Genomic DNA, 57,671 nt, shown 5'->3' on the forward strand with positions numbered 1-57,671 from the left:
CATGGTCGGCAGGACGGCGTCCGGGCGCTCTTTCTCGATGATCTTGGCCACCGATTGCCACTTGATCGGCTCGATGTAGGTGGCGTCGGCCATGGCCGGGTCGGTCATGATGGTGGCTGGGTTGGAGTTCACCAGGATGACGCGGAAACCTTCCTCGCGCAGGGCTTTACAGGCCTGCGCGCCGGAGTAGTCGAATTCGCAGGCCTGGCCGATCACGATCGGGCCAGCGCCGAGAATCAGGATGCTTTTGATGTCTGTACGTTTTGGCATGGTGGTCACTCAAATCCGGGGTCAGTCGGCAAGCCGCTTTGAACAATCTGGGTCAGGCGCTGCCGGGCGCGGCAGGTGCCGGCCCGGGGCCTTGAAGCAGGATGCTCAGCGGCGCTTGGCCATGGCATCGGTGAAACGATCGAACAGAGGCGCGACGTCGGTCGGGCCAGGGCTCGCTTCAGGGTGGCCCTGGAAGCTGAACGCGCTCTTGTCGGTACGCTCGATACCCTGCAGGGTGCCGTCGAACAGCGACTTGTGAATGGCGCGAACGTTACCCGGCAGGGTCGCCTCGTCAACGGCGAAGCCGTGGTTCTGGCTGGTGATCATGACCACACCGGTATCCAGGTCCTGGACCGGGTGGTTGGCACCGTGGTGGCCGTGGCCCATTTTCACGGTCTTGGCGCCGGAAGCCAGGGCCAGCAGCTGGTGGCCGAGGCAGATGCCGAATACCGGGATCTCGGTTTCGAGGATTTCCTTGATCGCCTGGATCGCGTAGTCGCACGGCTCAGGGTCACCCGGGCCGTTGGACAGGAACACGCCGTCCGGGTTGAGTGCCAGCACTTCGCTGGCCGGGGTCTGGGCTGGCACCACGGTCACGCGGCAGCCGCGGGCCACCAGCATGCGCAGGATGTTCAGCTTGACGCCATAGTCGAAGGCAACCACGTGGTACGGCAGGTCGGCAGCGTCGATGGTCGGGTGGCTGTCGGTTTTCAGCTCCCACACACTGGAGCGCCACTCGTAACGTTCCTTGGTGGAGACGACCTTGGCCAGGTCCATGCCCTTCAGGCCCGGGAAGCCGCGGGCAGCGGCGATGGCCGCTTCTTCGCTGATGTTGTCACCTGCCAGAATGCAGCCGTTCTGGGCGCCCTTTTCACGCAGGATACGGGTCAGGCGACGGGTGTCGATGCCGGCAATGGCAACGACGTTGTTAGCCTTGAGGTACTCAGGCAGCGACTGGGTATTACGCCAGTTACTGGCCAGCAGCGGCAGGTCACGGATGACCAGGCCAGCGGACCAGACGCGGTTCGACTCGGCGTCTTCCGGGGTAGTACCGGTGTTGCCGATGTGCGGGTAGGTCAGGGTAACGATTTGCTGCGCGTAGGAAGGGTCTGTAAGGATTTCCTGGTAGCCGGTCATAGCGGTGTTGAATACCACCTCACCAACGGTCTGACCGTCGGCACCGATGGCTTCACCGCGGAAAATACTGCCGTCGGCAAGGGCGAGTATGGCTGGCTTTGTCAAGAAGACCTCCCGTAAATCAAGCATGAAAGGGCGATCGCAGGTTGCAAAAAAGCGGAGTGACGTATGGACACGTCACCCCGCTTTCATGTGCTGAATTCAATTCGCTGCGCGCTTTTAGTGGACACACTAAAGCTGTAGCTTACAGAAAAGTGTGTTTTCGGTCTACCGTGGATGTGTCTCTAAAACACATGATTGCGACAGACTGACATCGGCAGTGGCTTCTTCGCGAGCTTGCCCGCGCAGAAGCCACTGCCGATAGAACGGCTTAACGCAGCTCAAGCACATCCTGCATGTCGTACAGCCCCGGCTCGCGCCCATCCAGCCACAGCGCCGCACGCACGGCACCCTTGGCGAAGGTCATGCGGCTGGAGGCCTTGTGGGTGATTTCCAGGCGCTCGCCTTCGGCAGCGAACAACACGGTGTGATCGCCCACCACATCGCCGGCACGCACGGTAGCGAAACCGATGGTCTTGCGATCACGCGCGCCGGTTTGCCCTTCACGGCCATACACGGCCACTTCCTGCAGATCACGGCCCAGCGCATTGGCAACCACTTCACCCATGCGCAGTGCAGTACCCGACGGCGCATCGACCTTGTGCCGGTGGTGCGCCTCGATGATTTCGATATCGACATCATCGCCCAGCACCCGCGCAGCCATATCCAGCAGCTTGAGGCTAAGGTTGACACCCACGCTGAAGTTGGCGGCGAACACGATCGGAATGTCCTTGCCAGCCTCAGCCAACAGCTGCTTCTCTTCGACTGTAAAACCGGTCGTGCCGATGATCATCGCCTTGCCATGCTTGCGGCAGAACGCGAGGTTTTTCAGGGTCACCGAGGGGTGAGTGAAATCGATCAGCACATCGAACTCGTCGGCAACCTTGGCCAGGTCGTCGGACAACAGCACGCCAATTCGGCCAAGTGCCGCCAGCTCTCCGGCATCAGCCCCGACCAACGAGCTGTCTGGGCGATCGATCGCCGCAGTCAGCCCCGCGCCCGGGGTTTGTTGCACGGCTTCGATGAGGGTTTTGCCCATCCGCCCCGCCGCACCCATCACTGCAATACGTCGCATAACCTGTTCCTTGTCAGAGATCGCCGAAGAAGCGCTTCACACCATCGAACCAGCCGCTGGCCTTGGGCGAGTGGGAACTGTCACCTTCCAGCGAATCACGCAGCTCTTCGAGCAGCTCACGCTGACGGCGACTGAGATTGACCGGGGTTTCTACGGCCACACGGCACAGCAGGTCACCCGCACCACCACCACGCACCGGGGCAACACCCTTGCCACGCAGACGGAACTGCTTACCGGTCTGGGTGCCTTCCGGAATCTTCAGCTTCACGCGACCATCCAGGGTCGGCACTTCCAGCTCGCCGCCCAGGGCAGCATCGGTGTAGCTGATCGGCACTTCACAGTACAAATGCTTGCCATCACGCTGGAAAATCTCGTGCTCACGCACGCTGATCACCACGTACAGGTCGCCAGTCGGGCCACCATGAGTACCGGCCTCGCCCTCACCCGACAGACGGATGCGGTCGCCGGTATCGACACCTGCCGGCACCTTGACCGACAGCGTCTTGTATTCCTCGACACGCCCTTCACCATGGCACGAAGTGCACGGGTCGGTAATGATCTTGCCTTGGCCATGGCAGCGCGGGCAGGTTTGCTGCACCGAGAAGAAGCCTTGCTGCATGCGCACCTGGCCGATACCACCGCAGGTCGGGCAGGTCGACGGGGTCGAGCCCTTCTTGGCACCGGAACCGTCGCAAGGCTGGCAGTTGACCAGGGTAGGCACGCGGATGCTGACCGTGGTGCCACGCACCGCTTCTTCCAGGTTCAGCTCCAGGGTGTAGCGCAGGTCGCTACCGCGCTGAGCACCGCCTCGACCACCACCGCGGCCGCCGCCGAAGAAATCGCTGAACACATCGCCGAAGATATCGGAGAAATTGGCACCACCAAAGCCGGCACCACCGCCACCCATGCTTGGGTCGACACCCGCATGGCCATACTGGTCGAAGGCCGCACGCTTGCTCGCGTCTGACAGCACTTCGTAGGCCTCGTTGGCCTCCTTGAACTTGTCTTCCGATTCTTTATCGCCCGGGTTGCGGTCCGGGTGGTACTTCATCGCCAAACGGCGGTAAGCCTTCTTGAGGTCCGCTTCAGTGGCGCCGCGCTCGACACCCAGGACCTCATAATAATCACGCTTGGACATAGGTCATTTGCACCTTGTTGGGCGTGTGGCATCTGCGCCACGCCATCAGCACCCGCCTGCTACCCATTAAGAGCCGCTGACAGATGCTGTAAAAATTCTCGAATTCCAGATACGCCAACGCGGGAGCAAGCCCCCGCGCGGCGACATCCTACCAGCTCACCGGCAAACGACGGTGAACCGGCCGACAACATGCAGGGATTACTGCTTGTTGTTGTCTTTCACTTCTTCGAACTCGGCGTCAACCACGTCATCGTGCTTGGCTTCCGGCTCGGCCTGCTGCGCGCCACCCTGAGGCTGTTCAGCCGACTGCTCGGCGTACATCTTCTGGGCAACCGGGGCAGAGACCTTGGACAGCTCTTCAACCTTGGCGTCGATGGCAGCCTTGTCGTCGCCTTTGACAGCGGCTTCCAGGGCAACAACGGCGGCCTCGATGGCGGTTTTCTCTTCAGCGGTAACCTTGTCACCTGCGTCAGCGACCATCTTGCGGGTCGAGTGCACCAGCGCGTCACCCTGGTTACGGGCAGCAGCCAGCTCTTCGAACTTGCGGTCTTCCTCGGCGTTGGCCTCGGCGTCACGCACCATGCGCTCGATCTCTTCGTCCGACAGGCCGGAGTTGGCCTTGATCACGATCGACTGAGTCTTGCCGGTGGCCTTGTCTTTCGCACCTACGTGCAGGATGCCGTTGGCGTCGATGTCGAAGGTTACTTCGATTTGCGGAACGCCACGCGGTGCTGGCGGAATGTCAGCCAGGTCGAACTTGCCCAGCGACTTGTTCTGCGCAGCCTGCTTACGCTCACCTTGCAGCACGTGAATGGTCACGGCGCCCTGGTTGTCGTCGGCAGTCGAGAACACCTGCGACTTCTTGGTCGGAATGGTGGTGTTCTTCTCGATCAGCGCGGTCATCACGCCGCCCATGGTTTCGATACCCAGGGTCAGCGGGCTGACGTCCAGCAGCAGTACGTCTTTTACGTCACCGGCCAGTACCGCACCCTGGATGGCAGCACCCATGGCGACGGCTTCGTCCGGGTTGACGTCCTTGCGCGCTTCTTTACCGAAGAAGTCGGCCACTTCTTTCTGCACCAGCGGCATGCGGGTCTGACCGCCGACCAGGATCACGTCGTCGATCTTGCTGGCGTCGATGCCGGCGTCTTTCAGGGCGATGCGGCAAGGCTCGATGGTACGCTTGACCAGGTCTTCGACCAGCGACTCCAGCTTGGCGCGGGAGATCTTCACGTTCAGGTGCTTAGGACCGGTGGCATCTGCAGTGATGTACGGCAGGTTGACGTCGGTCGACTGAGCGGACGACAGCTCGATCTTGGCTTTTTCTGCGGCTTCTTTCAGGCGCTGCAGGGCCAGAGGATCGTTCTTCAGGTCCATGCCCGACTCTTTCTTGAACTCGTCGACAAGGTAGTCGATCAGGCGCATGTCGAAGTCTTCGCCACCCAGGAAGGTGTCGCCGTTGGTAGCCAGTACTTCGAACTGGTGCTCACCGTCGACTTCGGCGATTTCGATGACCGAAACGTCGAAGGTACCACCACCCAGGTCATAAACGATGACGGTGTGGTCGCCCTTGGCCTTGTCCATGCCGTAAGCCAGTGCAGCGGCAGTCGGCTCGTTGATGATGCGTTTTACGTCCAGGCCAGCGATGCGGCCGGCGTCTTTGGTCGCCTGACGCTGGCTGTCGTTGAAGTAGGCCGGAACGGTGATGACCGCTTCGGTGACTGGCTCGCCGAGGTAGTCTTCGGCGGTCTTCTTCATTTTCTTCAGGACTTCGGCGCTGATCTGCGGCGGAGCCATTTCCTTGCCAGCAGCCTCGACCCAGGCGTCACCGTTGTTCGCCTTGACGATCTTGTACGGCACCAGCTTGATGTCTTTCTGCACGACATCTTCTTCGAAGCGGCGGCCAATCAGGCGCTTCACTGCGAACAGGGTGTTGTGCGGGTTGGTGACAGCCTGGCGCTTGGCCGACTGGCCAACCAGGATTTCGCCATCGTTGGCGTAGGCCACGATCGAAGGGGTAGTACGCGCACCTTCGGCGTTTTCGATGACTTTGACGTTACCGTTTTCCAGAATGGAGACGCACGAGTTAGTGGTCCCCAGGTCGATACCGATGATTTTACCCATGTTAACTCTCCCGAAACTTGAATTTGGTAGCAGCGACTACTTTGGCCAACTGCGGTAATACTTGAAGGCTTGACACCTAGATGGGGATGCCCCGAAGGATTTCAAGCCTTTTCATTGATCGAGGGTTGCGCCGCGCTCGGCGCCTTGCTGACCACCACCATGGCGGGGCGCAGCAGGCGGCCGTTCAGCAGGTAACCCTTCTGGAACACGTTCAGCACGCTGTTTGGCTCGACCTCGGCGTTTTCCTGCATGGCCATGGCCTGGTGGTGCTCAGGGTTGAACGGCTGGCCGTGCGGGTCGACAGCTTCAAGGTTGTAGCGCTTGAGGGTGTCCTGGAACATCTTCAGGGTCAGCTCGACACCTTCGCGGATCTGCTTGACGTGCTCATCGTCGGCACTGGAGTGAGCCAGGGCCAGCTCCAGGCTGTCGATCACCGGCAGCAAGTCGCCGGAGAACTTCTCCAGGGCGAACTTGTGGGCTTTCTCAACATCCTGCTCGGCACGACGGCGTACGTTCTGCAGGTCGGCAACGGCGCGCAGCGCCTGGTCCTTGGCTGCGGCCAGCTGTTCCTCGAGCTCCAGAACACGGGTATCAGCTGCATTGCCTGCACCGGTTTCTTCCACGTTAAGGTCTTTCTCGTTCAGCTGCTCATCAGCCATGGGGTCTCTCCTGCGCAATTTTGTGGACTGCGAGCCAGGCTCGCCTTGGATGTCGGCTATATGGGGCCGGAAAAACCAGGTTCAAGGGGCAAGGTGGTTTTCGAGGCTGCAACAGAATCTGCGAAGGGGCATTGGCAGGCCTGAAAAAAGTACTGTATAAATAACCAGACCTGATTTCCGGGAGCCGCCCCCATGCTGGTGCACCTGTCCATTCACAACTACGCCATCGTCGAGCACCTCGACCTCGAAATCGCCCGTGGCATGTCCGTCATCACCGGCGAGACCGGTGCCGGCAAATCGATCATGCTCGACGCCCTCGGCCTTGCCCTGGGCGACCGTGCCGACAGCGGGGTGGTGCGCCCCGGCACCGACAAGGCGGACATCCTGGCCACCTTCGACCTGGTGGACATTCCCGAAGCGCACACCTGGCTGGCCGAGCGCGACCTGGACAACGAAGGCCTGTGCATCTTGCGCCGGGTGATCACCGCCGAAGGCCGCAGCCGCGGCTACATCAACGGCACGCCCTGCCCGCTCGGCGACCTCAAGGCGCTGGGCGAACTGCTGATCGATATCCACAGCCAGCACGAGCACCAGTCCCTGCTCAAGACCGACACCCACCGCCGCCTGCTTGACGAGTATGCCGGCGCCGTCGACCTGGCCCGCCAGGTACAGCTTGCAGCCAAGCGCTGGAACCAGACCCGCCTGGAGCTGGAGCGCCTGTCCAACTCGGGCGACGAGCAGCGGGCCCGCCACCAGTTGCTCAGTTACCAACTGGAAGAACTGGACAACCTCGGCCTGGGCGAGCACGAACTGGAGCAGTTGGAGCAGGAACACAAGAACCTGACCAGCGCCGAAGCCCTGTTCGGCATCTGCCGCCAGGTCATCGACCAGTGCAGCGAGAGTGATTCGGGCAATGTGCTCAGCGCCCTCACCTCCAGCCTCAACCGCCTGGGTGCCGCCACCAACTCGCCCAAGGCACTGAACGAAGCGGCCAACCTGATCGCCAGCGCGCAGATTCAGGTCGAGGAAGCCGTGGGCGAACTCAACCGCTTCCTCGACAACTTCGACGCCGACCCGATGCGCCTGCAAGCCCTGGAAGAGCGCCTGGACACCATCTACACCCTGGCGCGCAAACACCGGGTGCATCCCACCGAGCTGCCCCACCTGCAACAGCAACTGATGGAGGAGCTGGAAGGCCTTAACGCCAGTGACGAGTCGATCGAGCGGCTGGGCGAAGAGCTTGCCGCCTACGCCCAGCACTATAAAGAGAAGGCGCGCGAACTCAGCGGCCTGCGCCAGCAAGCAGCGCAGCAGCTGGCAGGCGCGGTGGAGCAGGAAATACAGCGCCTGGGCATGCCTGGCGGGCGCTTCTGCATCGAACTGACAGCGAACGAAGGCGCCGAACTGTCACCCCATGGCCTGGAGCAGATCGAACTGCTGGTCAGTGCCAACCCTGGCCAGCCGCTCAAGGGCCTGGCGAAGGTGGCGTCGGGCGGTGAACTGTCACGTATCAGCCTGGCGATCCAGGTCATTACCGCGCAGACCTCGCGCATTCCTACCCTGGTGTTCGACGAAGTCGACGTGGGTATTGGCGGGCCAACGGCAGAAATCGTCGGCCAACTGCTGCGGCGCCTGGGCGAGCGCGGCCAGGTACTGACCGTGACCCACCTGCCGCAGGTGGCGGCGCAGGGGCATCACCATTTGTTCGTGCACAAGGTGCGCAACAGCGACACCACCCACACCGCCGTGGCTAGCCTGGGCAAGCGTGAGCGCGTGGAAGAAGTGGCGCGGATGCTCGGCGGGATCGACCTGACCAAGGAGTCCCTGGCCCATGCACGCAAGATGGTGGTGAGCGGCAAGGCCTGAGCCCTTCTTTTCCAAGACGATTCGCGGGCACGCCCGCTCCCACAGGGTGATCACAGGATCTGAAACCTGAGGTGTACCTGTGGGAGCGGGCGCGCCCGCGAAGAGGCCGGCACGGACAACACATCTTTCAGCCCCAGAAAGCACAAAGGCGACCCGAAGGTCGCCTTTGCTATCCATAACGAAAAATCGTTACTTCTTCTTACGCACGTACAGGACCAGATTGTGGTCCACCAGCTCGAAGCCATGCTCGGCCACGATTTCGCGCTGGCGCTTCTCGATTTCGGCGTCCATGAATTCGATGACTTCACTGGTATCCACGTTCACCATGTGGTCGTGGTGACCGCCATCAGCCAGCTCGAACACTGCATGACCGCCGTCGAAGTTGTGGCGAACCACCAGACCCGCCGCCTCGAACTGGGTCAGCACGCGATAGACGGTGGCCAGGCCTACATCCTCGCCAGCCTCCATCAGCGCCTTGTAGACATCCTCTGCACTCATGTGACGCTGCTCGGTAGAGTCGAGCATCTGAAGGATCTTGACTCGAGGCAGGGTCACCTTGAGGCCGGCTTTGCGCAATTCGCTATTTTCAACCATGGTCAGCTTTCTCGCCGATGCTGCTTCGCAGCTTCTCTTAATACGGGTATGATCGGGGTTTACGTTGTCCAGCCAAGATAGTGGAAGTCGCCCACCGATGCAAAACACCAAGCTCTTGCTAACCAGCCTCACCCTAGTGGGACTGCTCGCACTCGCCGGTTGCTCGTTTCCCGGGGTTTACAAAATCGACATCCAGCAGGGCAATGTCGTCACGCAAGACATGATAGACCAATTACGCCCGGGAATGACCCGCCGGCAAGTAAGGTTTATCATGGGCAACCCGCTGATTCAGGACACTTTCAACACCAATCGTTGGGATTACCTGTACAGCCTGCAGCCTGGTGGCGGTAAGCGCCAGCAAGAACGCATGAGTGTATTTTTCAACGAAAGCGATCAACTGGTCAGCCTGTCTGGCGACTTCATGCCAGGCGTCAGCCGCGATCAGGAAATCCTCGGTGGCAGCAGCGACACCACCGTCAGCCCGGCCACCGAGCCAGGCCAGGCCGAACAGCCGGCAGCGCAACCTGTAGAAAAACCGGCCAAGCCTGGTTCGACCGAAGAGTCCATCCAGCGCGAGATCGACACCATCGAGACCACCCCGGTCCCGACCCCCGCACCGCTGGAAACCCGCTAAGCGGGAACAGCAGATGCAAAAAAGCCCGGACTTGGTCCGGGCTTTTTGTTTGCGCCTTATCCGTCAGGCATTCAATTGCTTGGCACGCTGGCAGAACGCATCGACCAGCGTATTCGCCGCCTGATTGAATAGCGGGCCCAACGTGGCGCGCACAATCGGCCCGGCGTAATCGAAGGACAGGTCCAGGCTGATCTTGCAGGCTTTTTCACCCAGCGGCTTGAACACCCAAACACCATGCAGCTGGGTGAACGGCCCTTCTTCGAGGTTCATCTCGATGGACTGCCCCGGCACCAGCACGTTACGCGTCACGAAGTGCTGGCTCATGCCCCCCTTGGCCACTTCGAGCTTGGCACGCATGTGTGTATCGCTGGTTTCAATCACCGTCGAGGCCGAGCACCACGGCAAAAACTCAGGGTAGCTGGCCACATCGTTGACCAGATCGTAAAGCGCCTGGGCGGGGTATGGCAGCAGGGCGGAGCGTTGAATATGGGTAGTCATCCAGGCGTCACTTCCAAGGCTGGGTGGCGGCGCTTCGCAGCGTGCCGAAAACAGGTTCTGTGCGTATGACAGGGTTTGTATTGTCCGGTATTCATTCCAGTGGCTCAAGCACACCGAAATCCCATAGCGGACGACGCGCGGACTTGCCTATAATGCCGCCCCTATGGCTAAGCAAAAAAAACATCCGACCGGGACCATCGCGCAAAACAAGAAAGCGCGACACGATTACTTCATCGAACACAAGTTCGAGGCCGGGCTGGTCCTGTCCGGCTGGGAAGTAAAAAGCCTGCGAGCCGGCAAGGCGCACCTGACTGACAGCTACGTGCTGCTCAAGGACGGTGAGGCCTGGCTGTTCGGCAGCCACATCACCCCGCTGACCACGGCCAGCACCCACGTCATCGCCGACCCTACACGCACCCGCAAGCTGCTGCTGAACAAGCGCGAGCTCGAGCGCGTGGAAGCGGCTGTGGCGCAAAAAGGCTACACCTGTGTGGCTTTGGCGCTGTACTGGAGCAAGCACCTGATCAAGTGCGAAATCGCACTGGGCAAGGGCAAGAAGGAATTCGACAAGCGCGACACCATGCGCGAACGCGATTCCAACCGCGAGCTGCAGCGGGCTGTGCGGAACAAGGGCAAGGAAGAGTAACCAGCCTGCCTGGCCGCTATGGGAGCGGCCTTGTGTCGCGAAAGGACTGCGAAGCAGCCCCAGCAATCTGCGCATCGACGCCGATCCTGGGGCCGCTCTGCGACCCTTTCGCGACGCAAGGCCGCTCCCACAGGCCCCGCGTTACAGCACAAAGAACGTGCTCTCAGCGCCCGCTGCGTCGCTCCGCCCGTGCCACCCGCTGCGCTTCTTCGTGCGCCTCATGCAGCACCTCCTGCACATACAAAATGTGCCGGCTGGACACCTCTCGCGCATCTTCCGCCCTGCCCTCGACAATCGCCAGGTACAGTTCCCGGTGCTGACTGATCAGCATGTCCCGGGTTTCGGTACGCTGCTGGTACATGCCGCCGATGTTGGTCACCACGTTGCGTTTGAGCAGGTCGAACAAACCCCGGATGGTGTGCAGCAACACCGCGTTATGGCTGGCCTCGGCGATCGCCAGGTGGAAGCGCGCATCAGCCGCGCCCTCTTCCGCACGGGTCACCTCATCGACCCTGGCATAGCAGTCCTGCAGCGTATCGAAGGCCGCCTTCAACCGTGCCCGGTCCGGCTCGGTGGCACGCTGGGCAGCGTAATAGGCGCAGGACGCCTCCAGGGTATGGCGGAACTCGAGCAGGTCACGCTGCGCTTCGGCACTGTGCTCGAGCAACTGCAGCAACGGGTCGCTGAAGGTGGACCCCAACGACTCCGCCACAAAATTGCCCCCGCCCTGACGGCTGACCAGCAGCCCCTTGGCCACCAGCTTCTGGATCGCCTCACGCAGTGACGGGCGGGACACACCAAACTGCTCGGCCAGGACGCGCTCGGCCGGCAGCCGCTGCCCCGAGGTCAGCGTGCCTTCCAGAATCATCCCTTCCAGCCGATCGACAATGTCGTCGGACAGGCGCCGTTGGCGTACCTGATCAAAAACCATCACATGCTCTCCACAAACCCCCGGCAAATTTCAGGGGGTGCCTATTCTCGCCGATCCAGGCCACGCAAACACCCATCAAGCCGCGATTTTCCGAGCACATCAGACGCCCGCTCATCGGCACGCGACCAAAGTTTTGCACGGGACAAATTGACACACCCACGGCAGCGCTTTTAACCTAGCGTCCAGCCATTGTAAATTGGTCTTACCAATTATCCAATGCCAGTGCCTGACCAACAACAATTAGGGGCCACCCCATATGCAAACCTGGCAACAACTCTATAGCCCGCTTGGTAGTCTTGGCCTGTCCGCACTGGCGGCGGTCATCCCTATCGTGTTCTTCTTCCTGGCCCTCGCCGTGTTCCGCCTCAAGGGCCACGTAGCGGGCAGCATCACCCTCGCGCTGTCGATCCTGGTGGCGATCTTCGCCTTCCAGATGCCTGTCGACATGGCCCTCGCCGCCGCAGGTTACGGCTTCCTCTATGGCCTCTGGCCAATTGCCTGGATCATCGTTGCCGCGGTGTTCCTGTACAAACTCACGGTCAAGAGCGGCCAGTTCGAAGTAATCCGCAGCTCGGTGCTGTCGATTACCGACGACCAGCGCCTGCAAGTACTGCTGATCGGCTTCTGCTTCGGTGCCTTCCTGGAAGGTGCGGCAGGCTTTGGCGCACCGGTGGCCATCACTGCCGCACTGCTGGTGGGCCTGGGCTTCAACCCGCTGTACGCTGCCGGCCTGTGCCTGATCGCCAACACCGCGCCAGTCGCCTTCGGCGCCTTGGGCATCCCGATCATCGTGGCCGGCCAGGTCACCGGTATCGACGCCTTCCACATCGGCGCCATGACCGGCCGCCAGCTGCCGCTGCTGTCGCTGTTCGTGCCGTTCTGGCTGGTGTTCATGATGGACGGCCTGCGTGGCGTGAAGGAAACCTGGCCTGCCGCCCTGGTCGCCGGCCTGAGCTTTGCCGTCACCCAGTACTTCACCTCGAACTTCATCGGCCCGGAACTGCCAGACATCACCTCGGCACTGGCCAGCCTGATCTGCCTCACCCTGTTCCTGAAAGTCTGGCAGCCCAAGCGTGCGTTCAGCGAGGCCAAAGGCAGTGTCGGCGCAGCCGTTGTGCAGCCAAGCGGCAGCCAGCCTAGCCCGTACAGCTTTGGCGAGATCTTCAAGGCCTGGTCGCCGTTCCTGATCCTCACCGTGCTGGTCACCATCTGGACCCTGAAGCCGTTCAAGGCGGCTTTCGCTCCGGGCGGCGCGATGTACAACTTCGTGTTCAACTTCGCCATCCCGCACCTCGACCAGCTGGTGATCAAGACCGCACCGATCGTTGCCGCGCCGACCGCCATGCCGGCGGTGTTCAAGCTCGACCCGATCTCCGCCACCGGCACCGCGATCTTCCTTTCGGCGCTGATCTCGATGGCGGTGCTGAAGATCAACTTCAAAACTGGTCTTACCACTTTCAAAGAAACCTTCTGGGAACTGCGCTGGCCGATTCTGTCGATCGGCATGGTGTTGGCTTTTGCCTTCGTCACCAACTACTCGGGCATGTCCTCGACCATGGCCCTGGTGCTGGCCGGTACCGGCGCCGCGTTCCCGTTCTTCTCGCCGTTCCTCGGCTGGCTGGGCGTGTTCCTGACCGGCTCGGACACCTCGTCCAACGCCCTGTTCAGCTCGCTGCAGGCCACCACCGCGCACCAGATTGGGGTCAACGACACCCTGCTGGTGGCAGCCAACACCAGCGGCGGCGTAACCGGCAAGATGATCTCGCCGCAATCGATCGCCGTGGCCTGCGCCGCTACCGGCCTGGTCGGCAAGGAATCCGACCTGTTCCGCTTCACCGTCAAGCACAGCCTGTTCTTCGCCACCATCGTCGGCCTGATCACCCTGATCCAGGCTTACTGGCTGACCGGCATGCTGGTTCATCACTAAAGTGAAAGGGGCCGGGCGCCGTCGCGCGCCCGGCACTCCCACAAGCAACGCTGCGAGAATCCATGATCATTTCTGCCTCTACCGACTATCGCGCCGCGGCCCAACGCAAGCTGCCCCCCTTCCTGTTCCACTACGCTGACGGCGGCGCCTACGCCGAGCACACCCTGCGCCACAACGTCTCGGACCTGGCCGGCATCGCCCTGCGCCAGCGCGTGCTGAACAACATGTCCGAGCTCAGCCTGGAAACCAAGCTGTTCGACGAAACCCTGAGCATGCCGGTGGCCCTGGCCCCGGTCGGCCTCACCGGCATGTACGCCCGCCGTGGCGAAGTGCAGGCCGCACGCGCGGCCGCCGCCCATGGCATCCCGTTCACCATGTCGACCGTGTCGGTGTGCCCGATCGAAGAAGTGGCGCCCGCCATCAACCGGCCAATGTGGTTCCAGCTGTATGTGCTCAAGGACCGCGGCTTCATGCGTAATGCCCTGGAGCGGGCCAAGGCCGCCGGCGTCAAGACCCTGGTGTTCACCGTGGACATGCCCGTACCCGGTGCCCGCTACCGCGACGCCCACTCTGGCATGAGCGGCAAGAACGGCCCGCTGCGCCGCGTGCTGCAAGCCATGACCCACCCCGAGTGGGCATGGGACGTGGGCGTGATGGGCCGCCCGCATGACCTGGGCAACATCTCCAAATACCGTGGCAACCCCACCGGCCTTGCCGACTACATAGGCTGGCTGGGCAACAACTTCGACCCGTCCATTTCCTGGAAAGACCTGGAGTGGATCCGCGAGTTCTGGGACGGCCCGATGATCATCAAGGGCATTCTCGATGCCGATGACGCCCGCGATGCAGTCAAGTTCGGTGCCGACGGTATCGTGGTGTCCAACCACGGCGGCCGCCAGCTCGACGGCGTGCTGTCCAGCGCCCGTGCCCTGCCGGCCATTGCCGACGCGGTCAAAGGCGACCTGAAGATTCTGGCCGACTCGGGCATTCGCAGTGGCCTGGACGTGGTGCGCATGATCGCCCTGGGTGCCGACACCGTACTGATCGGCCGTGCCTTCCTCTACGCCCTTGCCGTGCATGGCCAGGCCGGTGTGAAAAACCTGCTTGAGCTGTTCGAAAAGGAAATGCGCGTGGCCATGGTGCTGACCGGTGCCAAGTCGATCAGCGAGATCACCCGCGACTCGCTGGTACGCGAACTGGGCGCCTGAACGCCTGCAAGAACCACCGCCTGAATGACCCGGGGCATGTAGCGCACAGACGCCACAGCCCCGCGAGGAGACTGCATGAGCCTGCCCGCCGCGTTCCTGCGTGATGCCGAGCGCCTGATCCCCGCCGAACGCCGCTTCGACGACCCCACTTCCACCCTGGCCTTCGGCACCGACGCCAGCTTCTACCGCTTGATCCCCAAGCTGGTGGTGCGCGTCGAGTCCGAGGACGAAGTGGTCGGCCTGATCAAACTGGCCCAGCGCGAGCGGGTGCCGGTCACCTTCCGCGCTGCCGGCACCAGCCTGTCTGGCCAGGCCATCAGCGACTCGGTGCTGATCGTGCTTGGCGATAACTGGAACGGCCGCGAAATCCGTCGCCAGGGTGAGCAGATTCGCCTGCAACCCGGCGTGATCGGCGCCCAGGCCAACGCCTGGCTGGCCCCCTTCGGGCGCAAGATCGGCCCCGACCCGGCCTCGATCAACGCCTGCAAGATCGGCGGCATCGTCGCCAACAACGCCAGTGGCATGTGCTGCGGTACCGCGCAGAACACCTACCACACCCTGGCGGGCCTGCGCCTGGTGCTGGCCGATGGCACCCGCCTGGACAGCGAAGACCCGGCCAGCGTCGCCGCCTTCGAAAGCAGCCACGCCGAGCTGCTGGAAGCACTGGCCCGCCTGGGCCGCGAAACCCGCGCCAACACCGCGCTGGCCGAGCGCATCCGGCACAAATACCGGCTGAAGAACACCACGGGCCTGTCACTGAACGCACTGGTGGACTACGACCAGCCGCTGGACATCCTGCAGCACCTGCTGGTCGGCTCGGAAGGCACGCTGGGCTTCATCAGCGCCGTCACGTACGACACCGTGCCCGACCACCCGCACAAGGCCAGCGCCCTGCTGGTGTTCCCCAGCGTCGAAAGCTGCTGCCGCGCGGTACCCGTGCTCAAGCAGCAGCCGGTCTCGGCCGTGGAACTGCTCGACCGCCGCAGCCTGCGCTCGGTGCAGAACATGCCCGGCATGCCGCTGTGGGTAAAAGGCCTGTCGGACAATGCCTGCGCCCTGCTGATCGAATCCCGCGCCGCCAGCCAGAGCCTGCTGCACGAGCAACTGCAGCAGGTGATGGCCTCGATCGCTGACTTCCCGCTGGAACAGCAGGTGGACTTCAGCGAAGACCCGGCCGTGTACAACCAGCTGTGGAAAATCCGCAAGGACACCTTCCCCGCCGTCGGTGCCGTGCGCCAGACCGGCACCACAGTCATCATCGAAGACGTGACCTTCCCCGTCGAGCAACTGGCCGAAGGCGTCAACCGCCTGATCCAGCTGTTCGACAAGCATCACTATGACGAAGCGATCATTTTCGGCCACGCGCTGGAAGGCAACCTGCACTTCGTCTTTACCCAGGGGTTCAACAGCGCCGAAGAAGTCGCCCGTTACCAGGCGTTCATGGACGACGTGGCGCAGCTGGTGGCGGTGGAGTTTGGCGGCTCGCTGAAGGCCGAGCACGGCACAGGCCGCAACATGGCACCGTTCGTGGAGCTGGAATGGGGCCACGATGCCTACCAGCTGATGTGGAAGCTCAAGCGCCTGCTCGACCCCAACGGCATCCTCAACCCTGACGTAGTGTTGAGCGACGACCCGGATATCCACCTGAAAAACCTCAAGCCGCTGCCTGCCGCCGACGAAATCGTCGACAAGTGCATCGAGTGCGGCTTCTGCGAACCGGTGTGCCCGTCCAAGGGCCTGACCCTCAGCCCGCGCCAGCGCATCGTCATGTGGCGTGACATCCAGGCCAAGCAGCGCGCCGGCATCGATACCCGTGAACTGATGCAAAGCTACCAGTACCAGGGCATCGACACCTGCGCCGCTACCGGCCTGTGCGCCCAGCGCTGCCCCGTCGGCATCAACACCGGCGAGCTGGTGAAGAAACTGCGCAGCCAGGCCGCCGACCACGCTAAAACCGCCGACTGGCTGGCCGAGCATTTCCACACAGCCCTAAGCGGTGCGCGCCTGACCCTGACCGCCGCCAACACCGCACGCAAGCTGCTAGGCGCCCCGCGCCTGGGCCGCCTGAGCGCCTCGCTGAGCAAAGCCAGCAAAGGCCGCCTGCCCCAATGGACCCCGGCCATGCCGCAACCGCTGCGCCCGCTGGCCTTCGGCGCCACCAGCAACGACGCCCGCCCCCGCGTGGTGTACCTGGCCGCCTGCGTCTCCCGGGTAATGGGCCCGGCCTATGCCGACCGCGAGCAAAGCTCGTTGCTGGACAAAACCCGCGCCCTGCTGGAAAAGGCCGGTTACCAGGTGGTGTTCCCCGACAACGCCGACAGCCTGTGCTGCGGCCAACCGTTCGCCTCCAAGGGCTACCCCGAGCAGGCCGAACACAAACGCCAGGAGCTGATCACCGCCCTGCTGCACGCCAGCCGCGGCGGCCTCGACCCGATCTATTGCGACACAAGCCCCTGCACCCTGCGCCTGGTGCAGGACCTGGGCGACACCCGGCTGGACCTGTACGACCCCGTGCGCTTCATCCGCACCCACCTGCTCGACCGACTGGAGTTCACCCCCCAGGACGAACCGGTAGCCGTGCACGTGACCTGCAGCACCCAGCACCTGGGCGAAAGCCAGGCCTTGATCGACCTCGCGCGGCGTTGCAGCAAACAGGTGGTGATCCCGGAAGGCATTCACTGCTGCGGGTTTGCCGGTGACAAAGGCTTTACCACCCCCGAGTTGAACGCCCACTCGCTGCGCAGCCTGAAGGACGCCGTGCAGTATTGCAGCGAAGGTATTTCCACCAGCCGCACCTGCGAGATTGGCCTGTCGAGCCACAGCGGCATCGACTACCACGGCCTGGTCTACCTGGTAGACCGCGTCACCCGGCCACGCAGCCTCTAACGCGTTGATATAGGTGGGGAGCGCTGTGTAGGAGCGGGTTTACCCGCGAAAGGGCCGGCCCTGCTGGCCAATCTCCACCCGCTGTCCACCGTCGCAGCCACCACCGCATTCGCGGGTAAACCCGCCCCTACACCGATTGGTGGTGCCCACACATCGGTGGTTGTACACAGCCCCCCCGTAGGAGCGGGTTTACCCGCGAAGAGGCCGGCCCTGCTGGCCAATCCCCACCCGCCGTCCACCGTCGCAGCCACCACCGTATTCGCGGGTAAACCCGCCCCTACACCGATTGGTGGTGCCCACACATCGGTGGTTGTACACAGCCCCCCCCCCGTAGGAGCGGGTTTACCCGCGAAGAGGCCGGCCCTGCTGGCCAATCTCCACCCGCCGTCTACCGTCGCAGCCACCACCGTATTCGCGGGTAAACCCGCTCCTACACACAGATTGATGGTGGACACACATCGATGGTTGTACACAGCCCACCGTATCCGCGGGTAAACCCGCGAACACCGGCAACGCCGGTGCCATCCCCACCTCAATATCGCCCCGCCACCATCCCGATTGAACCCCCGCCAATCCCCCGCAGTCCACCTTACAGGCCCACCTTCCAGAGGCCCCAGAGGAGACACCCATGAAAGGTACCGCACTTTCGGCCCTGTTCGCGGCCGCCACCCTGCTGGCTTCGCCGGTGTTCGCCGCCGATGACCTCTGCGCCGCCAACCTGCAAAAGATCGACGACAGCATGGCCACCGCCGGCGCCACTTCCGAAGGCCTGGACAAAGCCATCACCGAGCACGTCGACAAAGCCAAGGCCGCCCAGGCCTCGGGCGACACCAAGGAATGCATTGCCATTACCAGCAAAGTGCTGGAGCGCCTGGAAAAAACCGAGAAAGGCAGCGGCAGTAGCAGCGGCGGCGCATGAGCCCGCAAGCGGGCGACTGGACCGGCTGTCGACGTCGCCCGCGCAATGGCGTATACTCCGTCCTACGCGCCGTAAGGTGCGTTAGCCAAAAGCTAGTGCGGGGCCGATTAGGATTCGACGCCGGTAGCGAAACTCTAGGTGCATGCCGAGTTGGTAACAGAACTCGTAAATCCACTGTTGCAACTTCTATAGTTGCCAATGACGAAACCTACGGCGAGGAATCCTACGCTCTCGCAGCGTAAGTGACCTTTGCTTCTGGTAGCTTCGGCTCCAGCAATCACTAGGGGATGCCTGTAAACCCGAAATGATTGTCATACAGAACAGGATCGTCGCGTAGCACGTTGTGGGCGAAGTGACTAAAACTTACACAACTCATCCAAAGCACCCTGCCCGTCGGGCGGCTGCGGATTAAATCAGTAGACACGGCTAAGCATGTAGTACCGACAGCGGAGTACTGGCGGACGGGGGTTCAAATCCCCCCGGCTCCACCAAATAATCATCTAAAGACGTCCACGGACGTCTTTTTTTGTGCCTGAAAGCCAGTAAATACGGGGCTTTCAAAGCCATCGGCGTCCACGGACGTCCATGAGCAGCTACACCTTTTGGCATTCCAAATGGCATTCCAAGCCCGTAAGTGCTAATTTTTGGAATGCCAAAATCAAGTCTGGAATGCCAATGTGCGCACAAGCTACCCGCCTCTCTGAACTCAAAATCAAATCTGCCAAGCCTGCTGAAAAGGACTACGTCCTATTTGATGGCGGCGGACTTCAAATGCGAGTGAGAAGCAATGGCTCTAAGCTGTGGAACTTCAACTATCGACACCCTGTGACGAAGAAGCGGATCAACATGGGACTGGGAACCTTCCCCGAAGTCTCGTTAGCGCAAGCACGTAAGGGTTCCGTTGAAGCGAGGGAAGCACTTGCCCACGGCATCGACCCTAAAGAGAAACGGGATGCTGTGCTGCAAGCGAAACAAGCTGCGACTGACCACACATTCCAGAATGTGGCGATGTCCTGGTATGAGCTGAAGAAAGATGCTGTGACGCCAGCCTACGCGGAGGACATCTGGCGCTCGCTAACATTGCACATATTCCCGGACTTGGGCGCCACACCGATCTCAGCCATCAGCGCACCGCGAGTCATCAACCTGCTCCGCCCACTCGAAACCAAGGGCAGCCTTGAAACCGTGAAGCGGCTGACGCAGCGGCTCAACGAGATCATGACCTACGGGGTCAACTCGGGACTGATTCACGCGAACCCGCTCAGCGGTATCCGCTCCGTCTTCAAGAAACCGAAAAAGAAAAACATGGCGGCACTCCCCCCCGATGAGCTGAAAGAGCTCATGGTGGCAATCGCCAATGCCAGCATAAAAAGAACAACCCGCTGCCTGATCGAGTGGCAGCTCCACACCATGACCCGGCCAGTCGAGGCAGCAACCACTCGCTGGGCAGATATCGACATCGAGAAGAAGATCTGGACGATCCCTGCGGAGCGCATGAAGAAGCGCCGAACGCACATTGTCCCGCTCACGGAGCAGTCTCTCGCGCTCCTGGAAGCGATCAAGCCCTACAGTGGACATCGGGAGTATGTGTTCCCCGCAGACCGAAACCCTCGTACCCACTGCAACAGCCAAACCGCCAACATGGCACTGAAACGCATGGGTTTCGAAGGGCGCCTGGTAAGCCATGGGATGCGCTCTATGGCAAGCACCATCCTCAATGAGCACGGCTGGGATCCTGAATTGATCGAGGTTGCGCTTGCCCACGTCGATAAAGACGAGGTACGTAGCGCGTACAATCGAGCAGATTACATAGAACGCAGACGCCCCATGATGGCGTGGTGGAGCGACCACATCCAGGAAGCTGCTACAGGCAACCTGTCGGTGTCAGCCATCAGAGAAAATCAAGATAAAAAAGTCGTCTCGATACGTTGACCCAAAGTCAGCCCCTAGCCCAAAGCGGGCTACGGACATGATGCTACCTCACAGGGTTGCCGATGGTGACCCATGTGCTGTGGTTCACTTGGATCACTTTTCGCTCAGGACCGCGAGCGTCCCAGTTCCTCATAATTTAATTATCGACCTTCCTCGCCCTTCTCAAAGCCTGAGGGACCACTTTCCGGTTACGTCTACAGCGCTAGATTAATCGAAATTGGATCCAAAAATATTTCAAACCTATATCACCTCAATGAACACCCCGCAGTATCGACTGCTGCAGGGGGATTTGGCGTGCCAGCTTCTACCTCGGCACGCTCATCACTTGAGAGGATCTGCGTATGTATACACCTTGCCCAAGCTGTAACTCTGGACGCGTCATCACTAAAAATATCGGCAAACAAACGGGAGGTTTGATTGGTGCCGCAGGCGGTGCAGCCAGTGGCGCCGCCGGTGCCCTGTCAGGTGCGGAAGCTGGCGCGGTACTGGGTGTAGTCGGTGGGCCGGTGGGCATTGCTATCGGCAGCATCGCCGGGGCGATTTTGGGTGGCCTGTTTGGCGGGGTCGCTGGCGGCATCGCCGGAGCCACGCTGGGCGAGCAGATCGACGACAAGGTGCTGGCCAATTACCAATGTCTGGAGTGCGGTTACAGCTTCAGCGCCAGCCGTTAAGCCTTTGTGAACAGGCGTCGCTCGTTGATGAAGCGACGCTCTTTCCCCTTCATCTGTAAGGAATCATTCTCATGGCTCATCTCGTTGATACCATGGCCTACGCTGGCGCTACTCCCTGGCATGGCCTGGGCAACAACCTGCCCCGCAAACAACCTATTGAGGTCTGGCAGAGCGAAGCCGGCATGGACTGGCAGATTCTCGAAAGCCCGGTGCATTTCAAGTCGGACGCAGTCGGCCACCTGGGCACCATCCATTCTTTCCCCGAACAAAAAGTACTCTACCGCTCAGATACCAAGGCGCCGTTGTCGGTGGTCTCAAAGCGCTATCACACCGTACAACCCCGTGAGGTATTAGAGTTCTACCGCGACCTCACCGAGGTGTCCGGCTACGAGTTGGAAACCGCAGGCGTGCTTAAAGGCGGGCGCAAGTTCTGGGCGCTTGCACGTACCGGGCAAGGTGCAGTGCTCAAGGGTAACGATCAGGTCAACGGTTACCTCCTGCTCGCCACCTCCTGCGACGGCACCCTGGCCACTACCGCCACACCGACCACGGTGCGGGTGGTGTGCAACAACACCCTGACCATCGCCTTGGATGGCAGCAGCCGCGCTATCAAGGTGCCACACAACACTCGCTTTGACCCGGCGACGGTGAAAAAGCAGCTAGGCATCGCCGTCTCTGGCTGGGACGAGTTTATGTACCGCATGAGGGCTTTGGCTGAACGCAAGGTGCAGTGGCATGAGGCACTGGGTTTCTTCATGAACGTGCTTTGTGAAACCACTCCGACCGCTGCTCTGCCGGAGGTGCTGCCCAATGAGCGTGCCCTGCGCAAGGTTCAGGAACTGTACGAAGGGCGTGGCCGGGGTAGCCAGATTGACTCGGCACGCGGCACCGCCTGGGGTCTGCTCAACGCCGTGACCGAATATGTCGACCACGAACGCCGTGCGCGCAGCAACGAGTACCGCCTGGACTCAGCCTGGTTCGGCCAAGGGGCGCAAATCAAGCAACGCGCTCTGGATGCCGCTCTGCAACTCGCCGCCTAACTCTAACTCACATCAACCCTTGCGCCCGGTCAGCCTTGTGCTGGTCGGGCGTTTTTATGTCTGCCGGTGAATACGATGAAAGCAACGTCATTGAATAGTAGCACCCGTAAGAAACACACTGCCCTGCGCCTGGTCAGCACCAAGGAGCTGCCCCGCGAGGACTGGTTGCAGATCCGCAAGCAAGGCATCGGCAGTTCGGATGCCGCCGCTGCGGTGGGCCTGAATCCTTACAAGTCGCAGTTGGAGCTGTGGCTAGAGAAGACCGGTCGCGATGCTGGGCTACCGAAGGCCGATCCTCACGATGAGCAAAGCCCGCTGTACTGGGGCAATGTGCTGGAGCCCATCGTGGCTTGGCACTACAGCAAGCGCAGCCAACACAAGGTTCGACGGATCAACGCTGTACTACAGCATCCCGATCCGGCGCTCCCCTGGATGCTCGCCAATATCGACCGCGAGGTGATCGGTGCCGACGATGTTCAGATCCTTGAATGCAAGACTGCCGGCATAAACGGGGCACGCCTCTGGAAAGAGGGCGTGCCCGAATATGTGCAATTACAAGTCATGCACCAGCTCGCAGTCACTGGCAAGCAGGCCGCTGATGTGGCCGTGCTGCTCGGTGGCCAGCATCTGGAAATCCATCGCATCACACGCGACGAGGCGCTGATTGCTCGACTGATTGACCTAGAACGGCTGTTCTGGGATTACGTCGTCAGCGACACCCCTCCACCGGCCGATGGCACAGCGTCTGCGGAAGCGGCATTGCGCTGCCTCTACCCCGAGGATAACGGACAGACGCTGGACTTCAGCCAGCACACGGCGCTGACCAGCACCTTCCTGGAACTCAAGTCTGTTCGTCAGCACATTGCTCAGCAGGAAATGCGTGAGGCGCAGCTCAAGCAGGTTCTGCAGCAGGCCATGGGGGAAGCCACCGGTGCAGAGTTTGCCGAGGGCTACATCAGCTGGAAGAAATCCAAGGACAGCATTGGTCTGGATGTCGAACAGATGCTCAAAGACAAACCCTACCTGCAGGCTCGCTACCCCAAGGCCAAAGCAGGCACTCGTCGCTTCCTGCTCGCCTGAAACAACCTGCTCACCCTAGCCACCCGGACCGTTTACGTCCCGGTGGCTTTTTTATTTTCAGATCAAGGAGCACCACCATGCTCAAAGGTTTAGCCATCACTCCGCCGGTACTCGGGCGCATTTCCATCGGTAAGGTCGTCGAGAAAAACGGCAAGCGCCTGCCCGAGAAAGATGATCAGTTCACCATCACCTCGCAAGTCCAGAGCCGTGACGGCTGGTTACTGCATCCACTCAATGAGGAACTGCGTGATGGCCAGGATGGCAAGCTGCGCAGCATTCCGATCCGATTGCTGTTCAACGAACCGGATCTCAACTTTCGCGCGGACTACAGCCTGTTCGACCGTACCACCGGCAGACCGTTATGCGTCGGCAACGGTGAAACGTGCAAGCGTCTGACCAAGGACGGCATCCAGTCGCTGCCCTGCCCTTCACCCGATGGCTGCCCAATGGCCCAAGGCAATGCATGTAAGCCTTACGGTCGGCTGAACGTGGTGATTGGTGATGACGACCCACTGGGCAGTTTTGTCTTCCGGACCACTGGATTCAACAGCATCCGCACCTTGGCAGCGCGCCTGCATTACCTGCAAGCCATCTCTGGCAATCGCCTGGCCTGCCTGCCATTGGAGCTGCGTCTGCGTGGCAAATCCACCCGTCAGAGCCACGGCACGCCGATCTTCTACGTCGATATCACGGTGCGCAGTGAAATGAATTTAGAGGACGCCCTATTGGCAGCCAAGCAACTGGAGGAAACCCGGCAAGCCTCGGGCTTTGACCAGAGCGCCTTGGATCACGCAGCCCGGCAAGGTTTTAACAATGGCGCTTTTGAAGATAGCGAGGAGGACTCTGGCGCCATTGTCGAGGAGCTCTTTCCCACTGCGGAAACCCCACCCAGCAACGCAGAGGCCCAACCGGCAGCGCCGTCAAAGCCCTCACTGACTCAGAAGCTGGAGGCTCAGGCTATCGAGCACAGCACTAGGCCTTCCGTTCAGTAACGCTCTGCTCAACCTCCCCAGCCTTCCCCATTCTTACAGGAATAGCATCATGAAATATCACAAGCTCAAAGCCGGTGAGGCGAGTGGCACCTACGTCATGGAATCACCCGTCACCGAGGCCGACATCCTGCGGATGGCACAACAACTGGCCATGAGTCGTTTGTCTAAAGGCCGGGCCTTGACTGAACCCAAGCAGGTCTTCAGCCACCTGCAAACACTGCTGCAGTACCACGAGTATGAAGTCTTTGCCCTGCTGATGCTCGACTCAAAACATCGGGTCATAGGCTTTAGAGAACTGTTCAGAGGCACTCTGGATGGCGCGAGCGTGTACCCGAGAGAGGTGGTCAAGATCGCCTTGGAGCACAATGCTGCGGCCGTCATTATGGTTCACAATCATCCCTCCGGTGACCCAGAACCCAGCCAAGCCGATCGGACCCTGACCACCACCCTCAAGAACGCTCTGAACATGGTCGGCACCTGCCTATTGGATCATGTGGTGGTTGGCCATGAAGGTTGTGTGTCGTTGGCCGAACGAGGTTATCTCTAGCCGACTCCGCGTAAAAGGTTGCTCCTGGGGATCCCCAGGAGCAATCTTCAGGACGGGAAATCATTTATTTTTTGTTCTGAAGTGACTACACATCAGCCGAGAAAGCCGGATCGGCAGCTGCTATCGAAAATTATGAACAGGCTCCAGGCCCCGACACCTGGCCGACGTTCTTGACCGACCGGTTGACGGTACGCCCTTTGGCTCTGGTTGGTGCCAATTAGTATATACCTGCTTGGACAGATCAACGTGACCCTTTACTACGTATCGAAGATCTATTCAGAGACTTAGCAACCCTGATTAGATCTCGCGAACGCAATCCGATCTTCCAATATGTGAAACTGGCTACATTTGGTCTGTAGAACAAGGCACACGTTTATAGTGACTGGCACAAGGCGCAGGAGATAGGCGCTCTCTGGGAGAAAATAACGGGTGGACGGGGTTACTTTTTCAACTGCAACGCAGACAAACAAAAATATACAAAACTCGGCATCGACACCATTAAGCGAGCCGATACGCAGGCTTGCGAAAACGTCATAAACACAATGCGCTATCTAGCCAAGGAGGAGCAATATCTGCGCATAAAGCCAACCAGAGCACGAACCTTCGGCATGGGACACTTGCTGCACTGACGATATTCAAGTGCCCATCAAATCAGATCAACATAAGAGAACAGCCTTCCGTCGGCTGCATAGCACGTACATAGTCAAGTATTCGGCTGGGTGACCGCCGAATACTTACACCATCGTACAGCTTAATCCCTAACCACCTTCTACCGGGAACGACAACGGCATATCGTTAAAATCAGAACCCGTATCACCAAGAGATTTTCATGATTTTGAAACGATCTGGATAACGTTGATGTTGTCGGGGTAAGAGGTGGATGTGGTGATACGGTCCACTTTGATGGTCGTATTATAGTATCGACCCGTCTTGGCGTCCTTTCGCTCATTCAGCCCATAGGCATGGTTCGTGTACGAGCAAGCCACAAGGTAAACCGCGGCGTCATCGTCACGCCCAACAATTGCTACCCAATGATCCCCCATCCCACCTTCTTCGAATTCAGCCTTTTCCTTCACACAGAGAATCGCCACCGACTCAGTGAAATCCATCGTTGCCAGAGACTCAATATCGGAGGGAGTGACTACCGAGGACACAGCAGAGCCATCAGTCATCACCTCGAAGCAGGTAGCGATAAACGCTTGCTTTACCTTAGCGTCTGTCGCGTTCCTGAGCTTCCCGAAGTCACTACCATCGCCCAGTACGAAATTGTGAAGGGATGGTGTGTTACCAATCACCCGCCTCCAAAAATTTGAATTCCTGTAAGAAAAGTCTGAAGCTTTTTCGTTAGGGCTTCTCAGTGCTTTGTACCCATTGAACAAAGAATAAATCAGGCACAGCCCATCAAAGTGCCCCTGAGCCAGGATCCGTTGAATCGGAGTCGATTTCAAATCTATTTTCCATTTCTCTATGCCAAATCTGAGTTTTCCTACGAGCAGTGCCTGCGATTCACGCAGGCACTGCTCTCGGACGCTAGATATCTCCCATCTGCCGATCAAATGACTGGCGGATCAAACCCATCACATAGGGCAGTTCGTCGTGGCTAGTGAAGACGACTTCGACGTCACCATTCCCCCAACGTCCGAGGTTCGTAACATCTCGGCACAGCCCCTTCGGATCATCAATCTCATGGAATGGCATGTTGAGCGACAGTCGCAGTCGCTTGGCTTGTGGCACCATATCGACAAAATTGGTTTCTGCCTTGTATGCGATATACAGCTTGAGCACGTCCTCCTTGACGCATGGGTCAAGCTCCAAAACCGCAGCACGAAGGCTTTCGAAAAGATCACGCACGGGACCGGATGACAAATGCGAGTGATCATCAATGCTGTACTGACTGCTAGTCGGCTGACTCGATGGGCGATATGCATCGAGAATGTCCGCAGCCAGCCGTGGAGCATCCCAGACCTTCTCAGCTTCCTTGGCCAGACGCTCTGCCCGGTACTTGATTGCCGCCTCGTCCCATTTACCCACAATGCCAAGCCCCTGATTCAGCCTGAGCGGGCTGTATGCGAACCCTATGGGGTGTCCATCCCGGTCGGTAACCTGGTCGCGTTTGAACGCAAACGAATGATCGCGGTACTCGCTGTTGTAACCCGTTAAGGTCAGATTACCGAGAGTATGCAGCCATGTCTCTTGGACAACCTTCCAGTCATCGCCAAGTTCAGACTTCCAGCTTGGAGAAAGCTCGGGATTCTGCGGGAGAATGTGCTCGATGGTGTAGTCCTCGATGGCGACACGCTCTTTTCTTCCATGATTCTCAAGACGACGCAGCCAGTAACTGCGGCTACGGAAGTTGTAGAGGTCTCGCTGCTTGAGTTCGCGCTGAAACTCTTCATCATTGGGGAAGCGGCGGTACGAAGGCAACAGCATGAAGCTGGCCTGCACACTTTCCAGATAGCGGTCTTTCTTCAAGGTGCGCGAGAGACCTGCGAATGTCTTGTTCAGAGAGTTTGTCGGGATGGCACAAACTGCTCGGCGAAACACATAGCTTTCCACAAGGCGTATGGCCTGGCACAACTCATCGGCACTCAGGGTGTTTGTCTTGTAGTCATGGTAAGCATCCAGCAGGAACGGGTATGAAACATCGACCTTCAGCTCACGAAGATCATGAAGTGCCTGCTTGAGCTGCGGGTGGCTTTCCGCACCAAGCGCAATGGCACAGTAATAGGTTGCATAGGCATGGATATCGGCAACCAGCGAAGCAACATCGTTTTTCAGGTTGCGGGCGTAGTTCTTGAATGCTATGTAGACCTCGCGGACATTCGGAATGTCACCCATTTTGGTCGTCAGGTAATGCCGCATGAAGGCATCAAAGTGCTGGGTATAAGCCGCTTGGCCGAAGGCTTTTTCCATGGGGCGCCAGTAGCTTTTATACAACTCCGTCTGCAGCGCAGGCTCCAACCCCATGAGGATGTAATTGCGGATCAGGTCGGCCTGACTAAGCTCCAAGCCGGTGGAGTTCATGCTTTCGAAAATCAGTTGCGGATTATCCTGGCCACGATCAAGGGAGACATCAACGATGACCAGCTTCGCGAGCCCCTCACAGATCGCAACAAGTTCGGAACTATTCTGGCTCAGCAGGGACTGAAAAAGCTGGAAGTTCTCCTGGATACGGGAGCTGTGCTCGGCAGGTACCGGCCCCTGCTTGAGGATTGCCAGTAGCGATTCCTTGTCGGTTTCCGAAAGAATCAGCTTGAAGTGACGGTCACCATCCTCATCCGGGTTGAGCAGATAGTAGTTGCGCAGCTTCCTGGCCGAGAACGTCTCCAGCAGCTCATCAAGCGCCTCCAACTGATCAACAGGAAGACTTTCGATATGACTGGATAATGCAGCGATCAGCAGAGTACAGGTTGTCAGGCGCTGCTGCCCATCGATGACCAACAATGCTTCCGGACTGGTGACCGACGACAGAGCGCGCTCGATATACACAATGGAGCCGATGAAATGGGCATTGACGGACTTCTCACGTCCGGCACGCTGGATGTCCGACCACAGCTGACGGCACTGTTCTTCTGTCCAGGAGTAGTTGCGCTGGTAAATCGGAATGACAAACTGCGGTGACTTGCGGAGAAATTTGAGCAGATTGGCTTCGGTCGCTTTCACTTCGTTCCCTCGGATATGCTTTTGCGGCCGGATTTCATCTTCAAAGTCCGCTCCGCGAACAGGAAACCCCATGCTCCAGGCACAGGAAGCACCTGGAGCACTGAGTCATTCGGGCCTATTGCTCAGCCCTACACCTTTCAGCTCACTACCGATACCGCTACCTTCACCTCAAACCGCAGATAGTCCATCAGCCGCTTCGCCTCGGTCACATCGCTGTGCGGAATCAGCAGGTACTTCCAAGGCTTGCCGCCAACACTCTGCGCGTAGTCAGAGGCGTGCTTAGTCCACTGCGCAGCAGCAGCGGCCTTGGCCTGCACTTCCTGGGTTTCTAGGTCGCTGGCAGCTTTGGTTTCGGCGAGGAAAATGCAGCTGTCAGTCTCCACCACGAAGTCCGGCACATACTCCGGCTGCTCGGCACCGAGCTTGTAGAAGATCTGGAACTGCCCCTTGGCTGGCTTGAACCACTTCAGCGCGTCGCGTTCCAGGATCACGGCAAAGCGTCGCTCAGTGTCCGAGTCGAACTTCTGCAGAGGGTATAGGCAGCGCGAGAAGCCGCCGAACAGCATCTGCTTGATCCGGCTGGTCTCGGTGACCGTCTCGCGTACACTGTGCACCGGCTGGTTGGCGGCTACCGTGTAGTTGCAGGGCTTGAGCTCGGTAAAGCCTCGGCTGACCTTGGCCTCGTAGCCGCTAGCCTCTTCCCAGAAGTGCTTGTGCATTTCTGCATGGATCAGGCGGGCTAAATCTGCACCGTGAGTATCGAGGATTTCGTGCAGCTCGCTTTCGGCATAGTTCTGCTTCTGGTAGTAGGCTACCGCCTGCTCGGACAGGTTGTAGAGCAGCTCGGCCTGAGTGAAGTAATCCACGTCATCGAAGTCAATCAGCTTCTTGACGATATAGTCCTCCAAGCGCTTCTCGCGGATACCGCTTTCGCGGCTCAACGTGGACTGCTTGCTGGTGCGCAGCTCCTGCACGAGGAGCTCGCGCTGGCCAGGCTGGTAATTGGGCAGATCCCCCAGCGTGAACGGGCGGTAGCCCGAGGTTACCTCGCCGGTCGGCACAACCGTGATGCGCGGAATATCGATGGTCTGCTGAACCACCACTTCGGTGGTCTTGGCCACCACTTCATCCAGATTCAGCTCGGGTGCATTCGCGTCCTGGCCTTCCAGCAGTGAACCTTGCAGGGGCTTGAGGCGCTCGGCGACTTCGGCCTTGATCTGCTCCTGTACCTCTTTATTCAGAAGATCCTTGCTGCTCGGCACCAGATCACGGCGAGTCTCATACTGGCTGATCACCTCTATCACCACACGGGCAGCCTGCTTCTCCGCGTCGGTGGTGAAAATCGGCACAGACTTCTGTGTTTCGACATTCACACCAGCACTGCTTACCTCGCTCGGCTTGCTCTCCTGCTCACCAGCCGGCTGCTCTACGCCTTCGCTCAGACCAAGCATCGCATGCGCACCTGACTGCACCTGCACGCTGGTCTTATTGTCGTCCGCCCTGGGCGCGTCGAGGATCACCTGCTTGAGGCGGATCGGCGAATCGCCGCGGTTGGCCTCGTCGATGATTTCCTGGAACTTGTCGTGGGCGACGATGTTCAGGCGATCCACAGCCTCCACTCCGGTGCGTTTTCCATAGGGCAGGCGCAAGCCGCGGCCGATGGACTGTTCGATCAGCGTGCGGGCATTGGCAGCTCGTAGCGGAACGATGGTGTAGAGGTTGGTAACGTCCCAGCCTTCCTTGAGCATGTTGACGTGGATGACGATTTCGGTCGGCTCATCTACGCTTTCCACGGCCAGCAGGCGAGTGATCATTTCTTCTTCATCCTTGCCGCTCTTACTAGAGTCGACCTGGATAGCCTTACCGCGATAGCGCCCCTCGAAGAAGGCGTCCGACTCCAGCAAAGCCAGCAGTAGCCCGGCATGGGTGGTGTCGCGGGCGATCACCAGCATAAAGGGCTTTACCACCCTGGCATCGTTTTCGCGGGCGTAGGTCAGCAACTCGGCCTTGGTCTCCTCGTGCAGGCGTACGCCGTCCTCCAGCTTGACCCGCTCCACTTCTTCCGGCGCATGCTGCCTGGCGTTGAAATCGCGCTGGGTGACGACCGCCGGTTCCTTGACGAAGCCATCCTCCATCGCCCGAGCCAGCGGGTAGTCCATCACCACGTTCTTGAAAGGCACCGGCCCCTTGCTGGATTCCACGAACGGCGTTGCCGTCACTTCCAGGCCGAACAGCGGCTTCAGCTCGTTGATGGAGCGAACGCCCGCACTGGCACGGTAACGGTGCGATTCGTCCATCAACAGCACGAGGTCGGGAAGATTCGCCAGATGGTTGAAGTAGCTGTCACCCAATACCTCGCGCATGCGCTTGATGCGTGGTTCCTTGCCGCCGCGCACTTCGGAGTTGATCTTCGAGATATTGAAGATGTTGACGCGCACGTCGTGGGCGAAACCCTGCGGTTGATCGTCTACCGCCGCGCCGGTCTGGTCGTAGTTGTCGCCCGTGATGATCAGCGGTGGCTGCTGCGCGAACTCGGCAATGCCCTTGAACACGTACTTGGGCGTGTTGCGCGTGAAATCTGTTATCAGTTTATTGTAGATGGTCAGGTTGGGCGCGAGCACGAAGAAGTTGTTGATGCCATGCGCCAGATGTAGGTAGGTGATGAACGCGCCCATCAGGCGCGTCTTGCCCACGCCCGTGGCCAGCGCGAAGCACAGCGAGGGGAACTCGCGCTCAAAATCCTCCAGCGTGGGGAACTCGGCCTTCAGCGTGGAAAGAATGGACGCCAGGCCCTCCGGGTCGTTGGCCCGCTCATGGCTCAGAAGAGCAGGCGCGGCTTCCAGCGTGCGAACCAATCGCTTGAGGGATTCCTCCTGCGGCGGGCGCAGAGACAGACGGCCAGTGACGGCGTGCAGGACGCGGTTGCTCATTATTCGTTCTCCCCTGTGCTCTGCTCAAAGAGACTGCCTTGGTTCACATTCGCAGGGGAGGCCTTTCGAGTCTTGATCTTCTTGGCGGTCTCGTCTAAGGCCGAAATCGAGTCGGGCTTCGCCATTGGCAGGTTCGCCACGTTAAGGCTGTAGTCGTCGCGCCCCCACTCGCAGCGCGCCAACACCATCTTCGGAATCTTCTTGAGCGTCAGGTTCGGCCAGCGTTCCGCCGCTGTTGCTGCCGTCACGCCGCGAAAGGCCGAGCAGCACACCAGCAGGCTATGGTCGCCCCCCACTTCTTCGGAGAGCGCCTGCAACTGGTCAGCGGACATGTTTTGCGTGGTGACGTAGATGAAGTCGCGTTCGCTGGAGTAGCCGTGCTGCCACCACTGCACCTCGGACGGTGCGTAGGTGAAGCCCTCCAGCTTGGCCAACGCCTCGGCCAGTTGCGCAGCGTTGTAATCGGGATTGATGACCGGGTTACCCCAGCGGTCGTTGACGATCAGGCTGGGTGCGAGGCTGTAATAGCGAAAGCCGCCGCCACCTGACCAGCCAACACTTTCGGAGACACCGCCTTTGTCTGTGCCCTCGATGACCTTCTTCAAACGGGGAATGATGTGCGTGTGGCAGTGCTCCCCCAGCTCCAGCATGATCCAACGGCGGCCCATCTTGTGTGCCACCGCTCCAGTCGTACCTGAGCCAGCAAAGGAGTCGAGGACAAGATCCCCAGGATCAGTTGCTAGAGTAATGATTCGGTTTAGCAGTCGCTCGGGCTTGGGTGTTGAAAACACCATATCTGCGCCGAACAACGCAATACTCTCCTTCTTGGCTTCGTCTGTATGGCCAGCCTCGGTATGCGGCCACCAGTTGTGGGGGGTCATTCCGTCTCGGACCTCACTCAGGAATAGCTTCAACGCAGGAACTGAGTTTTCCCCTTGCATTCCCCACCAGAGCCTCTTTTCCTTGACATGAATCTCGTGAGTCTCCCGCTCATACTTCCAAGCCTTCACCTTGTTTTTGACTATTTCCCCTGTAAAGGGATTGCGTATGTCGTAGACCAAGTTCTTACGCTGAGTAATCGACGCTTGATTGAGGTAATCCACAGCCTTCCAGGGGCCACGCGGATCATTGTCTGGGTTGGAGTAACGTGCGGCAGCCTCATTAGAACGTGGCAACAGTCGATTGCTGAATGAAGGAGACTTCCGATAAACAAGCACGTGATCCGTAATTGATGCAACCCCCTTGAAGTTGTTGCTTACGCTGTACTTTTTTTGCCAAGTAACATGGCGAACGAAGTTAGACCGCCCAAAAATCTCGTCGCATAGCACTTTCAGATAATGGGCTTCGTTGTCATCAATCGTGATCCACAGCGAGCCGTCATCGGACAATAAGCGTCGAATGATTTCGAGTCGGTCTCGCATCAAACCCAACCAAATTGAGTGTTCTAAGCCATCGTCGTAGTGCTCGAACGCGCTACCTGTGTTGTACGGTGGATCGATGAAGACGCACTTCACGGCCCCCGAGAACTCTTGCTCAAGTGCCTTCAGCGCCAGCAGGTTATCCCCGAAAATTAGCCTGTTATCGAAGATGTCATTCTCTGTCACACGATGCTTGGCATGGTACGACTTCTCCGGATCTTCAAGAAGGATGCGCGGCTCCAACTTCGGTCTTTGCTCCTTGCCTATCCAAGTGAGCTCAAGTTTCTGTCTTGTCATACCCGTTATCCGTAGGTTCTTTTGCTGCCAATAGTCCGATAGTCTCAAGCATTTCTTTCGCATCAAAGCCATCAGTAATGTCGAGAACCCGAAATTCGGCCTTTCCCTGCTTTAGTTCCTGGCCTGCTTCACTTCTTCCATTTTCTTCTAGCATGACACTTGTCGCTCCGCCAACAAAATAGAGTTGAAGATCGCCATTACTGATTAACTCGTGAGCAGCTTTTCTCTGATAGCTCTTTGTTTTCTTGTTCTCTTCAAAACTGGATAGATGAAAAATAGGCCTAAGGTAAAACGGCTTGACTGTTTCTGTCGAGCCTTTGGCGGACGAAGTGTACGGCCCTAGGATTTGCCACCTGCTTATCATATTCGCCAGTGACAAATATATGCAAACCGACGACCTAACCTCCACGAGATACTCAAGGCCCTGCACGGATAACTTTATATCGTATTGGTCGTGATCCTGAAAGTCATCCGTTCTAATGTCGTCATATCTAACGACATCGATATTGAGTCCATGTTTTTTGAAGTACCCCTCTAGTAGACGTGCACAAACGATGTCAGCGAGTGTTCCAAGATAGTTTTGACTATTAACTTCATCGACACTTCTTCGCCTACCAGATGGCGTATCTCGGTGAACCTTTCCCGATTTTTTGGCAGATTGGACTTGAGCGAGTGCATCAACGTCTTTATCAAGTTCGAGCATTGCTCGAAGAATGATGTGATTTCCAATTTCTAGCTTTTCAAACTTCATTTAGTCCCCCGTCGCTATTGAAGTTGCGGTGCTAGCTTCGACAAGTAGTCTAGGAGGCGCTTGCGTGGATAAGAATCCGCCGCAGTGTTGATATTGCGCAGATTGGGCAGCACCGGGTCGGCGGCCAGCCCGAAGTGGATTTCCAGCAGATCGGCCAGGAATGCCGCGACGCTGCCCTGGTTGCGGAAGTAGGCCAGCGGCCCCTCACCCAGCAGGCGTTGCCGCCCGAGGTCGAAGGTCTGCTGCCGTAGCTGATCGAGTGGCTGGCTGATCAAACCGGGAATGGTGGCGGCGTCGATGACGGCGGCCGTGCCGATACGTTGGCGCAGGCGCTTCATCATTACGGCCGTGATGAGGTGAATGGCGTGGCGGTAAATCAGCTTTTCCTGGCTGCGCGCCGCTGCCTTCTGTTCGTAGTCCACTACCAGTGTGCGGATGGCCCGGTGGCACAGAACGGCATTGACCAGAGCCACGCCGGTCAGGGTGACCGGGAACAGCGCCTGGTATTCGGCGGATTCGGAGTTTGCCAGCCGCGCCGGTTCGCTTTTGAGCCAAACGGCGTAGCGAGGGTCGTCCTGCTGGGAGGCTAGCACGCGCAGCGCTTCGTCCAGCGAGATGGCCTGGGGGCCGGTGGCCGAAGCTTCCGGACGGTAATGATAGGCAAAACCGAGAAGTGCGACCTCCTGCCTCAGCCTCTCCTGGTTTTCGTCCAGCGAGGCGAAGTTCGCTGTCTGCACCGGGTTCTGGTGGTTGCGCGCCTTAGTGACGCGCTTGCCGAACGTGCCATCTGCAGGTGCCTTGATCAAGGTGAGCATCACCTTGGCATCGTCGATATTGCTGCCCGGATGCTGGGCTACGAATTCGGCAGCAGACGCCACTGTTTGCGCGCCGTTGATGATCGACAGGCCGCGAACCTTGAACTTCCGGAATCCGCTGCTGACGTTCTTTCCTTTTGGTTCAATCTCGTCGCAGACCGCCGTCACGCCGTTGTTAAGGTAGAAGAAGCTGCCCGGATCGTCGCGCAGGGTCGACTTGATGGCCTTGTTGACATCGGATCGATTGCTACCGAGGAAATAGCGGATGTTGCGCTCGTACAGCGCCTTGCCCTTGTCTTTGTGCAGTGCGACCAGATCGGTCAATCGGGCAATGCCGTAGTACGTGGTGCGCGGGCTTTCAACCTTGGCGTGCTTCTGCAAGGCGACGTCGGTATGAACCGGCGGATAGGACTGCTCTGCCAGCAGGTCGCGGGCGATGTCGGCTGCCGCGTAGTAGTCCACCTGTTTGTCGAGCCGCTCCTCGTCGAGGTCATCGTCGTCGAGTAGTAATTGCAACCCTTCGATGGCCGATTGCGACACGCCGTCCCCGGTGTAGGTCACCAGCAGTTTGATGTGGCTGCACGCATCGAGCGCACTTTCGATTTCGGCCTGGCGGTTCTGGACGTTGACGTTGAACCCGGTGAAATCCTGCTTCAGCAGCAAGCGAATGCCGGTGCAGAACGATTGGGCTTCGTCCTGCTTAAACTGCTCCGATTCCTTCAGCTTGGCTTGCAGGAGATAAAGAGTTTTAGTGGGGGCGTGGTAGTGGATGGCGTCCAGCCCCTTGTCATTGAAATCGTCTACCACAGATGCGGCGGCATCTTTGGGCGTGATATTGAGCAGTTTGTGCAGTGCAAAGGCGCTGAAGGCACGCGATAGCTGCTTGGCCACCTGATCTTCGGGCTTCGCCGCACCCAAGAGCGGCGGAAGAAACTGCACGAAACGTTCGGCCAAAACCTTCTTCAGGACGGTCATATGCTGTGGTTCTAGTGCTGCCATATCAATGGTATTTCCCGTAGCGGTTCTCGAATGCGGGCTTCGTCCCTTCAAGGATGGTCACAACAGCTTCGTTCAGCCCCGTACTCTCAATAGCTCCCGACTCGTAGCGGATAGTGGAGTCCAACGCACGGTCGAATCTTGCGTGGATGATTTGCTCTGCGTCGCACACAACTGCCAGATTGGGGTTGTGCGTGACCATGATGATCTGCCGCTGCTTCTTGGCTTCCGAAAGAACGGGAACGAGCAGACGGAACACCGTCTCGTTGTCAAGGTTCTCCTCCGGCTGATCGAGGATGATGGGCGTCTTTCCCTTGTCCACCAGCAAGTAGAAGATCAGCAAGAGCGCGCCACGTTGACCAGGGGACAGTTGCTCGATCTGCGTATCCTGGAAGAGCAGTGAGTAGCGAGGCTCAAGAAAATTCAAGCCGAAGATGAGGTCATAGACAGCCGTAGCCGGCTGCCCCTTCTTCAGCAAGCTGAATATCCCGGCATCCGAACCGGAGGCTTTAGCCGCTGCCAAGACCTTCTCTTGCAAGGAGGTAATGAAGATTAGCGTTCCATCTTTGGTGTTCAGGTCGTGGCAATCGAAAAGTCTTCGGATGGTCGAGAGCGCCTCATCTTGCCCACGGAAGTCACCTGAAGTCTGCTTGATCAGCGCAAACAATTGGTCGGCGATGGCATCGGCAGATGCTGCCAGCGTTGCCTGGAACTGCAGCCTGTAGTCCTCGCGTATCAGGACATTCTTCTGAATCAGGTCCTGTACCGGTTTGAACAGCTCCGCGCGCGCGCGCCGTTGTGCATCTAGGGTGTCGAAAATTTCCCCGCACAACTGCAAACGCCCCGCTTCCAAATCCTTGAGTTGCTGCGGAAGCTCCTTGAGCTGCTCGATCCTGGTTTCCAACCCGACCTTGGTCTCAGGCTCGGTGATTGAGCCGATGAGCTCATCGCGCTTCGAGCTCCATTCCGCAAGCTGGCGCTGGTAGGCCTCATATTGTTGTTGCGGCGCATTCAGCTTGGCGGTAAAGCTCTGCTGTGTCGCGGAGTAGGTCGTCAGGTCTTCAGTCAGCTTTTCGGACTCAACCTTCAACTCGCTTTGCTTCGTCGCCAGCTCGGTCGTCCTGTTGTCGAGGACGACCATCTTGATGTCGACGGCAGCAAGATCGGACCAAGTGAACCCAAGCAGATTGAGATCATCAGCGACAGCTTTCTCGGCTTGATCGAAAGCGCGTTGAAGCAATCTCAACTGCTCGCGAATGTTCCCTATGGCTTTTTGGCGTTTGGCGAGCTCGGTGGTCTCGCCAGCGATCTCTTGGCTGCGCTTCCTGGCGCCTTCCAGCTGCTGACTGGCTACCATCAAACCATCAGCAGCTTGCTTTTGCTCGGGACTCATGGCCTCGTTAGGCGCCGCGACCTCCGCTGGCTTAAGCTTGTCGTGTTCCTCGATCTGCTTGCCCTTCAGCAGGAGCAGATCAGTGAGTTTCTTCAGCTCTAAAGGTTGAAGCTGCTCCTCAATACGCACGATAGCTGCGTTGGCCGAAGCAAGCTCCTTACGGTACTCACCCAATTGATTCCTGAGCGACTGCTCCTGTTGCTCGGTCAGCTGATCGAAGTCGAGCGCTCCCAGCCTCATTTCTTCACTTGCATGGGAGAAGATCACCGATCTCAGCTCCTTCTCAAATGCGTTCGACTTACCTGATACGTGCTCATTGCAGAGCTCTTCGAAATAGCCCTGCGGGATGTAGCGAACAAGCTCGGCCTTCTCCTCTGAAGGTGACTCATTCAGAGGCCTGAACTCGGTGCTTTCGTCTCGCCAAGTAAGTGCCCCTGTAAAGTGGCGTGCGGGCTCACCGGTCTTGCCCCAAAAGCGATCCTTCTTCAAGAAGCTGAAGTGCTTGGACTGTTTGGAATTGCCGAGTGTCGCGATGACATCGGCCAAAGCGCTCTTACCGCTACCCTTGTTCCCAATAACGGCAACAAGATCGGGGTTCAGCGGGATGTCACAGCCGTGCAGCCACTGCCCGACGCCGGCCTTATCTCCTGTTTTTGTGATCTCAATCGACTCGATGTAGAGGGTCTTGTTGGACTCGACTTCTTGGACCTTGGGCGGCTTTTCGCCAATGAAGGATCGCTTCGCCGGCTCAAGAATCACTTGCTTGAGTCCTCGGAACGTAGGATCGGCCTTGATCCATGTTTTCTTCCCAGAGGGGAAGTCGCCATAGCCCCGCTTGTTGTTATCTCCTGGGACACCGACGAAGCAATGAGCGTCGCTGCCAGACACGGCCAGCCGAGGAGTCTCTTTCAGTGCACTGTGGAAGTTGTCAAAGTATTTCGCATTGCCGGCGGTCCTCAAACCAGCAAAGGCTGCATGCAAATCGACGTTTCTCGATTCGAAAATGGGGGAGCTTTGGAAGAGGCCCATGGCGTAGGCGTAATGCTCGTGCCACTTCACTTCAGCCAATCCATCATTAGTGTCAAAGGGCATGAATCCGATGGCCTGTCCCTGCTTGACTTTGGAAACTGCTGACCTGTAGGAATCCGGGTTGACTTCGGCGACGACGGCGCCAGCAAGCAAGGCCTTATCGTCGGACGCAACCACGTCGGCTTTGTCGAATCCGTGGGTCTTCAGTTTGTCCGCCCCCGCCTCGCGCGCGGCGTCCATAAGGGCTGAGTCTGACAAGGGGCGGTTTACCAGCTCGATCGTCAGGGCCTGCTTGAAGTCGAGCAGCGCCTGATCCTCAATCTCATCAGAGAACAGGACGTGAGCGTTGAGCCGCCCCTTCATCGGAGCGGCCAAGCGGAGCTCGATACCCGGAAAGACCTTCTTGTGCAGGGTTGGGGCGCCGTTCTCACTGAGCCTTGATTTGAGAGCAAGCCAGCCATCAAAGGTCCAATAATCCATTATGGCAAAGACAGCTGGCTCGGCCTTGTTCAGCGCGTCGATCATTTGATCGACGAGGTCACGCCGTTCGTTGGCGTCAGCACAGTCCCTGAACTTTTTACCGAACCAATGGAATGAGGCTGGCGTGTGTACATGTAGATCCCACTGGCGCCAAACCGAACCACGAGCCATTTCCCTATTTGACATCAAAGTAACTCCCATTCCACGGTAAACAGCGTCTGCTCCACGACATGCTGCTTGAGTTGAGCCTCCAACTGATCGATCAGCGCGTTGCGCTCTTCCTCGATCTCATCCTGGCGGGCAAATAGCTCGCGGCGCAGCTTACTGCGCTTGCCTTCCAGTTCGCGCTGCTGTTTCTGGTAGCCGAGTTTTTCCTCCAGCGTCGCCGCGGTTGCCGCGATTCGGCGCAGCTCTTTGATCTCACCATCAATCGCCTTGATTTCCTGCTCCAATCCCAGCTTGAGGTCGTCAGCCCAGGCATCGAGCTTGGCGACCTCCTGCTCGAAGTAGCCCATGTTGCGCTGGTTGATCTCGCGCAACAGCTGATTCTTGCGCTGCTCTAGGTCGTTGGCCAGCAGTACCGCTCCTTCTGCGGCGGACTCGCTCTGCTCCAGGTGTGCCGGCAAGCGCAGCAGCTTCTCCGGATCATCCTCAGGCAGCGCCTGCCCGCCAGCGGTGACAGCGGAAACCACCAGATGCTGCTCCAGGTTGCCCAGCGCCTCGACGGAGAACAGCTTCAAAATCAGCCATCCGTGCTGGCCACGCAGAGGCTCTAGGGTGCTGATCCGAGTACCATAGGCGGCGTAGTCGAGTATCAGTCTTGGCGCTGGTTGCCAATCGAGCTGACGGTTTTTGGCCTGGTCGATTACCCAGACTGCCAGTGGGTGGCCTAGACGATACAAATGCGACTCACCGCCACGGCGCGGCAGTTCATAACGCCCCAAGGCAATACCTGCAGCATTGCCGGCCGGCAGCCTGTGCAGCTCGAAGCTGTCGCCATCGAAGTGTGCATGGTCGTCGAGTTCGACGCGGGTCAGGTCGAGCAGCAGGCGCTCGAAGCGGTTGCGAGTGGAACTGCTGTCTTCGGCACGGATGCGCAGCTTGTCCTGCACCTCTTCGTCGAAGTTCTCCAGCAATACCTGGCGGGTCTTGACCATTGCCTCGCTGATTTCCCCGGACAGTTGCAACTGCAACAGCTCGAAGCTGCGCTTGATCTCTTCAGGATCACGGCAGTTCTGGTAGATATCAGCAATACGGCGCTCGAAGTCGACACCGGAGCCGATGGAGCCCAGTACCTCGTCGCTTGCGCCGAATACGCCCTCGAACAGCTGGAATTTCTCGGCCAGCAGTTCGTAGACCCGTGCATCCGCCTCGTTGCTGCGGTCGACGAAGTTCACCACCACCACATCGTGCTTTTGGCCGTAGCGGTGGCAGCGGCCGATGCGCTGCTCGATGCGCTGCGGGTTCCAGGGCAGGTCGTAGTTGATCACCAGCGAGCAGAACTGCAGGTTGATACCTTCCGCCCCCGCTTCGGTGGCGATCATGATGGTGCCGCGCTCCTTGAAGTGCTCGACCAGCGCGGCGCGGGTATCGGCGGTCTTGGAGCCGGTGATGCGATCACTACCGGCGTGACGCTGCAGCCAGTCCTTGTAGATGCGCTGGGCCGTGGCATCGGTGTTGGTGCCATTGAACAGCACGATGCCGTCGCCATAGGGCGTGTCGGCCAGCAACGACAGCAGGTAGTCCTGGGTACGCCGCGACTCGGTGAAGATGATGGCCTTGCGTGCGGCGTCGAGGCGTTCGAGCTCGGCAAAGGCACGCTCCAGGGCGATCAGCAGCGCCTTGCCCTTGGCGTTCTCGCGGATGCTGGTGGCCAGATTCTTGAACTGCTGCAGCTCGGCGATTTCAGCGGCGATGGCATCACGCTCGCCAGCGGTCAGAATCACGACATCTTCGCCGTCCAGCTCCTTTTCACTTTCATCGGCCAGCTCATCGAGGCCTTCGTAGTCTTCATCCAGGGTCTGGGTGAGATCGATGACTTCAGACGCCTTGTCGAGGTTGCCCTGCAGGCGTCTTGCCATGGTATCCAGCGCACCGGCGATCGCGTGAGTCGAAGACGCCAAAAGTTTCCAGAGCACCAGGGAAATCAGTTGTCGCTGACCTTCGGGTAGGGCGTTGAGGTTCGGGCGGCGCAGATAGTCGGCCACCAAACCAGACAACTCGCGCTCCTCTTGACTGGGGGCGAACTCCTGAACAATCGCCCGTCTTGCTGTGTAGGGAACGTACTGCTGCACTTGACGACGTAGAGTGCGCTTGCAGATGCTGCCCAGGCGCTGCCGCAAACCGCCAAAGGCCTGCGCCCTGTCGGTATTGACGAACTGGGCGCGGAAGCTGTCGACATCACCGAAAACCCGATCATCGATCATACTCACCAGCCCGTACAGTTCGAGCAACGAGTTCTGCAGTGGAGTTGCGGTCAGTAGCACCTTGGAATGCACATGGGCTAATGCGTCCTTCAGTGTCTTGCCAATGACGTTGTTACTCTTGTAGACGTTGCGCAGACGGTGCGCTTCATCCAGCACCACCAGATCCCAGGCAATTGCCTTGACGTCCTTCGCCTTGGCTTTGGCGAACTGATAAGAGCAGAGCACCGGGCCGTTGGCGAACACGAAAGGGTTTCCGACGCCTTGCTTGCGAAGCGCGTTGTAGCTCTTGGCTTCCAGAATCAGACCTTGCAGATTGAACTTGTCCTGCAACTCTTGGTGCCACTGCTTGCGCAGATTAGCGGGAGCAATGATCAAGATGCGCCGTCTCCGTTCGGCCCAGCGCTGCGAGATCACCAGTCCGGCCTCGATGGTTTTGCCCAGGCCCACCTCGTCAGCTAGGATCACCCCGCGTGACAGGGGATTCCGGCAGGCAAAAAGCGCTGCATCGACCTGATGTGGATTGAGATCCACCTGAGAGTCAACCAACGTCGAGGCAAGCGACTCAACCGAATCGCCAGCCGCTCGCCGGGTGAGAAGCCATGCGTAGTACTGACATTGGTGCTCAGTAAGGCGGACTGAAGCCATCTTATCCCTTCAAACACAACTCAAATAACGTGAATCATCGCACGAACTGTAAGCACACGGGCAAACCATCTTGCACAGCTGCGCCAGATTGCCCCTATCAACAGCAAGGCCCCTATAGAAACCGCATCCCACGCAACCATGCCCCCCCCGCCATAAGCTCAACACCCCGTAGACAGCAAGACGATATGTAGCAAAAAAAGACACGTCTATAATGTAGGCTTATACAGGTAAAGAAATCGAGCATATGGAGAGGGGATGAAACGCAAGCAATCCATCGAACAGGTTCGCTGGAACCTAGCCCTTCGCTATCGCCTGATTGAAACCGTAGCCTGGTGGGGAGGCCGGCTGACCACGGGACACCTGATCCAGAGCTTTGGCATCAGTCGGCAGCAGGCATCGAAAGACATCAATACCTACCGGTTCGCTGGATAACCAAGCGAGGCGCATCACCAAAAAACGCGACCAGAATAATGCCAATACGCCACCACTAAAAATGGAGCCTTCGCCAAATGCTTATTGGCGAGAAAATAGCTTGGCCGGCTTTCGTTCAATCCCTACTGCTTTGCAGTTACACCTGCAGCGCCCGAATACTGGTTAAGCGTACAGGTAAATATTTCAATCATGCACCTCCGCGCAAGGCCTTGAAAAAGCGCGTTGCATATGAAGCCCCCCGGGATATGGGCATTTTGTTGACAGTTTACCATGCCAAATCAAAGTGCCATCATGCGGGCAGAACAGATTGCGCCGATCTATTGGTTTCACCCAACGCAATCTCATCCGGGAAGCGATATGCCATCAGTTATTGGGCATGCGCGATCAACACCCTACAGACAAGGACGTGTGCATGCCTTTGCCCTCCCCTTCCATTGCACTCAATGCTTCTGTAACAAGACCACGAGCCAAGCAGTGACGCACTGACCTCGTGAACCGCCCTGAACGCGACCCGAATGCGGCAACGGCGGTTGTAACCTTCTCGGGCCGGGCCCCGTCTCGCACGACGAGGAAAGACCAGCGATTACTTGAATATCCCAGCGCATAAGCCTCTGTGCACCCTATGCCATGTCTTCGCGCAGACCATCAACACTTAAAGGAATATCACCATGCTCGAAAGCCAGAAAGAGTTCGCCACTTACTTGAAGAAAATGCAGGTGCTGCTCAATGACCAAGCGTTTTCATTCGATCAGTCATTGCTTCCAAAAGTGATGGAGACCGAGCTTGTGGTGCCCGTAATCGGGGCCTTCAGCGCCGGTAAGAGCTCGCTGTTGAACGCGCTGATGGGCCAGGACATTTTGCCAGTTGGAATTGCGCCGGAAACTGAACTGGCGACAGAACTGCGTTATTCATCTGACCCCTATCTGCTGGCAATCAAACCCGACGGTGTGCAGGAACGTCTGCCTGTTGAAGCGCTGAGTACCATCAATCGTCGTTCCAGCGAGTTTTCACACTTGCGCCTGTACCTCGACAGCGAGGCGTTGAAAGCCATTGCGCCCCTGGTGCTGGTCGACATGCCGGGATTTGGCTCATCGCTGGAAAACCACAATAAGGCCATTGCTTACTACCTGCCGCGCGGTGTGCACTTCGTGGTGCTGACCAGCATCGAGGACGGCAACATTACGCAGTCGATGCTGCGCAAACTCGACGAGCTAAAAACCTACAACACCGATTTCACCTTCCTGCTGAGCAAATGCAACCTGCGCGCCGCCGACCAGGTTGAAGACGTGCAGGCCTACATTGACGACCAGCTCGGGGTGTATTTCGGCGAGCACTACCGCAGCATCACAATCGGTAACCGTGGTGGTGAGGAACTGACAAATGCACTGACCGCATTGCAGCCTGACGTGCTGTTCTCGCGCCTGTTCATCGACATCCTCAAGGACCAGAACTTCGAAGTACTGGCGCAGATCAACCTGGCGCTGAGCATGCTGAAAAAGGATAAGGCCGAGAGCGAGCAAACCGCACGCGCACTCGAGCAGGCCTTGGCCAAGCTGCTGGAGCAACGCAAAGACGTCGAGTCGGACCTGAAAGATCGCTACTCGGGAAAAATGCTCGACCGTAGCCTGCGCGGCCTGGATAACGCGCTTAATGACTCCCTCGACGAGCTGGTCACCTTGGGCAGCAGCAAGAACCCGAGTGCCCTGTCGAATGCACTCTCCGACATCATCCGCAGCAGCCTGTCCAGCACGATCAAATCTGAAGTGCAGGACATCTCCACCAACATGGTCGACCGGATTGCCAGCAACCTCAGTGCCACCAGCAGCCAGATGTCCGTACTGGACATTAGCGGCAACTGGAGCGAGGAGCTTTCCAACAAGGTCAAATTCTCGCTGGAGCGCACCACGGAAATGCTCAGCGACTGGTCGACACGCCTGAGCAATCGTGCCGAGGAAGACAAGAACAGCGGCGTCATGCTCTACCGCAGCCTCTCTACCGTGCTCGCTGTCACCACCACCGTGGTCAATCCGCTGGTAGAGCTGGTGATCATCTTCTTGCCCGAAATTCTCAAGATGTTTAACGGTGGCGGTAACGAGCGCGAGAAGTTTCGCCAGAAGCTGACCGGCGAAGTGTTCCCCAACATCAAGGCGGAACTGCGCGGGAAAATTCCGGCAATCATCGACGAGCAGCTCAACGCCATGCTGAAGAAGATCAGCGACGGTTTCGAAGAGCAGATCACCAAGCAAAAGCATGTGATCGACTCAATTGCACAGGAAAGCCTGCAGCTTGAAGCACAGATCAGCGAGAAGACTGCTGTGCTGGAAAACCTTGCCACCGCAGTAAAAGCCGCTGCAAACGAACACCTCTACAAGTAAGGCGAACGACCTAATGGATTACCAATCACTCGTCGCTTTTAGCGAAAGCCTGCACACGCTGGCAGCAAGCAACCAGGACCTGTTTGAGCGCGAAATCGAGCAGTTCAAGCGGCTGAACGGCATCGACCAACCGCAACAGCTCGCGCAAGCGTGCCAGACGTTGCAGGACCAGAACCGGCTGATGAACATCGGTATTGTTGGTCGTGTGAAAGCCGGAAAGTCATCGCTGCTCAATGCGCTGATTTTTAATGGCGAACCGATCCTGCCCAAGGCCGCAACACCCATGACCGCTGCACTGACCACCATTACCTGGGGCGAAGTGTTCCAGGCCAAGGTTGAGTTCTACAGCGAAACGGACATCGCCGCGATCCGCTTCAAATCGGACCAGTTCGAGCAACGCCTTGCCACGCGCAAGCGCGAATGCCTGGAAGAGCTGGTGAAGCGTCGTAACGCCCAAGCCAATAGCGCGCCCCTCGATATGGCGCAGCTGACGATCATGGCCGATAAAAAAGCCTTGAGCGAACTGCAACGCGAAGAAGGCTTGTTCGCGGCATACGACCAGTTCCAGCGCATGAAGAGGTCAGGGCTCGATGCGGCCACCCTGCACTTGCACAGCGAGATTCAGGCAGGTAACCCGAAAGAGCTGGCGGCTCGTCTGCACAACTATGTCGGTGCTGACGGCACGTACATGCCGTTCACCAAGACGGTTCATGTCGCCATGCCGCTGGAGGCACTACGCGATATCTGCATCATCGATACCCCCGGCATGAACGATCCGGTCCAGTCGCGCGAAGAGCGCACGGTCGAATTGCTGAAAACCTGCGACGTGGTGTTCATCGTCAGCCCGGCCGGCCAGTTCCTCAATGAGCAAGACCTTGAGGTGATGGGGCGTATTACCCAGAAGGAAGGCATTCAGGAACTGGTACTGGTGGCCAGCCAGATCGACACACAACTGTACGGCAGCGAAAAACGCGCGCGCTTGAGCGATGCCGTGGAAGCCATCCGTGCCCAACTGTCGGCACGGGCACAGAGCACCCTTGCAGACCTCAAGATGAGCAGCCCGGAAGTGGGCTCGGTGTTCGACAACCTGATCGGTTCGGTGCACCGTAACCTGCTGCATAGCTCCGGCTTGTGCCACAGCCTCAACCGCCGCTTCGAAACGCCCGAAACCTGGGACTCGAACGAGCAGGTGACCTGGGACAACCTGTCCACCGATTACCCGGATTACTTCACTCGCGACAACCAGGCACTGTCGTTGAGCAGTCTGGACAGCTTGGCAAACATTGACGCGATCAACGCCATGCTTGCCCAGGTGCGCGAGAAGAAAACGGAGATCACACGGGAAAAAATCGCCAACCTGATGGTTCGGAAACAAAAGAACCTTGAGGCATTCAAGGCGCTGATCATCACCCTGGCACGCAACCAGATCATCCAGATCAAGAACGCCAACGTCGATCAGCTGGACGAACAACTGGCTTCGCTGGAATCGAAGCGACTGGATCTCTCGCTGGAACTGGATGTCAGCTTCAAATACACCATGGCCGACTACCGCCAGAAGTTGCGTGACGACATGCGCAAGACAGCTGCGCAATTGCTTCGCGAGACGCAGTCCACTATCAAAGACGCGGAAGGCTCTGTCAGTGAAACCGTTGTCGTCGACAACCCTGGGGTTGGCAGCTGGATTGCCCGCAAGCTTTGGGGCGGCGGCACTACCGAGAAAACGGTCGTCCGCGCCAAGATCATCAGTAGCCAGGTCATCTCCACCATCAACGAGTTCATGAACGACATCCAGGATGAGCTGGGCGCCAAGGTGGAGAGCTCTCATCGCGGGCTGAACGAAGAACTGGCCCGGACCCTCACGCCCAAGATCCGTGAGGTGCTTGAACAGGATGCCAATGCGCAAATGATCAAGCTCGCGATTCTTTCGATCATTCAATCGATTCCTGACGATGACTTTGATTTGGGCATTCCATTGCCTGACACCCTGAAAAGCAACGGCACGCTCAAGGGCTACGAGGCCGAACGTTTCAAGGATGCCGCCGATGACTTCATCGGCTCGTTGGGTAGCAAGGTCAAAAGCAAGATCAGTTCGTTCATCAACGATGTTGAACGCAACGCGCCTTCCACCATCTCCAACTCCTTCGTCGATGAGATTCAACGCCGGATCAATGTGCTCAAGGATCAAGTCGACAACGCGGCTCAAACCATTGACCGGCTTGAACGCCTGGCACGCAAGGCCGAAGAGGTCACCCTGTGAGCAACCCGCCAGCCATTCATGAACAGGCACGCTCGACGCTGGATTCGCTGTCCCGCTTCTGGCAGTTCAAACGCAAGAAACTGGCAGTTGAACTTCAGGGCCACCTGGATGATGCCCAGTGCCAGCTCGACACTTTGTTCAGCACCAATCAGCAATTGTCCGCGCTGTGCGCGGGCCAGAATGACGAAATCGGCGAGCTAAAATCGCGCAACGGCTCGCTAGTCGATGCGTTGCAGCTTGAAACAGCCAATTTGGCCTCGACCTCCGAAGCGTTAACGCAGGAGAAGGGCAAGCTCCAGAAGGCTATGCTCGCACTGGCCCAGGCCAAGGCGTACGCCAAGGATCTGGAAGAGCGGCAGGCTCAGGCCATGGCCCAGATCGCAGGGCTCGAAGAGCACCTTGCCGATCACAAGCAGGAGCTTGTCGACAAAGAGCGTTGCATTCAGGAGCTCCAGCACACCCTGGCCGATACTCGACAGCAGATCGAAGCGCTGAACAACGTCAAACAGCGGTTGACCGAGCAGTGCGCCGAGCAGACTGAGCAGATCCGCACGCTGGAGTCGCGCAATGAGACGCTCAGCGACCAGTTGCAGGCAGAACAGGCCAATACGGCAGAGTTGGAAGCACGCAAGGACCAGGCGCTTGCCGAGATCACCACCCTTCAACAGCAGCTAGCAGATCGCAAGCAGGCGCTGGCGGAAAAAGAACAGCGCATCGCTGAACTTGGGCACACCCTCTCGGACGCGCAACAGCAGATCGAAGCACTGAACGACGCCAAACAGCAGCTGGCCGAACAGTGCACCGGGCAGGCTGTACAGATCGACTCGCTGGAGTCGGACAATGAAGCGCTAACAACCCAGTTGCAGACAGAGCGAGCCAATGCGGCCGAGCTAGAGGAACGCAAGGCACAGGCGCTGGCACAAATTGCCGAGCTGGAGACGTACCTGGAGGAACATAAGAACCAGTTGATTTCCACGGAGCAGAACGTCGACCTACTGGAAAGCCTGACCGAACAACTGAAGGCCTCCCAGCAGCACCTGGAAGACAACTACGCCGACATCAACAAGCAGCACCTGTCGCTAACCGAGAAATTTTCCCTGGTGAGCAAAGTCCTGGCCCAGCAACCGCCCGGTAATGAAGAGCTGGCCAAATTCGCCGACCTGATCAACCACGACTACATGGAGTTCGCCAGCCGAGAATCGTCGTTGGCCGGTGAAGCCCAAGCAGTGCTCGACATGCAGGCGATCCTCACCGAGATGCAGATGCTGAACAACTTCCCGAGCATTGCCGGCAAAACCATCCTGAGCATTGCGGGTGGTTTCAGCAGCGGAAAGTCGGCGTTCGTCAACAGCTTCATCCGTAACCCGAGCGTGAAGTTGGCGACCGGCATCAACCCGGTGACCGTGGTCCCCAGCTACGTGGTGTGCTCTGAAGAAACCCGGATCAAGGGTTATTCGTATAACGGTGGGGCCATCGACCTGGAGCCCAGCCTGTACGCGTCGATGTGCCACGAGTATGTTCAGGCCTTCGGCTTCGACCTGCGGCGCATCCTGCCCTTCATCAGTGTCAAGGTTCCCATGGACCCGGAGCTGTTCGGCAACCTGTGCATCATCGATACGCCCGGCTACAACCCGGGTACCACGGGTGGGGCCGCGGCCTCCGACCGTAGCACTGCAGCCTCCCTGGTCAATCAGGCCTCGGCGCTGGTCTGGGTCATCGGCCTTGACCCGGCCGGGACCATCGACCAGTCCGACATCGAGTTCATCGAGTCCACGCCGTTCCGCGCAGAGTCGCTGTATATCGTGTTGAACAAGGCGGATGTGAAGTCTCAGGACGATATTCTTGAGATCATGGAGCAAGTAGCCGACGACCTGAGTTTCGCGGGTATCGAGTACGCCGGCATGTGCGCCTATTCGTCCACGCGCAAGAAAGACTACCCCTCCAGCGGCCTGACGTTCGAGCAGTTCCTGCGCTCGATCAACCGAAAAGTGGATGTAGTCGGCAAGGTTAACAGCAAGCTCGATACCGTATTCGATGCCTACAAGCAGGCCATCCAGGCCGATATTGCGCAACTGGAAGGCCGCAAGGGCGAGTTCAATGCGTTCAAGCTCGATGCGCTGGAAATAGGCGGAACGGCGCTGTTTGACAGAATTGATCGAGCATTCCCCATCTCTGAGCAAATGTTCGATTCTTCCGGGCTGGAAAAACTCGTTGATGAATGCGAAGGCCTTCGTCGAACGCTCAAGCTGGCCGCTCGAAAAGCCCTGGAGGTTTGCGAACTCGTTCGTACCAGAACCTCTGTCGAGTCTGATGACTTCCTTCGCACTCGAATACGCCGCTAAACGCCGGCACACAGCGTGTTACTAACCCAGGCCTGCTTGCTGGCAGGCCGTTGCTGGCCAGGGCGCTGAACCCTGGCCTGTGCGCTCAAAATCGCCGCCGCGCCAGCAACTCCGCCAACGCCCCTTCAAGCCACCCTGCGGTGCGCATCTTCAGTGCCATGCTCCCGCACCTCGGGCACTGGTCAAACCACTCGCCGGGCATCAGCGCATCACTTTGCGGTGCCACTGTCTTTGTCCAACCGCATCCTTCACATTCAAAGGTGAAGGGCATGGGTTTGATGGGCATTCTAAAGCTCCTTGGTCTCTTCGCTGATGTATTGCCATCGGTGCTTTCAACTGCCCGGATAAGCCAATTCGATCTGCTCGTCGAACGCGCCACCAACCCCGCAGTAATCACGTGGAACACGCTCAAGATCCTCGGCTACCTGCACGATCACCTGGCGCAGTTCCAGGCGTTCGAACCAGCGGGCAGGAATGGCAGCAGCACCATACTGGGCACCCAACAAGTGCCCGGCGACAAGCCCTGTGCTGTTGCTATCGCCACTGTGATTCACCGCCGTGATCACCCCTTCTTCGAGTGATCGTGCTGTCAGCGCACACCACAGTCCAATCGCCATCGCCTGCTCGGCAACCCACCCACCGCCAAGGTCGCCAATGCGTTGCGGGGTGGGTGTATAGCCCTCGTAGTAGAAAAACAGCACGCGCTCGATGAGGCTGCGCGTTTCTTCCATACCAGGTACTTGCCCATATTTGGCCAAGCTTTGAGTTACCGCGTGTTCCAGGCTGTCTTGTCTTTCGACAACACGCTGAAGAATGTCGGCGAATAGCCCTGCCGCCAGGTAGCCCGTCGGATGCCCGTGCGTCAGGCGTCCAGACTGCGCCGCGTAGTCAAATGCATTGGCAAAGAATGCACAGGGTGCAACACGTACCAAGGCGCCGCAGCCCTTGCTGTTGTTCTCGGCAACCGCTCCCAACCGCGCGCTGGCCTTTAGTGCATTCAGGCAAGTTGTGCCTGGGGAGCGACGAGACCAGAGTTCGACTTGCTTGATCAGCCAGCCATCTGTGACGATCGGTATCGCAGAGGGGTAATCCTGGGTCATCAGCCAGCGCAGCAACGCTTGGTGAACAATGCTCGGGACATGGCACGCCTGCCGTAAACTGCCAAGCACAAAAGCGCGCAGCAAACCTTCTGCGGTGAACAGCATCATCTGCGTTTCGTCGCTGATGGCGCCGGTGTTGCCGTAAGCCGGGGCAAAATCAATGATGCCCTGCGGACCGAACTTGGCTTCGATGGCAGGCCACTCAAGAAACTCCACGGGGGCGCCAAGCGCGTCTCCGACAGCACCACCCAGCAGGCAGCCTTTGATCCGTTCAAGTCTGTTCATGCACTTCCCTTATCGCTCTGCAGAGATCAAGTTCTGCAAAATCACCAGCTTGCTTTGCAACTGCTCGATGTGCGCTTTCTCAGCACGCAGTGCCGAACGTAGCTCCCGGTTTTCCATCTCCCAGATCCGCGCCCAACGTGCGTCCTGGCGGCAGGCAAGCGCCACGTGCCAGATTTCTCGCAACCTCAGGTACTGCATCAGGAGCACCGTCAGGATCACCCCGATCAACACCAAAGCCCCTGTCGAAACCGCTTCAGACATAGTCATGTCCACATCCTTTCGTGACTTCAATTTATTTCGAAGACAGACACACGATATGTAGTTATAAACGACAGGTCTAGAATGTAGACTTATACAGGTAAAGTATTCGCGCACATGGAGAGGGTATGAAACGCAAGCAATCCGTTGAACAGGTACGCTGGGACCTGGCACTTCGCTATCGTTTGATCGAGACCGTTGCCTGGTGGGAAGGCAGGCTGACCACGGGGCACTTGATGCAGAGCTTTGGCATCAGCCGCCAGCAGGCATCCAAGGACATCAATACCTACATCACCGAGCATGCGCCCAAAAACTTGACATATGACAAGCAGCTCAAGGGGTATGTGCCGAGCAAGCAGTTCAAACCCCTGTTCATCGACGACAGTGCCAGCGCCTATTTGCACCTGCTCTATCAGAACAATGAGCGTGCCCCGCACATTGATGGACTGGCACTGGCCTATGCGCACACCAAGGTATTGGAAGTGCCGGATCGCCCCATTCGACCGGAGATTCTGCGCCCCTTGCTCAAGGCCTGCCGCGAAGGCCTGCGCCTGGAAACCGAGTACGTGTCGTTCAATACCCCGAACGTAGAGGTTCGCCTCATCGCCCCTCACACGCTGGTGTACACCGGCATGCGCTGGCATGTGCGGGCCTACTGCGAAAAGAATGGCCAGTACCGCGACTTCGTGCTCAGCCGCCTGCGCGGGCAGCCGGACCTGCTCGACGAATCGCCGAACACACGGGAGCTGGATGAAGACTGGAATGTCGAGATTCCGGTTATCTTCGAGCCCGATGGGCGATTGAACGAGGCGCAGAAGGCAATCATCGAAACCGACTTCGGGATGACGCAAGGACAATTAGTGGTGCCCAGCCGCAGGGCCTTGGTGAAGTATGTGTTGCAGCGTTATCAGATCGACCCGCGCAACCTGGCGACGAGCCCTGAGGCCCAGCAAGTTGTAGTGAGCAACCTCAAGGAATTGAGGCCGTGGCTGATGAATGACTGACGCTCAAATCTCTGATACGAGGGGCATGACGCCCCTCGTCGATGGCCGGCTCATGCTCGTTCAGCCGCGGGTGTATCTGCTCAACCCGATTCGGAGGACGACTCACCCGCGGCCAGCCAAGAAGAGATCCAGCCGTCGAGGATTTCAGCCAAACCGGCTGACGACATCTGTATCAACAGTCAGGTTTGTCCCCAGTCACTGTAGTTTCCGCCCCACGCCTTGGGCCTCGATGATCATGCGGTCGAGCAGAGCGAGCATGTCATCGACATCAATTTCCTGAAAGCAGCCCTTCGCCTCCTGCTCCAGAATCATGGCGGCGAATTCCTCGCTGTATTCGACCTCATCCTCGGTTCTAACTTGCGCGGGACCTGGGTCATCCGAGCGACCATCCTCTTGGTCGTTACACATCACGAACCTCGCATTGAAATGGGACCTTAGCTGAACGGTCGCGCCAACTTGGCCGAAGCAGACACCCGTTGGAAGCAGAAAAAGACGGAGTTGTCGACGTTATCGGCGTTTGTCAGGCCGAATCAGAAGCACGTCGGTCCAGCTCCTGTTTCATCTCCATGTATTCACGGACAAACTGGTAGCCCTTCTCGGCAACGACGATGACACCGATAATTGCGAACAGATTTTTCATAGCAAAACCTCTTGGGATTGACGGGTTTCGTCGACCGTTCCGTACCTGACCGCCATGCACAAGCCGTTGACCAAGTTCATGTCTTGCGGCGTCTGGCAACGAATGGCCGTCAGATCAGGACTGGCGACAATACAAGCCAGCGACTTCGCCCGGCTGACCGCTACATTCAAACGGTTTTTCGAGTACAGGAAGCCGATGTCCCTGGGCAGGTAGTCTTCATTCGACGTCGCCATCGAGACGATGACAATCTCTGCCTCTTGCCCCTGAAACTTATCCACAGTGCCGACGCGCGCACCCGCCGGCAGCACCTGCTTCAACAGCTGTACCTGCAAATTATAGGGCGCCACGACCAGGATGTTTTCGAGAGACACAGCGTGCTCCTCGCCGGTGTTATCCACATAGCGCTGCTGCAGAAAGTACGTGTACAGCGCTTTGACGTATGCGGCTTCTTCATCGGAACTCTGGCCGTTGCCGTCGTGCTCCACAGGGCAAAACATCAGTCCGCTGCCCGGTACGTCCGGGCGCTGGCCATCCAGTCGCAACACCTGCCGCTCGGCTCTTGGTGCCGACGACAGTTGACCTTCGTACACCGCATGAGAAATGAATGAGCAAACGTGCGGATGCATCCGCCAGGTTTGCGCCAGAAACACCCCACGATCAGGCGCAATGGTGGGCGTGCCATCCAGCAGATAATCGAGGATAGAGTCACCGGAACGGCCAGGGTGCACGCCTTGCACTGGTTGCGACAATTGCATCTGGTCGCCCATCAAGACGATGTTGCGTGCCGCAATGCCCATGGTAACCAGGTTCGCCACGCTCACTTGACCGGCCTCGTCGATGAAGAGGTAATCCAACGCCTCGGTGAAGGTCTCGTCGGCAAATAGCCAGGCAGTACCCGCAGTCAGGTCAATTCCCGGCCCCCAGGCATCAAGGAAATCCTTTTTGTCTTCGATGGAGCGAATGCAGCAACCAGTGAACTCAGTGCCCTCTCCCTCCGATGACTTTTTCAACCCCTTGAATGCAACGCCCTCTGCTTGTGCGCGAGACTCAACAGCAGACAACAGGTTGTTGATGGCATGGTGCGAATTGGAGGTCACACCGATGCGCTTGCCTGCTTTGAGCAGGTCAACAATGACGTGCGAGCCCGTGTAGGTCTTGCCGGCACCCGGCGGCCCTTGAATAAACAGCACGCTGTTCTCAAGATTGCGTACCACCTGCTTGATGGCATCCGTCGTCGTCAGGCGTGGATCCAGTAGTGGCGCACCCGGCTGGACGTCTTTCACCCGCGGAGCGCGTCGATGGAGAAAGTCCGACACCGCCTGGAAGCGCTGCTCACCGGCCAAGACGCTGTCGGCATAGCGAAACAGTGCCTCGCGCAGCGAAGTCGATGGAATCGGCCTGCCGGGAATCATGTCGAAATCATCCGGTGGCGCGTTGTGCGCGGTGGCTTTGAACATCGCCAGACACGCGTTACTGTCCAGGTTAACCAACTGCACATTGGACAGGGACTCTGTGATGACGCCTTGGGAACCCGTGCGCATCTTGCTTTCTTGAGGTTCGAAACTGTATTCAAACAGAAATGATTTCTTGATCGGTTCGGGCGGCGTTTTTGTACGCCGCAAACCGGCCAGGCTCTCGATATCCTCCAGCAGCTCCTCAGTGGTCATGTCCTGACGGCTGAACAACTGCCACCATATCGGCTTGTCTGCCCGACGGTGGAAGTCAAGCAGCTGGAAGGTGAGCAACCTGACTTGATCCGCTTCGCTCAGGGCACATTCGGCGGCGGGCAAGCCAGCGAGCAAACGATCGCGATAGCTTTCCAGACGAACCTCAATCTCCTTTTGTTCCACTACAGCTTTCTCGCTTTCTGTTTCAGGCTCGGAGAGAGTGCTCGCATCCGACGGTTTAATGCTCAAAAGCCAGTTGCGCAGAAGATAGGTGGATAGCACGTCGTCTTCGTTGTACCGCTCGATCTGCTCGAGCAACGCCGACTCGCCAGTCTCTTTCCAACGCTCATAAAACACGATGCTCGCACCGGCATTGGTAACGTCGCCGTCTCGCTGCCCCATGTAAAAATGCTCGATGTTCTTGATCGAGTAGCTGGGCTCAGACACCCGGATCGCTTCGCGCACAACCTTGTAGAGGTCGATCAGCTTGCCGTTGCGCAGCAACCAGTCCACTTGTGCCTCGCGTGTACCGTGCTGGCTCATCAGGCGCTTGATGGCCGTCTCTTCATAGCTGGCATAGTGGTAGACATGTGCGCTGGGGTAACGCTTGAGGTGAGCGATGACCCAGTCGATGAACTGCTCGAACGCGATCTTTTCTGCCTCTCGGCTATGTGCCCAGAAGGGTTTGAAGGATTGTTGGCCACCTTCGTCGATATACAGACCGAAGAGATATTCCAGGCCGCCCTCCTCCAGCGGATTGCCCTCCATATCGAAGAACAGATCGCCCTCAACCGCCGTGGGCATTCGGTTAAAACCACGCCTTTTCCCCACGACCGGCAGAAACTCGAACAACGGGCCATCACTGGAGCGCCCCTGGAACTGCAAACGCGCCTGATGGCGCAACTTGCCCAGCGACTCCACTTGCAACTTGGGGATGCGCAAGTCATCGGTACTGTTCGCCAACTGCTGCAATGTGGTGACACCACCAGCCTGCAATTTCTTGATTTGCGAGCGGCTGATGCCAGCGACTGCCGAGAGGTGATCGTCTTGCAGCCGTTGTTCGTCACAGCGATCGCGCCACACACAAAACCCGCAATGCCCGCATGGCTCCGGGTACGTCACAGGTTGTCCGTCACCATTCACGAACGCCGTGAAACGCTGCAGCACTTGCTCCAGATAATCGGCGTAGTCAGCGACCCGAAACGCCTGCTCCGTACGCGCAGAATCACCCAGTACGACATACATGAACTGCGGCTGTATGCCCTGGATTGCAATCAGCATTCGCGAGTAAAGCGCAACCTGCACAAGGAACTTGGCCTTTGCAGACTTGGCCAGCTTGGTGTCGATCACCTCATAGCTATGATCGCCCAGCGTCGACGCCCGCGGCACCTTACGCAGGAAGTCGGCATGCCCAATAAAGGCACCTTCCTGGAGCGAAGCCTGGAAGATGATGTCCGCACCAGCCTTCATGGCCTCAATGGTCAGTTCCACCCGCCGCGCGAAACTCGGATTGCCCTCGGCAATGTCGACTACGTGAGCATTTTCGCGTTTGAGTCGTTCAAGAAACGTCGCTTCATGAGCGAGCCCCTTGCCCTGGATCAGGCGGTTCTGCTCGCTTGCCGGCGCTTTTTCCATAGGGGCAACAAGATGCTGAAGGTCCAGTGCCGTTAGGTGCTGGCACTCCAGAAAACCACAGATGTCTGAGGCGGAATACAACTGAACGCCGTTCCGGGTTTGCATGGTTGTATTCCACCCTGTGAAAGGCCAAGGGGCACATGGTGCTGCGCAAATGTTGCGTGTGTTGCTCAGGCGTCGAGCGAGCAGTCCTGGTAAAACTGCTCGAACAGACTCGTTGGCGAGTGCTGCGCATCAAGCAGGCCGAAGTGCTTGCCCACGTTACGCCCCAGGGCCATGAGTGTCCTTGCAGAGTTCTCGGTACCGGCATAGCCGGCACTCACGATGTAGTCGACACGATCCTTGTCGGTCGTCGCTCGCGCATACGCGTTGCCCGTGATCAACACATCCACCAAGCAGACACTGACGCGCTCATCACCGACTGTGAACGGCTCGAGGGCCTCGGTAGCCAGGGCCGCACGCAATCCGTCCTCACCACCGGCGACGATGCGCTCAAGCTGTGCAAGCGGTCGGCCGAACAAGTCGAACTCTTCAATGGAAAACGGGAAACAGTAGCCCTGTGCAGTGGTACGCGTGAGCGGCTTCTCGTCACGCGGCTGGGCCACCAACCATTCAACAAACGAGGCTTTGTTATCGAGAGCACCGCTGTAGCGGAAGGCCAGATAATCCTTGAGAACCTGGCTGAAAGGATGCCCCGTGGGCACCCAATTATTGCCTCCACGCTCGCAGTCCTGCGCCTCGACTTCTGGCTTACCCGCTATGGAATTAGACGCCAGCGCCAGACCAAAGCAGCGAAGGTCATAGCCAAGCATGAACAGGCTGGCCTCGAAGGCATGGCAACGCGCGGGGAGAGTCCCTTGCCCAGCAAACCAATTGGTACGCTCGAGCAGCGCTCGAATAATCCAGCCCAAGCGCACTTGCCAACGCGCCCACTCGGCATAGTCGATCGTCGAAAACTGCGGCGCCGCCACGCTGTTCAAGAACGCTCCCGGGTTGCGGATCTGGCTGCCTCGCGCGCCGCCGGACGGGAACATCAGCAAGGGTTTACCACGCCCCGCCCACTGCTGGCGAAACAGCGAATACAACATGGCAATCGCAGCGCCCACACGGCTGTCATAGATTGGAGAACCAGACAAATCGAGCAAGGCGTGAATCTTGGTCAGGCCAGAATCGAAACGCTCGACACTGCTAGCATCGAGGTCATCCAGGTCATTGTCACCGTCGAGCGTCATGAGTCCGGCCATCTTTTTCAGGTAGCCCGACAACTCGTCTTTGGCCTCCAACCGGTGCAAGAACGGAATGGCGCCCCGCACGCCGCCCCAACGAAGAATCTGCAAACACGCCTGAAGCGCTTGTTGCTCATCACCAGCGTTGACCGCACTCGTCAGCCACTCACGCAGTTGCCCCAAAGAGCGTTGGGTTTCAGCCCAGGTTTCAGACTCAACCACACTCTGGTTGGAGTCGTGCCAGCTTGCCTTCCAGCGATAGTGCTCAAGTACCCGCTCAATCCCCTGGACTTCAACCGTCAAACCGCCAGGTACAAACTTGCTGGACTTGAAGCGCAGCTTGAACGTGAGCGCCGGCAAGTTGGCTGCCAGCCATGCAACGAAAGATTCCACTTCGGGTTGTGCCAGGAACTGTTCACGCTTCATGCAGGCCGCCTTGCGGGCAATGTCGAATGGCCATACCCTAAGCAAAATGGCAGGCCACGTCCACGTTGTCTGTTTATACAGGTAAACAAATTGAGCAGGTTCTAATGCCCTGAATAGACGCTTTTCAACGCCAGCGGCGATTGGCCCGGCCACCTGTAAAGTTTTCAGGCACACGCTACCTCTTTACCGACCGCCCACGACTTCAAGGATCGGCACTTCATGGACCATCAAGCACTCAAAGCCCGTCACCGCCAGGAACGTGAAGGCCACCATCCCAACCTCACCTTGCGCGTTCATCGCGCATTAAG

At 58.5% G+C, this 57,671-nt stretch carries 41 protein-coding genes, 1 other RNA gene and 1 pseudogene (2 of these 43 only partly in view); 20 read left to right on the forward strand and 23 right to left on the reverse strand.

From position 1 onward, the window contains the following. The 6 genes from carB to grpE form a co-directional block, all read right to left on the reverse strand. Positions 1–270, reverse strand: the 5' end (the start) of a protein-coding gene (carB, locus tag KW568_RS25080; protein ID WP_003249937.1) for a carbamoyl-phosphate synthase large subunit. 2,952 nt of this gene lie to the left of the window's left edge; only the first 270 of its 3,222 coding nucleotides appear in the window; it begins with the start codon at positions 268–270; the stop codon falls past the left edge of the window. A gap of 105 nt (positions 271–375) precedes the next feature. Continuing rightward, positions 376–1,512 carry a glutamine-hydrolyzing carbamoyl-phosphate synthase small subunit gene (carA, locus tag KW568_RS25085; protein ID WP_003249935.1) on the reverse strand — a complete coding sequence of 379 codons (1,137 nt, stop codon included), beginning with the start codon at positions 1,510–1,512 and terminating at the stop codon, positions 376–378. A 265-nt stretch (positions 1,513–1,777) separates the two neighbouring features. Beyond that, positions 1,778–2,581, reverse strand: a complete 804-nt coding sequence (gene dapB, locus KW568_RS25090; RefSeq protein WP_003249933.1) for a 4-hydroxy-tetrahydrodipicolinate reductase — start codon at positions 2,579–2,581, stop codon at positions 1,778–1,780. A gap of 13 nt (positions 2,582–2,594) precedes the next feature. Beyond that, complete coding sequence (gene dnaJ, locus KW568_RS25095; protein WP_003249931.1) at positions 2,595–3,719, reverse strand: molecular chaperone DnaJ; 1,125 nt, start codon at positions 3,717–3,719, stop codon at positions 2,595–2,597. A gap of 198 nt (positions 3,720–3,917) precedes the next feature. Continuing rightward, the gene (dnaK, locus tag KW568_RS25100; protein WP_003249929.1) at positions 3,918–5,843 is read right to left on the reverse strand and encodes a molecular chaperone DnaK; all 1,926 of its coding nucleotides are present in this window, start codon (positions 5,841–5,843) and stop codon (positions 3,918–3,920) included. 101 nt (positions 5,844–5,944) lie between these two features. Next, positions 5,945–6,502: a nucleotide exchange factor GrpE gene (gene grpE / locus KW568_RS25105; protein ID WP_003249927.1), complete on the reverse strand. Its 558-nt coding sequence runs from the start codon at positions 6,500–6,502 to the stop codon at positions 5,945–5,947. 192 nt (positions 6,503–6,694) lie between these two features. Here grpE and recN point away from each other — a divergent pair, with 192 nt between their 5' ends. Continuing rightward, positions 6,695–8,368 (forward strand): DNA repair protein RecN, encoded by a 1,674-nt coding sequence (gene recN / locus KW568_RS25110; protein ID WP_004575778.1) that lies wholly within the window; start codon positions 6,695–6,697, stop codon positions 8,366–8,368. 189 nt (positions 8,369–8,557) lie between these two features. On the opposite strand, the gene fur is transcribed toward recN, so the two are convergent. Then, complete coding sequence (gene fur / locus KW568_RS25115; protein WP_003249922.1) at positions 8,558–8,962, reverse strand: ferric iron uptake transcriptional regulator; 405 nt, start codon at positions 8,960–8,962, stop codon at positions 8,558–8,560. Positions 8,963–9,059: 97 nt separating this feature from the next. On the opposite strand from fur, the gene KW568_RS25120 reads away from it, so the two are divergent. Next, a complete protein-coding gene (locus KW568_RS25120; RefSeq protein WP_003249918.1) occupies positions 9,060–9,596 on the forward strand; it encodes an outer membrane protein assembly factor BamE in 537 nt (178 codons plus the stop codon). A 63-nt stretch (positions 9,597–9,659) separates the two neighbouring features. Here the strand turns inward: KW568_RS25120 and KW568_RS25125 are convergent, their stop codons facing one another. Continuing rightward, on the reverse strand, positions 9,660–10,094 hold the full coding sequence (locus KW568_RS25125) for a type II toxin-antitoxin system RatA family toxin (RefSeq protein ID WP_003249916.1): 435 nt from the start codon (positions 10,092–10,094) through the stop codon (positions 9,660–9,662). Between the two features lie 163 nt (positions 10,095–10,257). On the opposite strand from KW568_RS25125, the gene smpB reads away from it, so the two are divergent. Continuing rightward, the gene (smpB, locus tag KW568_RS25130) at positions 10,258–10,740 is read left to right on the forward strand and encodes an SsrA-binding protein SmpB (RefSeq protein ID WP_003249914.1); all 483 of its coding nucleotides are present in this window, start codon (positions 10,258–10,260) and stop codon (positions 10,738–10,740) included. A gap of 163 nt (positions 10,741–10,903) precedes the next feature. Here the strand turns inward: smpB and KW568_RS25135 are convergent, their stop codons facing one another. Further along, positions 10,904–11,671 (reverse strand): FCD domain-containing protein, encoded by a 768-nt coding sequence (locus tag KW568_RS25135; protein ID WP_003249911.1) that lies wholly within the window; start codon positions 11,669–11,671, stop codon positions 10,904–10,906. Positions 11,672–11,927: 256 nt separating this feature from the next. Here KW568_RS25135 and KW568_RS25140 point away from each other — a divergent pair, with 256 nt between their 5' ends. The 11 genes from KW568_RS25140 to radC all read left to right on the forward strand — a co-directional run bounded on the left by KW568_RS25140 (position 11,928) and on the right by radC (position 24,873). Further along, positions 11,928–13,598, forward strand: a complete 1,671-nt coding sequence (locus KW568_RS25140; RefSeq protein ID WP_003249910.1) for a lactate permease LctP family transporter — start codon at positions 11,928–11,930, stop codon at positions 13,596–13,598. A gap of 62 nt (positions 13,599–13,660) precedes the next feature. After that, positions 13,661–14,806, forward strand: coding sequence for an FMN-dependent L-lactate dehydrogenase LldD (gene lldD, locus KW568_RS25145; protein WP_003249907.1), 1,146 nt, complete (start codon positions 13,661–13,663; stop codon positions 14,804–14,806). A 75-nt stretch (positions 14,807–14,881) separates the two neighbouring features. Beyond that, positions 14,882–17,692: an FAD-binding and (Fe-S)-binding domain-containing protein gene (locus KW568_RS25150; RefSeq protein WP_004575777.1), complete on the forward strand. Its 2,811-nt coding sequence runs from the start codon at positions 14,882–14,884 to the stop codon at positions 17,690–17,692. Positions 17,693–18,320: 628 nt separating this feature from the next. After that, the gene (locus KW568_RS25155; protein ID WP_004576166.1) at positions 18,321–18,611 is read left to right on the forward strand and encodes a hypothetical protein; all 291 of its coding nucleotides are present in this window, start codon (positions 18,321–18,323) and stop codon (positions 18,609–18,611) included. Positions 18,612–18,710: 99 nt separating this feature from the next. After that, positions 18,711–19,102, forward strand: a transfer-messenger RNA (tmRNA) gene (gene ssrA, locus KW568_RS25160). Between the two features lie 184 nt (positions 19,103–19,286). Then, positions 19,287–20,543 carry an integrase domain-containing protein gene (locus KW568_RS25165; protein WP_103091557.1) on the forward strand — a complete coding sequence of 419 codons (1,257 nt, stop codon included), beginning with the start codon at positions 19,287–19,289 and terminating at the stop codon, positions 20,541–20,543. 341 nt (positions 20,544–20,884) lie between these two features. Next, positions 20,885–21,214 carry a hypothetical protein gene (locus tag KW568_RS25170; RefSeq protein WP_043935923.1) on the forward strand — a complete coding sequence of 110 codons (330 nt, stop codon included), beginning with the start codon at positions 20,885–20,887 and terminating at the stop codon, positions 21,212–21,214. 71 nt (positions 21,215–21,285) lie between these two features. Next, on the forward strand, positions 21,286–22,254 hold the full coding sequence (locus KW568_RS25175; RefSeq protein WP_103091556.1) for a DUF932 domain-containing protein: 969 nt from the start codon (positions 21,286–21,288) through the stop codon (positions 22,252–22,254). 75 nt (positions 22,255–22,329) lie between these two features. Next, complete coding sequence (locus KW568_RS25180) at positions 22,330–23,334, forward strand: YqaJ viral recombinase family protein (protein ID WP_103091555.1); 1,005 nt, start codon at positions 22,330–22,332, stop codon at positions 23,332–23,334. A gap of 77 nt (positions 23,335–23,411) precedes the next feature. Further along, complete coding sequence (locus tag KW568_RS25185; RefSeq protein ID WP_103091554.1) at positions 23,412–24,326, forward strand: hydrolase or metal-binding protein; 915 nt, start codon at positions 23,412–23,414, stop codon at positions 24,324–24,326. Positions 24,327–24,375: 49 nt separating this feature from the next. Continuing rightward, positions 24,376–24,873 (forward strand): RadC family protein, encoded by a 498-nt coding sequence (gene radC / locus KW568_RS25190; RefSeq protein ID WP_103091553.1) that lies wholly within the window; start codon positions 24,376–24,378, stop codon positions 24,871–24,873. Positions 24,874–25,700: 827 nt separating this feature from the next. Here the strand turns inward: radC and KW568_RS25195 are convergent. From KW568_RS25195 to KW568_RS25230, 8 genes are all read right to left on the reverse strand, one after another. Continuing rightward, a complete protein-coding gene (locus tag KW568_RS25195) occupies positions 25,701–26,321 on the reverse strand; it encodes a hypothetical protein (protein WP_127913837.1) in 621 nt (206 codons plus the stop codon). An 82-nt stretch (positions 26,322–26,403) separates the two neighbouring features. Further along, a complete protein-coding gene (locus KW568_RS25200; protein ID WP_103091637.1) occupies positions 26,404–28,536 on the reverse strand; it encodes a DUF262 domain-containing protein in 2,133 nt (710 codons plus the stop codon). Between the two features lie 137 nt (positions 28,537–28,673). Beyond that, entirely contained in the window at positions 28,674–31,466 is a 2,793-nt protein-coding gene (locus tag KW568_RS25205; protein WP_103091551.1) for a DEAD/DEAH box helicase family protein, read from the reverse strand. Next, on the reverse strand, positions 31,466–33,181 hold the full coding sequence (locus KW568_RS25210) for a site-specific DNA-methyltransferase (RefSeq protein ID WP_103091550.1): 1,716 nt from the start codon (positions 33,179–33,181) through the stop codon (positions 31,466–31,468). Before KW568_RS25210 ends, KW568_RS25205 begins: the two co-directional genes overlap by 1 nt. Then, positions 33,162–33,932, reverse strand: a complete 771-nt coding sequence (locus KW568_RS25215; protein WP_127913836.1) for a hypothetical protein — start codon at positions 33,930–33,932, stop codon at positions 33,162–33,164. The genes KW568_RS25210 and KW568_RS25215 overlap by 20 nt, the downstream gene beginning before the upstream one ends. A gap of 14 nt (positions 33,933–33,946) precedes the next feature. Further along, a complete protein-coding gene (locus KW568_RS25220; protein ID WP_227788636.1) occupies positions 33,947–35,722 on the reverse strand; it encodes an AIPR family protein in 1,776 nt (591 codons plus the stop codon). Positions 35,723–35,747: 25 nt separating this feature from the next. Continuing rightward, the gene (locus KW568_RS25225; RefSeq protein WP_409077980.1) at positions 35,748–38,846 is read right to left on the reverse strand and encodes a TrlF family AAA-like ATPase; all 3,099 of its coding nucleotides are present in this window, start codon (positions 38,844–38,846) and stop codon (positions 35,748–35,750) included. Further along, entirely contained in the window at positions 38,831–41,716 is a 2,886-nt protein-coding gene (locus tag KW568_RS25230; protein WP_103091548.1) for an SNF2-related protein, read from the reverse strand. Before KW568_RS25230 ends, KW568_RS25225 begins: the two co-directional genes overlap by 16 nt. Positions 41,717–41,971: 255 nt before the next feature. Here KW568_RS25230 and KW568_RS25235 point away from each other — a divergent pair. The 4 genes and pseudogenes from KW568_RS25235 to KW568_RS25250 all read left to right on the forward strand — a co-directional run. After that, a pseudogene (locus tag KW568_RS25235) lies at positions 41,972–42,133 on the forward strand (WYL domain-containing protein); the annotation flags it as partial. A 683-nt stretch (positions 42,134–42,816) separates the two neighbouring features. Continuing rightward, complete coding sequence (locus tag KW568_RS25240) at positions 42,817–44,523, forward strand: dynamin family protein (RefSeq protein ID WP_103091547.1); 1,707 nt, start codon at positions 42,817–42,819, stop codon at positions 44,521–44,523. 13 nt (positions 44,524–44,536) lie between these two features. Further along, on the forward strand, positions 44,537–46,780 hold the full coding sequence (locus KW568_RS25245; protein ID WP_103091546.1) for a dynamin family protein: 2,244 nt from the start codon (positions 44,537–44,539) through the stop codon (positions 46,778–46,780). Then, a complete protein-coding gene (locus tag KW568_RS25250; RefSeq protein ID WP_103091545.1) occupies positions 46,777–49,122 on the forward strand; it encodes a dynamin family protein in 2,346 nt (781 codons plus the stop codon). The genes KW568_RS25245 and KW568_RS25250 overlap by 4 nt, the downstream gene beginning before the upstream one ends. A gap of 85 nt (positions 49,123–49,207) precedes the next feature. Here KW568_RS25250 and KW568_RS25255 read toward each other — a convergent pair whose 3' ends face one another. Genes KW568_RS25255 through KW568_RS25265 form a run of 3 tightly spaced genes read right to left on the reverse strand, consistent with a single transcriptional unit; the run spans position 49,208 to position 50,774 of the window. Continuing rightward, the gene (locus KW568_RS25255; RefSeq protein WP_103091544.1) at positions 49,208–49,408 is read right to left on the reverse strand and encodes a hypothetical protein; all 201 of its coding nucleotides are present in this window, start codon (positions 49,406–49,408) and stop codon (positions 49,208–49,210) included. A gap of 46 nt (positions 49,409–49,454) precedes the next feature. After that, positions 49,455–50,507 (reverse strand): ADP-ribosylglycohydrolase family protein, encoded by a 1,053-nt coding sequence (locus tag KW568_RS25260; protein WP_259537124.1) that lies wholly within the window; start codon positions 50,505–50,507, stop codon positions 49,455–49,457. Between the two features lie 9 nt (positions 50,508–50,516). Then, positions 50,517–50,774, reverse strand: a complete 258-nt coding sequence (locus KW568_RS25265) for a hypothetical protein (protein WP_024947250.1) — start codon at positions 50,772–50,774, stop codon at positions 50,517–50,519. 119 nt (positions 50,775–50,893) lie between these two features. Here KW568_RS25265 and KW568_RS25270 point away from each other — a divergent pair, with 119 nt between their 5' ends. Further along, a complete protein-coding gene (locus tag KW568_RS25270) occupies positions 50,894–51,769 on the forward strand; it encodes a WYL domain-containing protein (RefSeq protein ID WP_024947249.1) in 876 nt (291 codons plus the stop codon). A 195-nt stretch (positions 51,770–51,964) separates the two neighbouring features. Here KW568_RS25270 and KW568_RS25275 read toward each other — a convergent pair whose 3' ends face one another. From KW568_RS25275 to KW568_RS25285, 3 genes are all read right to left on the reverse strand, one after another. Further along, complete coding sequence (locus KW568_RS25275; RefSeq protein WP_034100785.1) at positions 51,965–52,177, reverse strand: hypothetical protein; 213 nt, start codon at positions 52,175–52,177, stop codon at positions 51,965–51,967. A gap of 228 nt (positions 52,178–52,405) precedes the next feature. Beyond that, positions 52,406–55,816, reverse strand: a complete 3,411-nt coding sequence (locus KW568_RS25280; protein ID WP_259537127.1) for a TM0106 family RecB-like putative nuclease — start codon at positions 55,814–55,816, stop codon at positions 52,406–52,408. A gap of 65 nt (positions 55,817–55,881) precedes the next feature. Then, positions 55,882–57,537: a hypothetical protein gene (locus KW568_RS25285; RefSeq protein WP_232914206.1), complete on the reverse strand. Its 1,656-nt coding sequence runs from the start codon at positions 57,535–57,537 to the stop codon at positions 55,882–55,884. Positions 57,538–57,582: 45 nt separating this feature from the next. Between KW568_RS25285 and KW568_RS25290 the strand changes: the two genes are divergently transcribed. Beyond that, on the forward strand, positions 57,583–57,671 hold the start of the coding sequence (locus KW568_RS25290) for a HEPN domain-containing protein (RefSeq protein WP_033968774.1). It continues 559 nt past the right edge of the window; 89 of the gene's 648 nt are visible here — the first part of the coding sequence; the start codon lies at positions 57,583–57,585; its stop codon lies beyond the right edge, outside the window.

Origin of the sequence: Pseudomonas sp. HD6515 (assembly GCF_024971855.1) — a bacterium.
In the GTDB taxonomy this organism is placed as follows: domain Bacteria; phylum Pseudomonadota; class Gammaproteobacteria; order Pseudomonadales; family Pseudomonadaceae; genus Aquipseudomonas; species Aquipseudomonas alloputida.

What these genes read in the sequence shown, in the direction of transcription:
- dapB (WP_003249933.1), bottom strand. Translation starts at nt 2,581, where the DNA reads ATGCGACGTATTGCAGTGATGGGTGCGGCGGGGCGGATGGGCAAAACC.
- dnaJ (WP_003249931.1), bottom strand. Translation starts at nt 3,719, where the DNA reads ATGTCCAAGCGTGATTATTATGAGGTCCTGGGTGTCGAGCGCGGCGCC.
- dnaK (WP_003249929.1), bottom strand. Translation starts at nt 5,843, where the DNA reads ATGGGTAAAATCATCGGTATCGACCTGGGGACCACTAACTCGTGCGTC.
- grpE (WP_003249927.1), bottom strand. Translation starts at nt 6,502, where the DNA reads ATGGCTGATGAGCAGCTGAACGAGAAAGACCTTAACGTGGAAGAAACC.
- recN (WP_004575778.1), top strand. Translation starts at nt 6,695, where the DNA reads ATGCTGGTGCACCTGTCCATTCACAACTACGCCATCGTCGAGCACCTC.
- fur (WP_003249922.1), bottom strand. Translation starts at nt 8,962, where the DNA reads ATGGTTGAAAATAGCGAATTGCGCAAAGCCGGCCTCAAGGTGACCCTG.
- KW568_RS25120 (WP_003249918.1), top strand. Translation starts at nt 9,060, where the DNA reads ATGCAAAACACCAAGCTCTTGCTAACCAGCCTCACCCTAGTGGGACTG.
- KW568_RS25125 (WP_003249916.1), bottom strand. Translation starts at nt 10,094, where the DNA reads ATGACTACCCATATTCAACGCTCCGCCCTGCTGCCATACCCCGCCCAG.
- smpB (WP_003249914.1), top strand. Translation starts at nt 10,258, where the DNA reads ATGGCTAAGCAAAAAAAACATCCGACCGGGACCATCGCGCAAAACAAG.
- KW568_RS25135 (WP_003249911.1), bottom strand. Translation starts at nt 11,671, where the DNA reads ATGGTTTTTGATCAGGTACGCCAACGGCGCCTGTCCGACGACATTGTC.
- KW568_RS25140 (WP_003249910.1), top strand. Translation starts at nt 11,928, where the DNA reads ATGCAAACCTGGCAACAACTCTATAGCCCGCTTGGTAGTCTTGGCCTG.
- lldD (WP_003249907.1), top strand. Translation starts at nt 13,661, where the DNA reads ATGATCATTTCTGCCTCTACCGACTATCGCGCCGCGGCCCAACGCAAG.
- KW568_RS25150 (WP_004575777.1), top strand. Translation starts at nt 14,882, where the DNA reads ATGAGCCTGCCCGCCGCGTTCCTGCGTGATGCCGAGCGCCTGATCCCC.
- KW568_RS25155 (WP_004576166.1), top strand. Translation starts at nt 18,321, where the DNA reads ATGAAAGGTACCGCACTTTCGGCCCTGTTCGCGGCCGCCACCCTGCTG.
- KW568_RS25165 (WP_103091557.1), top strand. Translation starts at nt 19,287, where the DNA reads ATGTGCGCACAAGCTACCCGCCTCTCTGAACTCAAAATCAAATCTGCC.
- KW568_RS25170 (WP_043935923.1), top strand. Translation starts at nt 20,885, where the DNA reads ATGTATACACCTTGCCCAAGCTGTAACTCTGGACGCGTCATCACTAAA.
- KW568_RS25175 (WP_103091556.1), top strand. Translation starts at nt 21,286, where the DNA reads ATGGCTCATCTCGTTGATACCATGGCCTACGCTGGCGCTACTCCCTGG.
- KW568_RS25180 (WP_103091555.1), top strand. Translation starts at nt 22,330, where the DNA reads ATGAAAGCAACGTCATTGAATAGTAGCACCCGTAAGAAACACACTGCC.
- KW568_RS25185 (WP_103091554.1), top strand. Translation starts at nt 23,412, where the DNA reads ATGCTCAAAGGTTTAGCCATCACTCCGCCGGTACTCGGGCGCATTTCC.
- radC (WP_103091553.1), top strand. Translation starts at nt 24,376, where the DNA reads ATGAAATATCACAAGCTCAAAGCCGGTGAGGCGAGTGGCACCTACGTC.
- KW568_RS25205 (WP_103091551.1), bottom strand. Translation starts at nt 31,466, where the DNA reads ATGAGCAACCGCGTCCTGCACGCCGTCACTGGCCGTCTGTCTCTGCGC.
- KW568_RS25210 (WP_103091550.1), bottom strand. Translation starts at nt 33,181, where the DNA reads ATGACAAGACAGAAACTTGAGCTCACTTGGATAGGCAAGGAGCAAAGA.
- KW568_RS25215 (WP_127913836.1), bottom strand. Translation starts at nt 33,932, where the DNA reads ATGAAGTTTGAAAAGCTAGAAATTGGAAATCACATCATTCTTCGAGCA.
- KW568_RS25220 (WP_227788636.1), bottom strand. Translation starts at nt 35,722, where the DNA reads ATGACCGTCCTGAAGAAGGTTTTGGCCGAACGTTTCGTGCAGTTTCTT.
- KW568_RS25225 (WP_409077980.1), bottom strand. Translation starts at nt 38,846, where the DNA reads ATGGGAGTTACTTTGATGTCAAATAGGGAAATGGCTCGTGGTTCGGTT.
- KW568_RS25230 (WP_103091548.1), bottom strand. Translation starts at nt 41,716, where the DNA reads ATGGCTTCAGTCCGCCTTACTGAGCACCAATGTCAGTACTACGCATGG.
- KW568_RS25240 (WP_103091547.1), top strand. Translation starts at nt 42,817, where the DNA reads ATGCTCGAAAGCCAGAAAGAGTTCGCCACTTACTTGAAGAAAATGCAG.
- KW568_RS25245 (WP_103091546.1), top strand. Translation starts at nt 44,537, where the DNA reads ATGGATTACCAATCACTCGTCGCTTTTAGCGAAAGCCTGCACACGCTG.
- KW568_RS25255 (WP_103091544.1), bottom strand. Translation starts at nt 49,408, where the DNA reads ATGCCCATCAAACCCATGCCCTTCACCTTTGAATGTGAAGGATGCGGT.
- KW568_RS25260 (WP_259537124.1), bottom strand. Translation starts at nt 50,507, where the DNA reads ATGAACAGACTTGAACGGATCAAAGGCTGCCTGCTGGGTGGTGCTGTC.
- KW568_RS25265 (WP_024947250.1), bottom strand. Translation starts at nt 50,774, where the DNA reads ATGACTATGTCTGAAGCGGTTTCGACAGGGGCTTTGGTGTTGATCGGG.
- KW568_RS25270 (WP_024947249.1), top strand. Translation starts at nt 50,894, where the DNA reads ATGAAACGCAAGCAATCCGTTGAACAGGTACGCTGGGACCTGGCACTT.
- KW568_RS25275 (WP_034100785.1), bottom strand. Translation starts at nt 52,177, where the DNA reads ATGTGTAACGACCAAGAGGATGGTCGCTCGGATGACCCAGGTCCCGCG.
- KW568_RS25280 (WP_259537127.1), bottom strand. Translation starts at nt 55,816, where the DNA reads ATGCAAACCCGGAACGGCGTTCAGTTGTATTCCGCCTCAGACATCTGT.